We start from the raw sequence: 57,671 nt of genomic DNA on the forward strand, positions 1-57,671 counted from the left end.
GCAAAGCCTGCACTGAACTGCGGGTGCGCGTTGATGCCCGTGCCGACCGCGGTGCCGCCCTGGGCCAGCGCCTGAAGGCTGGGCAACGTGCCCTCGAGGTGCGCCACTGCCCCCTTGATCTGCGCCGACCAGCCACCGAGCACCTGGCTCATGCGCACCGGCATGGCATCCATGAGGTGGGTGCGCCCCGTCTTGACGTGGGCATGCACCTGCACGGCCTTGGTGTCGAGGGTGTCGATCAGGTGGCGCAGTGCGGGCAGCAGCTGTTCGTGCAGGCCCAGCGCGGCACTGACGTGCAGCGTGGTCGGAATGATGTCGTTGCTGCTCTGGCCGCAGTTGACGTGGTCGTTGGCATTCACCGGCTCGCCCAGGAGCCGCGTCGCCAGAGTGGCGATGACTTCATTGGCATTCATGTTCGAACTGGTGCCAGAGCCGGTCTGGAAGACGTCCACCGGGAAATGCTGGAGGAAGTCGCCTGCCAGCAGTTGCTCCACGGCCCCGACGATGGCCCCGCCCTGCCCCGCGCTGATCTGCTCCAGCTCGACGTTGGCCTTGGCGGCGGCCGACTTGGCCAACAGCAGGGCACGGATGAACTGGGCCGGCATGCGCTGGCCACTGATCGGGAAGTTATCGACCGCGCGCTGGGTCTGGGCGCCGTACAGGGCCTGCGCAGGCACCTGCAGCTCGCCCATGCTGTCGCGTTCGATACGGGTATCACTCATCGTCATGTCCTTGCATCAGTTCGTCGGAGGAAATCGAAGGCAGCAGCACGCAGGTGGCCAGCTGCATGGCATAGGGCTGCCAGCGGTCGTTGCGTGCCTCTCGGTCGAGGGTGCGCAGTTGCAGCAGCGGTCGCCAGGCCTGGTCCAGGCAGATACAGCGCCAGTGCCAGGGCAGCATGCGGTCACAGGCCGTGTCGAGCAGCAGGCGGAACGAGGTCAGGGCCACCGTCCAGGGCGAGGTGTCGGTGCAGCACACCAGGTAGCGCCCTTCGGCCAGGTAATGCTCGATCACACGCGGCTCGTCGGGCTCGAGCGCACACCGGATGCGGCAGCTGAGCCAGCGCCAGTTTTCCAGGTAGGGCAATTCGTGAAGGACGGTTTTCATGAACATCATCGCCAGTTGCTTAGGTAATGATATTCATTATTAAGTGATAAATTGAATCACTTCAAGTGGGAGCCACGCGTGGGCCTGTAATGTCTTCGTCTACATCGCTGGCTTGCCCGCGATGCAGGCGGCGTCTGATCGGACACCATCGCGGGCAAGCCCGCTCCCACAGGTCCCTATTCCACACAGATACCAGCGTAATGATCACTCCTCCTGTGGGAGCGGGCTTGCCCGCGAGGCAGGCGGCGTCTGGCCAAGCTTTATCGCTGGCAAAGCCAGCCACACAGGCTCCGATTCCACACAGGTATCGGCGTAATGATCGCTATCTTGTGGGAGCGGGCTTGCCCGCGATGGGCGGCGCAAGCCGCTCTTGGAAGGCGATTCGAATCGAGTGGCGAACGCCAGGGTAATCAGCCTCTGCAGCCTGCCCGTCGCAGGCTGCAGCAAGCCGATCGTCACTCGCGTGACAGACCCGGCGCCTTAACTGCCTGCCACGGTCATGCGCTCGATCAGCACCGAACCGGTGTGGATGTTGCTGCGCGTTTCGACGTCGCTGCCGATGGCGACGATCTTTTCGAACATGTCCTTCATGTTGCCGGCAATGGTCACTTCCTGGACCGCGAACTGGATCTCGCCGTTCTCCACCCAATACCCTGCCGCGCCTCGGGAATAGTCGCCTGTCACCATGTTCAGGCCATGCCCCATCAGTTCGGTGACCAGCAACCCCTTGCCCATCTGTCGGATCAACGCGGCCTGGTCCTGGTCGCCATGGGTGACGAAGAGGTTGTGCACGCCCCCTGAGTTGGCCGTGCTCGGCAGCCCCAGCTTGCGGCCGGAATAAGTCCCCAGCACATACGACACCAGCTCGCCCTTTTCGACGAACGGCTTGGCATAGGTGGCCAGGCCATCGCCATCGAAGGCTGCGCTGGCCAGAGCACGCGGCAGGTGAGGACGTTCGTCCAGGGTCAGCCACTCTGGAAACAGGCGTTGCCCCAGGGCGCCTTCGAGGAAGGACGACTTGCGATACAGGTTGCCCCCCGAAATGGCCGACAGGAAGCTGCCGAACAGGCCACCGGCCAGCTCGGCCGAGAACAGCACCGGCACTTCGCACGTGGGCACCGGACGCGCGCCCAGCCGGCTGGCGGCGCGTTGCGCGGCCCGTTGACCGATGCTGCGAGGGTCGGCCAGCAGGTGGCCCTGGCGATTGACGTCGTACCAGTAGTCGCGCTGCATCTGGCCGTCGCCCTCGGCGATCATCACGCAGCTCAGGCTGTGCCGCGTCGAAGCGTAGCCCCCGACGAAACCATGGCTGTTGCCGTAGACACGGCACCCCTGGTGGGTGTTGAGGCTGGTGCCATCGGCGTTGCTGATTCGCGAATCGGCCTCGAACGCGGCGGCTTCACAGTCCAACGCAAGCTCGATGGCGCGCTCGGGCGAAACGTCCCAGGCGTGATAGAGATCGAGGTCCGGCAGCTCGCGTGCCATCAGCGCCGCATCGGCCAACCCCGAGCAGTCGTCCTCGGAGGTGTGCTTGGCGATCGCCAGGGCGGCCGCGACGGTTTCGCGAATGGCCTCGGCGCCGCTGGCCGAGGTGCTGGCCGAGCCTTTGCGTTGCCCGACATAGAGCGTGATGCCAAACCCCTGGTCACGGTTGAACTCCACCGTCTCGACCTCGCGCTGGCGGACCGTGGTGGACAGGCCCTGCTCCAGCGAGACGGCCACCTCGCAGGCGCTGGCGCCCTGACGGCGGGCTTCGTCGATGATCTGCTCGACTTGTTCCTGCAAGGCCGGCAGGTCCTGCGGGCCTATGCTCTGGACTGCGCTCATGGTTGTCTCCCACTGATTCTGTATTCGGCGGAGGTCTTCGTCCGAGCGGATCGGACAAGCTGCCTCCGACTGGTTATCATGGCGGCGTTTTTCAGCGGACGGCCCCCATGGTTGATTCTTACGACGACGCCTTCGATGGCGAAAAAAGCAAAACCCAGATCAAGCGCGAGCTGCATGCGCTGGTCGAACTCGGCGAGCGCCTCACCACGCTCAAGGCCGACACCCTGGCACGCCTGCCTTTGACCGATGCGCTGCGCAAGGCACTGGCCGAAGCCAGCAAGCACACCGCGCACATCGCCCGCAAGCGACACATGTCGTTCGTCGGCAAGCTGATGCGCGACCAGGACGTCGAGGCCATCACGTCGGTGATCGACCAGCTCGACAGCTCGACGCGCGAGTACAACGAACGCTTCCACGGCCTGGAGCGCTGGCGCGACCGATTGGTCGACGGCAACGACGAGGACCTGGAACGCTTCGTCAACGAGTACCCGGACACCGATCGCCAGCACCTGCGCTCGCTGATCCGCCACGCGCAGCACGAGAAGGCCCGCGGCAAGCCGCCGGCGGCGGCGCGCAAGGTCTTCAAGTACATCCGCGACCTCGACGAGACCCAGCGCGGCCTGCGCTGATCGGCGCAGCACGCCTGGCCACCCGTGCCTCGGCACGGGCAGCGCCGGGCGTCGAACGGCGCTTCACCCGCCGGTGCCCCCCACGGTGATCGCGTCGAGCTTGAGCGTCGGCTGGCCGACACCCACCGGCACCGACTGACCATCCTTGCCGCAGGTGCCCACGCCACTGTCGAGCGCCAGGTCGTTGCCGACCATCGAGACCCGGCTCATCGCCTCCGGCCCATTGCCGATCAGCGTCGCGCCCTTGACCGGCGTGGTGATCTTGCCGTCCTCGATCAAGTAGGCCTCGCTGGTGGAGAAGACGAACTTGCCGCTGGTGATGTCCACCTGCCCACCGCCCAGGTTGGCGCAGTACAACCCGCGTTTCACCGACGCGATGATCTCTTGCGGGTCGCTGTCGCCGGCGCGCATGTAGGTGTTGGTCATGCGCGGCATCGGCAGGTGCGCATAGGACTCGCGCCGACCGTTGCCGGTGACCGCCATGCCCATCAACCGCGCGTTGAGCTTGTCCTGCATGTAGCCTTTGAGGATGCCGTTCTCGATCAGCGTGGTGCACTCGGTCGGCGTACCTTCGTCGTCCACGCTGAGCGAGCCGCGTCGATCGGGCAAGGTACCGTCATCGACGATGGTGCACAGGCTGGAGGCCACCTTCTGGCCGATCTTGCCGCTGTAGGCCGAGCTGCCCTTGCGGTTGAAGTCGCCTTCCAGCCCGTGCCCGACCGCTTCGTGCAGCAGCACGCCGGACCAGCCTGGGCCCAGCACCACGGGCAGCGTACCGGCCGGCGCCGGCTTCGCCTCGAGGTTGACCAGTGCCTGGCGCAACGCTTCGCGGGCGTAGCCCATCACACGCTCTTCGGTGAAGTGGCGGTAGTCGGTACGGCCGCCGCCGCCCTGCCCGCCCCGCTCACGACGGCCGTTGTGCTCGACGATCACGCTGACGTTGAACCGCACCAGCGGGCGCACGTCGGCCGCCAGACTGCCATCGGCTGCGGCGACCAGGATACGCTCCCAGACGCCGGCCATGCTGACGCTGACCTGCTGGATCCGAGGGTCCAGCGCACGCGTGGCGGCATCGACCCGCTTGAGCAGCTCGACCTTTTCCGCACGGCTGAGCACATCCAGGGGATTGTCCGGCGCATACAGCGCAGCGACGTCCTGGCTGCGAAACGCCTGGACCTGCGCGTTCTGGCCGGCACGGGAGATCGACCGCGCGGCGCGTGCCGCCGAGGTCAGCGCTTCGAGGTTGATGGCGTTGCTGTAGGCGAAGCCGGTCTTCTCACCCGACTGGGCACGCACCCCGACCCCTTGGTCGAGGTTGAAGCTGCCTTCCTTGACGATGCCGTCTTCCAAGGCCCAGGTTTCCGATATCTGCCCCTGGAAGTACAGGTCCGCAGCATCGATGCCAGGGCTGGCCAGCTCGCCCAGCACCGTCTGCAGGCTGTCCAGGGTCAGACCGCCCGGGGTCAGCAACTGCTCGCTGACGGTGGTTAACATCTGGCTCATAATCACTCCGAAATAGGCGCGGGCCGCACAGCGTCCCGCGAGGAAAAGCGTCGGTGCGCCAGCACCGGCATGCGCGCCCGGATGGACGCCTGTTCTTGGCTGTCGCGCGTGGCGATCAGCACGGCTTCGCCCTGGGCCTGTTGCGCGATCACGCGCCCCCAGGGGTCGACGATCGCGGCATGGCCGAAGGTTTCCCTCGGTCCCGGGTGCGTGCCACCCTGGGCCGCAGCCAGCAGGTAGCACTGGGTCTCGATGGCCCGCGCCCGGATCAGCACCTCCCAATGCGCGGCACCGGTCACCGCCGTGAAGGCCGACGGGGCGCTGATCAGTTCTGCTCCGGCGGCGCGCAGGGCGCTGTACAGCTCCGGGAAGCGCAGGTCATAGCACACGCTCAGGCCCAGGCGCCCGACCGGTGTGTCGGCCACCACCACCTCCAGGCCATGGGCATAGTCGTCCGACTCGCGGTAGCGGCCTCGATGATCGGCCACGTCGACATCGAACAGGTGCAGCTTGTCATACCGTGCCACGATCTCCCCTTGGGCGTCGACCAGCAGCGAGCAGGCACGCGGTTTGGCGTCGGGACGATCGAGCGGTGGCAACGGCACGGTGCCGGCCACGATCCATAAGGTGAGGTCACGGGCCGTGCGTTTCAACCAGGGCAGGATCGGCCCGTCGCCCGATGCTTCTGCCCGCCCCAGGCCGGCGGCGTCGCGACACCCCATGGCGGCGAAGTTTTCGGGCAACACCGCCAGCCGCGCCCCACCTTCGGCGGCCTGCTCGAGCAGGGCACGCGCCTGCGCCAGGTTGGCACGCACGTCCTGCTGGCTGACCATCTGAATCACCGCTGCCTTCATCAGCGCTCCTTGCGTGGTCTCTGAAAGGGCTTCACAAAGGTGATTCTAGGCGCTTTCAGGGGGCCGACGACGTGATAATTCACGCTGGCGAAGCGCGAGACCTTGTCCCCGATCAGCTGGTCGACCAGGAACAGGGCGCCCCCGACCACGGGCGCGCCCACCAGGATCGCCGCCAGGGGCAGGTTGTCGGTGACCGGCAGGCTCACGCGCAGGTTGGCGACGACGCGCTCGCGCGCCAGGTCCAGCGTGCCCTCCAGGTCGAGATTGCTCGACGGGCTGGTGACGCTGATGGGTTCACGGGTCACGTAGACGCCTTCACTGGCCATCAGCAGGCCCTTGACCCGGTCGTAGGCCAGGCCCTTGCCCAGCAGGTCGGAGAAGTCCAGGCGCAGCCGTCGACCGATGGCGTTGAAGTTGAGCAGCCCGAAGACCCGCAAGGCCTGCGCACCGCCCTCGATCTCCACGAACTGGCCGTCGCGCAGTGACGCGTCGAGGCTGCCGGAGAAGCGCTTCAGGGCGATCCAGGCGGGCGAGCCCGGCCAGCGGCCGTCGGCGTCCACGCGGAACGCACGGCTGGTGACGGTCGGCGCAAAGCCCCAGGCCTTCAATACCGCGCCCAGATCACCCCCATGCAGACGGCCCTTGAACGCGCTGGTCGTGGCACCCGGAGTGCCCTCCCATGCAGCCTGGCCTTCGATGCGCAGCCCCTTGAGGTCCAGGTCGATGGCGTTCACGTCCACGCCCTTGGCCGTCGGTCGCAACTGCATGGCCCAGCGGCCGTAGAACGCGTCACCGCGATAGAGCTTGTCGATGCTCAGGTCGAGCATCGGTGCCTGACGTGGATCGAAGCTGGCCAACGGGTCGGGGACGTCCTCGGCGCGGTCCTGGGTCTCGTCGCCCGCGGGCAGGCGCAACGTGCGCAGGCGCACTACCATCGGTGCCTGCTTGGCGTCCGGCAACTGGGCGTCGCCGATCACCTCACGGCTGTCCAGCCGTAGATCCCATCCGCGTGACAGCCGCGCCAGGCGAACGACCGCCTGGTTCAGGTCGAAGCCAAAGGCCGTCAGGCGTCCGATGCTGAGGTGAACCGACTGCAGCCATTGTTGCAAACCATTGGTGCTTGAGCCGCCGGTGCCACTGCCTGCTGCGTCCAGGGTGCCCGCCCGCTCCAGGGCCTTCTGCCAGGCCTGGATGTCGAGCGTGTCCAGGCGCCCTGCGACGCGCAGGCCCTGCTCGACCGGCAGCAAGGCCTCGGCGCCCCCCAGGCGCAACTCGCCACGCCCCTGCAGGAGACGCTCGGCCGGCGCGGCATAGACCAGCGTGGCCAGCCCGGCATAGCGCGCCTCGAGACGCCGCTCCGCGCCGTCCAGGCTCATGCCGAAGGTACTGTCGCGCGCCGTGCTGGTGGCCTTGCCGAACGGCGCTGGCAGGTCGATCGTCACCCCCTTGAGGTTCGAGTTCACCGTGAGCTGGTTGCGAGCACCCAGGTCGAGGCGCAGGCGATAGGGGATCTCACCCGACACCGGCAGCGGCTGTTCGAACTGCAGCCAGTCGGTCAGCGCCTTCAGCGCCACCTGGCCCTGCGCATCGATGCGGGTCTGCAGGCGGCCGGGTGCGCCTTCGGCCGCAAGGGTGGCGGTGACCGGGCGGTCGAAGGCCCGCAGGCGAATGTCGGTGCCGCTCAAGCCCTTGTCCAGGTCGAAGGTGAACTCGCCGCCCAGGCGGCTCAGCTCCAGGCGTGGGGACGCCACCGTCAAGCGTGCGTCGGTGGTCTGGAAATCGACCCTGACCTTGGGCGACTGCTCGCCCCCCAGTGGGATGCCGAGCCGGACACGGCCCTTCAGCGGCCCCTGGCCTTCCCAGCCGGCGAAGATCTCGCCGGTGCCGATGGGCGCCTCCTGGAGAATCTTCAGCCCGTCGCCCAGGCTGCCATCGAAGGTGCCGTCCAGGTTCAGGTGGCTGTGCTGCTGGCCTTCGGCCGGTGGAATGTCGACGCTGACATCGCTGACCCGCGTACCGAGCAGCATCCCGCGGCGCGCCTTGACCCGCACGCTCGAGTTCTCGATGAACACCTGACCGTCGACCTGCTGCACCTGGGGCCAGCCTGGCTGGAAGTCCAGGGTCGCATCGTGCACCTTGAAGAACAGGCTGATGCTGCGTGAGTGGGCGGGCGCCGCATGGCTGAGCGACCCTTGGTACTGGAAGTAGCCCTCGTCGACGGCGCCCTTGACGATGGCACTGCGCAGCCATTTGTCCAGTGCCGGGCTGAGCACCTGAGGCAGGTACTTGGCGGTGTAGCGACCGTCGCCGTCGGTGAGGCCGACGCGCAGGTCCATGTAGTCCTCGCGGTGATCGTCCAGGTGCAGGCGGATCAGGAAGTCCGCGGCGATGTGACCTTCGTCGCCCAGCACCTTGATGTACGGAGCGGCCAGGGTGAAGCGCTGGGCGTCGAGCTGCCAGGTCAGGCGCGCGTTGGCCTTCGGGTAATGCCAGGGCTTGGCGAAGATCGGGTCCAGGTGCAGCATGAAGTCGTCGCTGTCGAGCCGCAGCTCGCCATGCCCCAGGTCACCCTGCACACTGCCGCTGACGTTCCCTGCCGCTGGCGCGCCATGGTAGGCGTCGAAGCCAACCCGGTCGAGGTTGGCGGCGAAGCTCAGGCGCTGGGCACCCTCGGCCTTGGGCCGGACCTGCAGCTTCACGTTGTGCAGCGTGCCAGTCACCTGCAAGGCATCGATCGCGGTTCTGGCGGCCTCCGGCAGCGGCGCCAGGGCATCGACCAGCGGGGTAAGCGGGGCCAGGGGCAGTGTGTCGATGTCGATGTTCCAGGTTTCGTCGGCCGGTTGCTGGCCGGCCTGCTGGCGCACCAGCAGACGTGATGACAGCGGCGTCTGACCCACGGTCGCGGTCAAGGCATCGACCGTCAGCCGCATTCCCTCGTCACGCCGATCGACCCAGGCCGACACGGCCACGTCCTGCACGGCCACCGGCGCTTGCCGGGCATGGGCGCCCTCGAGGCGCGGCGCCGCCAGCTTCGCCACTGCACTGTGCAGGCGGCCCTGTCGCCACTCGACCCAGGCCTCGCCCCCGGCCTGCAACGTGCTGGCGTGCCAGTCGCCCAACAGGTGGGTCGGCAGCCAGCGGGCCCAGTCGGCTTGCGGCAGCTGCACATAGGCCTCGAAGGAAGCATCGCGCCAGGCGTCCGGATCGACCTGGGCACGCAGGCTCACGCTCAGCGGATGGCCATCGGGCAGGTTGGCCTGCACGTCCAGGCGCTGGTTCGGCGCGGCGGCCTGAAGGCCCAGGTTGACGTAAGAGAGCGTCAGCGGGGCGTGCTGCCAAGGACGTAGCGTCAGTTGGCTGTCGAGCACGTCGACCCTGCCCAACTGGCGCAGGCGCTGCAGCATCTGTCCAGGGTCGCTGGGCGCCTCTTCCCGAGAGGGCACCCCGTCGGCCGACCAGCGCCCGTTCGCATCTTCGCGCAGCCCCAGGTGCAAGCCTTGCACTTGAAGACGTGACAGGCGCGGCTCGCGCGCCAGCAGGCTGGCCCAGAGCCCTGGCACCACACGGGCCTGGTCCAGGTGCAGGACCTGTTCGCCCTCGCCCACCTGCACATCACGCAGCGTCAGCACGGGCGCCAGGCCTTGCCACTGCCCTTCCAGCGCACCGATGCGCACCGGTACGCCCAAGGCTTGGCGCGCCTTGGCTTCGACCAGGTTGCGGTACTCGGCGACCAGCGGCACCAGGGCGCGGCCCAGGCTCGCATAGACGGCGACCAGCACGATGAAAAGTGCGCACAGGGCCAGGGCCCAGCGGATCAGCGCAGCGAAAGGACGCATCGAACGCTCCATGGCCAAGACATAGCGAGACAGGCCCACGGAGTCGATGCCACCCGAGCCGTCCACGTGCCTTCCGCGTGCCCGGCGGTTTTGCCCGGCTTACTGAGGAGGAAGGCGACGCCAGGACGTCTCAGAGCAGCACCACGTCGTATTGCTCCTGCGAATACATGGACTCGACCTGAAAGCGAATGGTTCGGCCAATGAACGCCTCCAGTTCGGCGACATTGCCCGACTCTTCGTCCAGCAGGCGATCGACCACCTTCTGGTTGGCCAGCACCCGATACCCCTCGGCCTGGTAGGCCCGGGCTTCGCGCAGGATTTCGCGGAAAATTTCGTAACACACGGTTTCCGGGGTCTTCAGCTTGCCGCGCCCAACGCAGGCCAGGCAGGGCTCGCACAGCACCTGCTCGAGGCTTTCGCGGGTGCGCTTGCGGGTCATCTGCACCAGGCCCAGCTCGGTGATGCCGATGATGTTGGTCTTGGCGTGATCGCGCTCGAGCTGTTTTTCCAGCGTGCGCAGCACTTGCCGCTGGTGATCCTCGGTCTCCATGTCGATGAAGTCGATGATGATGATCCCGCCGATGTTGCGCAGCCGCAGTTGCCGGGCGATGGCCGTGGCGGCCTCCAGGTTGGTCTTGAAGATGGTTTCCTCGAGGTTGCGATGGCCGACGAAGGCACCCGTGTTGACGTCGATGGTGGTCATCGCCTCGGCCGGGTCCACCACCAGGTAGCCACCGGACTTGAGCGGCACCTTGCGCTCCAGCGCCCGCTGGATCTCGTCCTCGACACCATAGAGGTCGAAGATCGGCCGCTCGCCGGGATAGTGCTCCAGGCGGTTGGCGATTTCCGGCATCAGTTCTTCGACGAACTGGGTGGTCTTCTGGAAAGTCTCGCGCGAATCGATGCGAATCTTCTCGATCTTGGCGTTGACCAGGTCGCGCAGGGTGCGCAGGGCCAGCCCCAGGTCCTCGTAGATCTCGGTCGGCGCGCCGCAGGTCTTGATCTGCTGGCCGATCTGCTCCCATAGCCGACGCAGGTAGCGGATGTCCTGGAGAATGTCTTCCGGGCGCGCCCCTTCGGCAGCCGTGCGCAGGATGAAGCCGCCGGCGTTCTTCATGTCTTCGCGGGCCATGCAGTCGGTGACCACCTGCTTGAGCCGATCCCGCTCGGCTTCGTCCTCGATCTTCAGGGAGATGCCGACGTGGCTGCTGCGCGGCATGTACACCAGGTAGCGCGAAGGAATGGACAGTTGCGTGGTCAGGCGTGCGCCCTTGCTGCCGATAGGGTCCTTGGTGACCTGCACCACCAGGGCCTGCCCTTCGTGCACCAGGGCGCTGATGGTCTCGACGGCCGACCCTTCGCGCAGGGAAATCTCCGAGGCATGGATGAAGGCCGCCCGCTCCAGCCCGATGTCGACGAACGCCGCCTGCATGCCCGGCAGGACCCGCACCACCTTGCCCTTGTAGATGTTGCCGACGATGCCCCGCCGCTGGGTGCGCTCGACGTGCACCTCCTGCAGGACACCGTTCTCCACGACCGCCACGCGTGATTCCATCGGGGTGATGTTGATGAGGATCTCTTCGCTCATGGCCGCTTCTCGTCAGAATTCTTGTAAGGGTGGCTCGTGCCACGGGACCAGGCCACTAGCGCAGGGGCGACTCCTCGACGGGAGCCGGCTGGATCTGCCAGCATGCCACGCCAAAACGCTCCAGCAGTGCAGCGGTTTCGGCCAGCGGCAGACCGACCACGGCCGAGTAGCTGCCCTGCAAGGCCGTGACGAACACGGCACCCAGGCCCTGCACAGCATACCCGCCCGCCTTGTCCAGTGGCTCGCCGGTGGCCCAGTAGCGCTGCGCCTCGGCGTCGTCGATGACGCGGAACGTCACCTCGGTCGCAACGCACAGGCTCTCACACCGCGCGCCATCCGTCACCGCGACGGCAGTCATGACCTGGTGGCGACGACCGGACAGGGCCGCGAGCATGGCCAAGGCGTGCGCGCGGCTCTCCGGCTTGCCGAGGATCTGCCCATCGAGCACCACGGCGGTGTCCGACCCCAGCACCACGCCGGGCTCGGCGAGACGCGCCAGCCCGGTCTCGGCCTTGGCCCGTGCCAGCCGCTCGACGTAGGCCGCCGCGGTTTCGTCGGGGTGCACCGATTCGTCGATGGGCGCGCTGACCACCGTGAGCGGCACACCGATCTGCGCCAACAGTTCGCGGCGGCGGGGGGAAGCGGAAGCCAGGTACAGCGTGTTCATGCGGACGTCTCCCTGTCGAGCCGGCGTGATGCTCAATTGACGCCCAGGCGTTTGCGCACATCGCGCAGGGCGAAGCTCAGCCAGGGCCAGAGCAAGGCGCTGACGACAGCGGACCAGACCAGGGCGAGCGTCGGCAGACGGTTGCCGGTCAAGGCGCTGAGCCAGAGCTGGATCAGTTGCGCGATGCCGAAGATCACCAGGATCACCAGGCTCTGCTGCCACAGCGGGAACATGCGCAGCCGTTGCTGCAGCGACAGCACCAGGAAGGTGATCAGCGTCAGGATCAACGCGTTCTGCCCCAGCAGGGTGCCGTACAGCACATCCTCGGCCAGGCCCAGCACGAACGCCGTGGTCATGCCGACCCGGTTCGGCACCGCCAGCGCCCAGAAGGCCACCAGCATGGCCAGCCACATTGGCCGGAAGACTTCCATGAATTGCGGCATGGGAGAGACGCTGAGCAGCAGACCGACCGCGAAGGTCAGCCAGATCACCCAGCCATTCTTGCTGCGAACGCTAGCCATCAGTGCCCCCGTGGCGGTGCGGACGTGGCCGGTGCCACGGATGGGGACGACGCGGGTGCCGCGCCGTCGGTCGGTGCCGCAGGTGCGGTGGTGGCCGGTGCAGCGCCCGGCGCCTGGCCCGTGCCGGAGGCCGGCGTGCCCGAGGCGGCTGGCAGCTGTTTGCGGTCGGCTTCCTCCTGGGCCATGGCGGCGTCGGTGGCGCGCTGTTCGGGCGTGCGGCTGTCGGTGAACACCAGCAGCATGTAGCGGCTGCGGTTGAGCGCGGCGGTCGGGATGGCGCGCACGATGGCGAACGGCTGCCCCGAATCGTGGATCACTTCATTGACGGTGGCCACGGGGTAACCGGCCGGGAAGCGCTGGCCCATGCCGGAACTCACCAGCAGGTCGCCTTCCTTGACGTCGGCGGTGTCGGCGACGTGGCGCAGCTCCAGGCGTTCCGGGTTGCCGGTGCCGCTGGCGATGGCCCGCAGACCGTTGCGGTTGATCTGCACTGGAATGCTGTGGGTGGAGTCGGTCAGCAGCAGGACGCGCGAGGTATAGGGCATCAGTTCGACCACCTGGCCCATCAGGCCGCGGGCATCGAGCACCGGCTGGCCGAGGAACACGCCGTCGCGCTCCCCCTTGTTGATCAGAATGCGGTGAGTGAACGGGTTCGGGTCCACGCCGATCAGCTCGGCGACCTCGACCTTCTCGTTGACCAGCGCCGAGGAGTTGAGCAACTCGCGCAGCCGCACGTTCTGCTCGGTCAGGGCCGCCAGCTTCTGCAGGCGACCTTGCAGCAGCAAGGCTTCGGTCTTGAGCTTCTCGTTCTCGGCGATCAGTTCGGTACGGCTGCCGAACTGGCCGGCCACACCTTGCCACACGCGCTGCGGCAGGTCGGTCAGCCAGTACGATTCCATCAGCACCAGCCCCATCTGGCTGCGCACGGGTTTGAGCACGGCAAAGCGCGCATCGACCACCATCAGGGCAATCGACAGCACCACCAGCACCAGTAGACGAACGCCCAGCGAGGGGCCCTTGGAGAAAAGCGGTTTAATGGGCCGTTCCTCGTGGACGACGGTTCAGGGTGGAGGGGCCACGGTACGCGGCCCAGCCTGCGAGTCGCTGCATCGGGGCCCGTCGGACGGGCCACGCAGCGCCTACAGGTAGCATCGCTGAGGACAACTGTAAACCGGGGCGAGCCGCCCACGGCGTCAGCATCACTCGCTGGAGAGCAGGTCCATGGCGTGCTTGTCCATCATTTCCAGCGCACGACCGCCGCCACGGGCGACGCAGGTCAGCGGGTCTTCGGCGACGATGACCGGCAGCCCGGTTTCCTGGGCCAGCAGCTTGTCCAGGTCACGCAGCAACGCGCCGCCGCCGGTCAGCACCAGGCCGCGCTCGGCGATGTCGGACGCCAGTTCCGGCGGCGACTGCTCCAGGGCGCTCTTGACCGCCTGGACGATGGTCGCCAGGGATTCCTGCAACGCTTCGAGCACTTCGTTGGAATTGAGCGTGAAGGCACGCGGCACACCTTCGGCCAGGTTGCGCCCGCGCACGTCGACTTCGCGGACTTCGCCACCAGGGTAGGCGGTGCCGATTTCCTGCTTGATGCGCTCGGCGGTGGACTCGCCGATCAGGCTGCCGTAGTTGCGGCGCACGTAGGTGACGATGGCTTCGTCGAAGCGATCGCCGCCGACCCGGACCGACTCGGCGTAGACCACGCCGTTCAGGGAGATCAGGGCGATCTCGGTGGTACCGCCGCCGATGTCGACGACCATGGAACCGCGCGCTTCCTCGACCGGCAGGCCGGCACCGATGGCCGCGGCCATCGGCTCTTCGATCAGGAACACCTCACGGGCACCGGCACCCAGGGCCGATTCGCGGATGGCGCGGCGCTCGACCTGGGTGGACTTGCACGGCACGCAGATCAGCACACGCGGGCTGGGCTGCAGGAAGCTGTTTTCGTGCACTTTGTTGATGAAGTACTGCAACATTTTTTCGCACACGCTGAAGTCGGCGATCACGCCGTCCTTCATGGGACGAATGGCCGCGATGTTGCCGGGGGTCCGGCCGAGCATGCGCTTGGCTTCGGTACCGACGGCGACGACGCTTTTCTGGTTGCCATGGGTCCGGATGGCAACGACCGAGGGCTCATTCAGAACGATACCGCGCTCACGCACGTAGATAAGGGTGTTGGCAGTCCCCAGATCGATGGACAGATCGCTGGAAAACATGCCACGCAGTTTCTTGAACATGGGAAAGTGACCCTAGGCAAAGCGTGGGTAAAAAGTGCGGCAAACTCTAACAATGGCGGGGATTTTGGGCAAGGCGCCAATATGTTAAATTGGCAGTTTTTCCGAGCATGCCAGCAGATGATCGCGGCCATTGGACCGCAATGATGCCAACATGTTCCTCACCGCCGCCGCTTCCGTTTCCCTTGGAGATCCCCATGGCGCTTCAACGCTCCGACGTGGAGAAGATCGCCCACCTGGCCCGCCTGGGCCTGGATGAGCGCGAGCTGCCACGCACCACCGACGCCTTGAACAGTATTCTCGGGCTGGTCGACCAGATGCAGGCCGTCGACACCGACGGCATCGAACCGCTGGCCCACCCGCTCGAGGCCAGCCAGCGCCTGCGTGCCGATCAGGTCACCGAACGCAACCAGCGCGACGCCTACCAGGCCATCGCGCCCGCGACCGAAAACGGTCTGTACCTGGTTCCGAAAGTCATCGAGTAAGGGATAGCACCTGCCATGCATCAATTGACACTGGCCGAGATCGCCCGCGGACTCGCCGACAAGTCGTTTTCTTCCGAAGAGCTGACCGGCGCCCTGCTGGCGCGCATCCGGTCGCTCGACCCCTCGATCAACAGCTTCATCAGCGTGACCGACACGCTGGCGCTCGAGCAGGCACGGGCCGCCGACGCGCGCCGTGCAGCGGGCGAGTCCGGGGCGCTGCTCGGTGCACCGATCGGCCACAAGGACCTGTTCTGCACCACCGGCGTGCGCACCAGCTGCGGCTCGCGCATGCTCGACTCGTTCAAGGCGCCCTACGACGCCACCGTGGTCGAACGCCTCGCCCAGGCGGGCATGGTGACGCTGGGCAAGACCAACATGGACGAGTTCGCCATGGGCTCGGCCAACGAATCGAGCCACTACGGCCCGGTCAGGAACCCGTGGAACCTGGAGCACGTCCCGGGCGGCTCCTCCGGAGGGTCGGCCGCCGCCGTGGCCGCGCGTCTGCTGCCGGCCACCACCGGCACCGACACCGGCGGCTCGATCCGCCAGCCGGCGGCGCTGACCAACCTCACCGGCCTCAAGCCGACCTACGGTCGCGTCTCGCGCTGGGGCATGATCGCCTACGCCTCGAGCCTCGACCAGGGCGGGCCGATGGCCCGTACCGCCGAGGACTGCGCGCTGCTGCTGCAAGGCATGGCCGGCTTCGATCCGAAGGACTCCACCAGCATCGACGAACCGGTGCCGGACTACAGCGCCAGCCTGAACGCTCCGCTGCAGGGCCTGCGCATCGGCCTGCCGAAGGAGTACTTCGGTGCCGGCCTCGACCCGCGCATCGCCGACCTGGTCCAGGCCAGCGTCAAGGAACTGGAAGCGCTCGGCGCCGTGGTCCGCGAGATCAGCCTGCCGAACATGCAGCACGCCATTCCGGCCTACTACGTGATCGCCCCGGCCGAGGCCTCGTCCAACCTGTCGCGTTTCGACGGCGTGCGCTTCGGCCATCGCTGCGAGAACCCCAAGGACCTCACCGACCTGTACAAGCGTTCGCGCGGTGAAGGCTTCGGTGCCGAAGTGCAGCGTCGCATCATGGTCGGCGCCTACGCGCTGTCGGCCGGCTACTACGACGCCTATTACCTCAAGGCGCAGAAGATCCGCCGCCTGATCAAGAACGATTTCATGAGCGCCTTCGAAGACGTCGACCTGATCCTTGGCCCGACCACGCCGAACCTGGCCTGGAAGCTGGGCGCCAAGGGCGACGACCCGGTCGCGGCGTACCTCGAGGACGTCTACACCATCACCGCCAACCTGGCCGGCCTGCCCGGCCTGTCGATGCCGGCCGGTTTCGTCGACGGCCTGCCGGTCGGCGTGCAGCTGCTGGCGCCGTACTTCCAGGAAGGCCGCCTGCTCAACGTCGCGCACCGCTACCAGCAGGTCACCGACTGGCACACCCGCGTCCCTACCGGCTTCTGAGGAATTCACACATGCAATGGGAAGTTGTGATCGGGCTGGAGATTCATACCCAGCTCGCCACCCAGTCGAAGATCTTCTCCGGCAGCGCCACCACCTTCGGTTCCGAGCCCAACACCCAGGCCAGCCTGGTTGACCTGGGCATGCCAGGGGTCCTGCCGGTGCTGAACCAGGAAGCGGTCCGCATGGCGTGCATGTTCGGCCTGGCGATCGATGCCGAGATCGGCCAGCGCAACGTGTTCGCGCGCAAGAACTACTTCTACCCCGACCTGCCCAAGGGCTACCAGATCAGCCAGATGGACCTGCCGATCGTCGGCAAGGGCCACCTGGACATCGCCCTGGAGGACGGCACCGTCAAGCGCGTCGGCATCACCCGCGCGCACCTGGAGGAAGACGCCGGCAAGAGCCTGCACGAAGACTTCAATGGCGCCACCGGCATCGACCTGAACCGCGCCGGCACACCGCTGCTGGAGATCGTCTCCGAGCCCGACATGCGCAGCGCCAAGGAAGCGGTGGCCTACGTCAAGACCATCCACGCCCTGGTGCGCTACCTGGGCATCTGCGACGGCAACATGGCCGAAGGCTCGCTGCGCTGCGACTGCAACGTCTCGATCCGGCCCAAGGGCCAGGTCGAGTTCGGCACCCGCTGCGAGATCAAGAACGTCAACTCGTTCCGCTTCATCGAGCGCGCCATCAACAGCGAGATCCAGCGTCAGATCGACCTGATCGAGGACGGCGGCAAGGTGGTGCAGGAAACCCGCCTGTACGACCCGAACAAGGACGAGACCCGTTCGATGCGCAGCAAGGAGGAAGCCAACGACTACCGTTACTTCCCCGACCCGGACCTGTTGCCGGTGGTGATCGAGGACGCCTTCCTCGAGGCCACGCGCGCCAGCCTGCCCGAGCTGCCCCAGCAGAAGGTGCAGCGCTTCCAGGCCCAGTACGGGCTGTCGGCCTACGATGCCAACGTGCTGGCGTCGAGCCGCGAGCAGGCCGACTACTTCGAACAGGTCGTGCAGATCGGCGGCGACGCCAAGCTGGCGGCCAACTGGGTCATGGTCGAGCTGGGCAGCCTGCTCAACAAGCTCGGCGTGGAGATCGACCAGGCGCCGGTCAGCGCCGCTCAGCTCGGCGGCATGCTGCTGCGCCTTCGTGACAACACCATCAGCGGCAAGATCGCCAAGACCGTGTTCGAAGCGATGGCCGCCGGTGAAGGCGATGCCGATGCCATCATCGAGGCCCGCGGCCTGAAGCAGGTGACCGACAGCGGCGCCATCGAGCAGATGCTCGAGGCGGTACTGGCGGCCAACGCCGATCAGGTCGAGCAGTACCGTGCCGCCGACGAGGCCAAGCGCGGCAAGATGTTCGGCTTCTTCGTCGGTCAGGCGATGAAGGCGTCCAAGGGCAAGGCCAACCCGCAGCAGGTCAACGAGCTGCTCAAGGCCAAACTCGAAGGGTGATGCCACGCCAGGTCAGCAGGCCGGCACCGACAAGGGCCGGCCTGCTGACCTGGGCATCACGGGTTCGGCACCGCTCGGCCGAACCAGCGCTGCCCTGTGGGAGCCGGCTTGCCGGCGATGGGCCCGCTCATCCGGCGCCTGTCCTCGCCGGCAAGCCGGCTCCCACAGAGGCAGTGCAGCAAGGCTTCACCGTGCAGCCTGGAGCAGGCTCAAGGAATTCTGCAATGCAACGTCCACTCTACGCGCTGGCGCTGACGGCCGTGCTGGCCGGCTGCGCCAGCCATGACGTCGACCCCCGTGGCTACGACCAGACCGGCAAGGCCTCCTGGTATGGCGCGCGCCATCAAGGCAAGCGCACCGCCAGCGGGGAACCGTTCAATGCGCGCGGCCTGAGCGCCGCACACCGCAGCCTGGCGTTCGGCAGCCGGGTGCGTGTCACCAACCTGAGCAACCAGCGCAGCGTCGTGGTACGCATCAACGACCGAGGGCCGCACCAGCGGGGCCGCCTGATCGACCTGTCGCGCGCCGCGGCGGCGCAGATCGGCATGCTGCGCAGCGGCACGGCCCGGGTTAGAGTACAAGGCTTGCGCGACTGAGCAGAGGAGCAGCAGACCATTCACAACCTGGCCAACCTTCCCACCCTCAGCCTCCTGCAACTGGGCATCGGCCTGGCGTTCCTGGTGCTGGGCGCCGAACTGCTGGTCCGGGCCGCGGTGCGCCTGGCCCTGCGCCTGCACGTGCGCCCCTTGGTGATCGGCCTGAGCCTGGTGGCCTTCGGCAGCACCGCGCCGCAACTGACCGTCAGCCTGCAGGCCGCCTACCAGGGCGCGCCGGACGTCGCGGTGGGCAGCGTGATCGGCAGCAACATCTTCAACGTGCTGGTGGTGCTGGGCCTGGCGGCGCTGATCGTGCCGCTGCGGGTGTCGCGGCAACTGGTGCGCCTGGACCTGCCACTGATGATCGGCGCCAGTGTCCTGGTGGCGCTGCTGGCCCTGGACCGCGAGCTGGGACGGCTGGACGGCGCGCTCCTGTTGCTGGGGCTGCTGGCCTACCTGGGCATGCTCTGGCATCAGTCGCGCCATTATGCCCGCATCTACCCCGCCCCCGCCGCCGCCAGCCCTCACCGGGGGCGGTTCTGGATGCTGACCTGTGCGCAGGTCCTGCTGGGCCTGGTGCTGCTCAGCGTGGCAGGGCACTTTCTGCTGGAGGCGGCCGTGGAAGTCGCCACCGACCTGGGCCTGTCCGAGCGGGTCATCGGCCTGACCGTGGTCGCGGTCTGCACGTCGCTGCCCGAGCTGGCAGCGGCATCGATCGCCGCGTTGCGTGGTGAGCGCGACATCGCCGTCGGCACGGTGATCGGCAGCAACCTGTTCAACCTGCTGGCCGTGCTGGGGCTGACGGCCGTCACGGCCCCCCAGGCGCTGTCGATCTCGCCCAACGCCCTGGACTTCGACCTGCCGGTGATGTGTGGCGTCGCGCTGCTGAGCCTGCCCGTGTTCTATTCGGGGTATCGCATCACGCGGGTGGAGGGGCTGGTGCTGCTGTGCCTGTACCTGGCGTATGGGCTGCACGTGGTCAGCTTCACCACCGGGATGCCGCTGGCAGGCCGGGTGGAGCAGTTGATGCTGCACTACGTGCTGCCGGTGCTGGCCGTGGGGTTGACGGTGACGACGGTGCGGGCGTGGCGTCGGCAGCATTGATAAGAGGCGTGAGGGCTGACACGCCGTCCTTCAGGACAAGACCGTACACAAGCATGGCGCTGTTGTGAGTACAGGTTGGCCTGACGCCGGGCGTGGCTGATTTTATGGGCCCTGCGGGCCCAATCGCGGCACGGGGGCCGCTCCCACAGGTGACCGCGATAATCTGCAACACTGCGGTGGGGCTAGGGGTGTAGGAGCGGCCCCTGCCGGGGCGCCGGACCGGCCGCGATTGGGCCCGACAGGGCCCACATTAGCACTGGCAGAAACCTTAGAATCTCCCGCACAGACTGCAATACTCTGCTTCATCGAGGTGTGGCCGGGGGTGTGAGCGGCCCCTGCCGGGGCGCCGGACCGGCCGCGATTGGGTCCTGCGGCCCACAAAACCCGTCACCGCGTAAAGCACAGGACAACGCAGAACGCTACCTGCCCTTTGTCAGCCCTGCCGACGCTTCTTCAGGCGGAACGCCACCCACAGCACCGCGATCCAGGCCGGAATCAGCAGCACCGAGATGCGGATCGGCGGCGTCAGGTACATCACCACCAAGATCAGCACGATGAACGCCAGGCACAGGTAGTTGGTCACCGGTGCGCCCCAGCTGCGGTAGAACGGCACCTTGCCCGCGGCCACGCTGGCCTTGCGGAACTTCAGGTGGGTGATGCTGATGCTGGCCCAGTTGATCACCAACGCCGACACCGCCAGGGCCATCAACAGGCCGAATGCTTCACCCGGCATGAGGTAATTGATCACGACGCACAGCCCGGTCGCCAGCGCCGACACGCCCAGCGCCACCAGCGGTACGCCACGGCGGTTGACGGTGGTCAGCACCCGTGGCGCATCCCCCTGGCTGGCCAGGCCGAACAGCATGCGGCTGTTGCAATAGACGCAGCTGTTGTACACCGACAGCGCCGCTGTCAGCACCACGACGTTCAGCACCGTGGCCACCAGGTTGCTGTCCAGCGCGTGGAAGATCATCACGAACGGGCTGCCCCCCTGCACCACCTTCTGCCACGGGTACAGTGCCAACAGCACGGCCAGTGCGCCGATGTAGAAGATCAGGATGCGGTAGACCACCTGGTTGGTGGCTTTGGGAATGCTGTGCCGTGGATCGTCCGCCTCGGCGGCGGTGATGCCCACCAGCTCCAGCCCGCCGAACGAGAACATGATCACCGCCAGGGCCATCACCAGCCCGGTCACGCCGTTGGGGAAGAAACCACCGTACTGCCACAGGTTGGCAACTGCGGCATCCGGGCCGCCGTGGCCGCTGGCGAGCAGCCAGGCGCCAAAGCCGATCATGCCGACGATGGCCACGACCTTGACCAGGGCGAACCAGAACTCCAGTTCGCCGTAGACCTTCACCTGGCTCAGGTTGAGCAGGTTGATCGCCACGAAGAAGATCGCCGCCGTGGCCCAGGTCGGGAACTCGGGCCACCAGTACTGCACGTAGATGCCCACGGCCGTCAGCTCGGCCATGCCCACCAGCACGTACACGACCCAGTAGTTCCACCCCGAGACGAAACCTGCGAACTCGCTCCAGTAACGGTGGGCGAAGTGGCTGAAGCTGCCGGCCACCGGCTCTTCGACGACCATCTCGCCCAGCTGGCGCATGATGAAGAACGCCATGAGGCCGGCGATCGCATAGCCGAGCAGCACCGATGGCCCGGCCAGCTGGATGGTCTGGGCGATCCCGAGGAACAGCCCGGTACCGATGGCACCCCCCAGTGCGATCAACTGGATATGACGGTTTTTCAGCCCGCGTTGCAACGGCTCGGGCGTGCGCTGGTCTTGCATGCAGTGTCCTCAGGTCAGGGGGCAGTGGTGTTGAAGGTGTCGGCGCGGCAACGCTAGATCCATCCGCCCCACTGGAGGATGAACAGGCCGATGTTGGTGGTCACGGCGGCCAGCAACGTGGTGATCACGATGATCGAGGCGGCCAGCTCGTGGTTGCCCCCGGACGCCCGTGCCATGACGTAGCTGGCGGCAGCGGTCGGGCTGCCGGTGTAGAGAAAGAGGATGCCCAGCTCGGCCCCGCGAAACCCGCACAGCCAGGCACCGAGCGTACCGATCAGCGGCAGGCCGACCATCTTCAGCAGGCTGACGTCGATGGCCAGGCGGCCGCTGGCACGCAACGCGGGCAGGGACAAGGTGCCGCCGATGCAGATCAGCGCCAGGGGCAGGGTCATCTGGGCGAGGTAGTCGCCGCTGGTCAGCAGCCAATTGGGCAGGCCGACCTGACCATAGGCCATCGGCACTGCGACCAGCACCGACAGGATCAGCGGGTTCTTGAAGATCCCCTTGCAGATGCTCCACGGGTCGGACTTCAGCAAGGGGCTGTAGACCGCCAGCACGATCACCGACAGCGTGTTGTAGAGCACGATGACCAGCCCGGCCAGCACGGCGCCCAGCGAGATCCCGTAGTCGCCGTACAGGCTGGCGGCCAGGGCCAGGCCGATGACGCCGTTGTTGCCCCGGAAGGCGCCTTGCACGTAGATGCCACGATCGACCACCGGACAGCGCCAGATCGCGGTCAGCCAGCAGATCAGGAAGCCGGCCAGCGTGATGCCGGTGAAATACAGCAGCACGGCGGGTTTCACCGCCGCCGACAGATCGGCGTGGTAGATGCCGAGAAAGAGCAGGGCCGGCATGCAGACGTTGAACACCAGGTTGGAGGCCACCTGGTTGAACCCGTCGTCGATCACGCGCAGGCGCTTGAGCAGCACGCCCATGAACAGCATGGCGAACACGGGCGCCGTGATGTTCAGGATCTGGATGAGAAGGGCGAGCATGGGGCGGTTCCGACGGTAAGCGACAAGCGACCTATCATACGTCAGCCGCAGGGCCTTGCGCCCGTTACGACCGGACTAAAAGGAAGATTCCTGCGTCAGTTCGGTCTTTTGGCCGACAGGCTACGGGGGTCTGCCCCGCCCCGCCACGGCAGCGCCTGGCGGAGCGGCCGTGGCCGCCGCACGGGGTCGTGGCGACTCAGCGCCGTACCGGGCGCTTCTGCAACTTGCGCTGCAGGGTACGGCGGTGCATGCCCAGGGCACGGGCCGTGGCCGAGATATTGCCGTCGTGTTCGGTCAGCACGCGCTGGATGTGCTCCCACTGCAAGCGGTCCACCGACATCGGGTTCTCCGGCACCAGCGAGTCCAGGTCGGCATGGGTGGACAGCAGCGCGGCCAGCACGTCGTCGGCGTCGGCCGGCTTGCACAGGTAGTTGCAGGCGCCGCGCTTGATCGCCTCGACCGCCGTGGCGATGCTCGAGTAGCCGGTCAGGATCAGCACGCGCATCTCCGGGTCCAGCTCCAGCAGCTTGGGCAGCAGCACCAGGCCCGAGTCGCCTTCCATCTTCAGGTCCAGCGTGGCGTACTCGGGCAGATCCTTCCTGGCCAGCGCCAGGCCTTCCTCGGCCGATCCGGCAGTGCTGACGCGAAAGCCTCGGCGGCTCATGGCGCGGGCCATGACGCGGGTGAAGGTAGCATCGTCATCCACCAGCAGCAGGTGCGGCAGCTCTTCGACTTCCACCTGGTTTTCTTCGCTCATCAACGTTCTCCTCGGGTGCCGTAAGGCAGACGCAATTCGGTCAGGGTGCCACCCTGCTCATGACTATAGAGTTTCACCGAGCCGCCCGCACGCGTCACGCTGGCCTTGCTCAGGAACAGGCCCAGGCCGAAGCCCTTGCCCTTGGTGGTAATGAATGGCTTGCCAATGGCTTCGGCGATCGCCGGCGGCACGCCGGGGCCGTGGTCACGGATGGTGATGACGATGTCATGCGCATCCCAGTCCAGGCTCACGTCCAGGTTGTCCGGGCAGGCGTCGGCGGCATTGTTGAGCAGGTTCAGCAACGCCTGGGTCAGGTCGGGCGGCGGCGTCAGGCGCGGCGCCTCGCCCGGGCGCAGGCGGTGGAAGCGGTAGCTGGTCTCGGGGCGCATCAGGTGCCAGCGGTCGAGCGATTCGCGCAGCCAGTCGGTCACCGGCTGCTCGTCGACGGCCATGCGACGGTTGGCTTCGGCGGCCCGCACCAGATGCTGCAAGGTCTCCTTGCACAGCTTGACCTGGTCCTGCAGCACGCCGAGGTCTTCGAGCAACTGCGGGTCGGAATGGTCCTGGCGCATTTCGTTGAGCAGCACGCTCATGGTCGCCAGGGGCGTGCCCAGTTCATGGGCCGCACCGGCAGCCTGGGTGGCCACGGCCAGCAATTGCTCGTCACGCAGGCTGTCCTCGCGGCGCTCGCTGCGCAGCTGCTCCTGGCGGCGCAGCTCCTCGGCCATGCGCGCGGCGAACAGCGTGATCACCGCGGCGGCCAGGGCGATACTCAGCCACATTCCGTAGACCTGCATGGTGTCGCGGGCCAGCGGCAGGTGCTCGAGCGGGTAGAACTGCACCAGCAGCAGGCTGTAGGCCACCAGCGCGATGCCCGAGAGCACCAGCGAATAGATCCATGGCAAGGTCACGGCCGCGATGGCCAGCGGCACCAGGTAGTAGGACACGAACGGGTTGGTCGAGCCGCCCGAGTAGTACAGCAGCACGCTATGGATCAGCAGGTCGCAGGCCAGCTGCAGGGCGTACTCCAGCTCGGTGACCGGCAGCGACAGGCGCAGGCGCAAGGCGGTGAAGGCACACAGCAGCGAGGACAGCGCCAGGGTGATGCTCAGCGACAGCCACGGCAGCGGCATCAGCTCGGTCCAGTAGGCCACGGCCACCGAGCCGGCCTGGGCGGCCAGCACCAGGATGCGAATAAGGGTCAGGCGCCAGAGGTTCTGACGGTTGGCGGACAGCGGGTGTGCAGCGGCGAGCATGAGCTCTCCTGATGAGTGCTCCAGAAAAATCGGCTGGAGTATACCGAAGCGACGCGAACCACGGCGGCGATGCGGCAAAGCGCCACACTTTGTCACAGTGTCGGCCAGGGTCTCGCTGAACCGAGCACACGCGGGCCGGTCTTATCGGCCATGCGTGCAACGATACCCTGTTCACGCCCCATTCGAGGAGTTTCACATGCACCTGTCCCGTCGCGGCACCGCCTTGATCCTGTCGTGTGGCCTGCTGGCCAGCCTGCCCGCCCTGGCCGAGGACGCGCCCCGCTACAACCAGATTTCCCTGCGCGCCGAGGTCAGCAAGGACGTGCCACGCGACCTGATGGTCGTCACCCTGTACAGCGAAGCCCAGGACAGCGACCCCGGCAAGCTGGCCAAGGGCATCACCGAGACCCTGAACAAGGCCCTGCAGCAGGCCCGCCAGGTCAAGGACGTGAAGGTCAGCCAGGGCAGTCGCAACAGCTACCCGGTCTACGACGACAAGGGCCAGAAGATCACCAGTTGGCGCGAGCGCGGCGAGCTGCGCCTGGAAAGCGCCGACTTCCCTGCCCTGTCCAAGCTGACCGGCGAGCTGCTGCAGGACCTGAAGATGGGCAGCATGGACTTCTCCATCGCGCCGGCCACGCGCAAGGGCAACGAGGACCAGTTGCTCAAGGAAGCGGTCGCCGCCTTCAAAGCCCGCGCGCAGATGGCCACCGAAGCGCTGGGCGGTACGGGCTACAAGATCGTCACCATGAACCTCAACACCACCGGCTACCCGCAGCCTTACCTGCGCGCGCCGATGGCCATGAAGGCCATGGCGGCCGACTCGGCCGCGACGCCCGATGTGGAAGCCGGCACCAGCGAAGTGAACATGACGGCCGACGGCACCATCGAAGTGCAGGTGCCGTGACGTACATGGTGTCCTGCCAAGTCTGAACACACGTCATTCCTGCTGAAAAATAGGAGATTTCCCCACTAAATATGGGAAGTCTCCTACAGCTTTTCTTATTTCAAAATAACTGCAACAGGCTGACTCTTGTGCCAAAAACCTGGCCAAAAGTCACTAAATGTCATGAATGCGACATTCACTTGCATTCAAGTTCCCAACCGTCCCCTTCGGCCCGTTCCACTGGTTGCGTTCTCGATGACCCTTGTCCAAGTATGGAAAAACCGGTGTTCGAACCGGTCCTCCCGACTATGACAAGAACGAGGCCTTCATGCTCAAACACGCCGTCATCCCGCTTCTGGTCGGTGCCAGCCTGCTCGCTGGCGCTTCCTCGGTGCAGGCCGCCGCCAACCTGGTGTTCTGCTCCGAAGGCAGCCCGGCCGGGTTCGACCCCGGGCAATACACCACCGGAACCGACTTCGATGCGTCGGCCGAACCCCTGTTCAACCGGCTGACCCAGTTCGAGCGTGGTGGCACCGCCGTGATCCCGGGCCTGGCGACCCGCTGGGAGGTCTCGGACGATGGCCTGGTGTATACCTTTCACCTGCGCGAAGGCGTGAAGTTCCACACCACCGACTACTTCACCCCGACCCGTGACTTCGACGCCGACGACGTGCTGTTCACCTTCAACCGCATGCTCGACAAGCAGCACCCGTTCCGCAAGGCCTACCCCACCGAGTTCCCCTACTTCACCGATATGGGGATGGACAAGAACATCGCCAAGCTCGAGAAGCTCGACGCCCATACGGTCCGCTTCACCCTCGCCCAGGTCGATGCCGCCTTCATCCAGAACCTGGCCATGAGCTTCGCCTCGATCCAGTCCGCCGAATACGCACAGCGCCTGCTCGACGAAGGCCGGCCGGCCGACATCAACCAGAAGCCGATCGGGACCGGCCCGTTCGTGTTCAGCCGATACCAGAAGGACTCGACCATTCGCTACAAGGGCAACAAGCAGTATTGGAAGCCCGAGGACGTGAAGCTCGACAACCTGATCTTCGCCATCACCACCGATGCCTCGGTGCGCATGCAGAAGCTGAAGAAGAACGAGTGCCAGGTCACCCTGTTCCCGCGGCCGGCCGACATCGAGCCGCTCAAGGCCGACAAGAACCTGCAGATGCCGCATCAGGCAGGCTTCAACCTGGGCTACATCGCCTACAACGTGATGGACAAGATCAAGGGCAGCGACGCGCCCAACCCCATGGCCAAGCTGGAAGTCCGCCAGGCGCTGGACATGGCCGTGGACAAGAAGAAGATCATCGAGTCCGTTTACCAGGGCGCAGGCCAGCTGGCGGTCAACGCCATGCCACCGACCCAGTGGTCCTATGACGACAGCATCACGGGTACGCCGTACGACCCGGAAAAGGCCCGCCAGCTGCTCAAGCAGGCCGGCGTCAAGGAGGGCACCGAGATCACCTTGTGGGCCATGCCGGTGCAGCGCCCGTACAACCCCAACGCCAAGCTGATGGCCGAAATGCTTCAGTCCGACTGGAGCAAGATCGGGATCAAGGCCAAGATCGTCACCTACGAATGGGGTGAGTACATCAAGCGCTCCAAGGGCGGCGAGCAAGGCGCCATGCTGATCGGCTGGAGCGGCGACAACGGTGACCCGGACAACTGGCTGGGCACCCTGTACGGCTGCGATGCGATCGACGGCAACAACTTCTCGAAGTGGTGCTACAAGCCCTACGACGACCTGATCAAGCAGGCCAAGGCCACCTCCGACCAGGCCAAGCGTACCGAGCTGTACCAGAAGGCCCAGCACATCCTCAAGGAGCAGGTACCGATCACGCCGATCGCCCACTCCACGGTGTACCAGCCGATGAGCGCCAAGGTAGAGGGCTTCAAGATCAGCCCCTTCAGCCTCAACTCGTTCTACGGGGTCGGCATCCGCCCGTGACACGCGCCCGGGCCTGACCGCTCCCGGTCGGCCCGGTCAAAGCGAATTCCCAACGGCTTGGGAAATTTCCCTGACAGAAAAGGCAACGGACTCTACCTCCGCCTTCCTGACGTCCCTAACGTCAGGAACGGCCCCCTGCTGCCGCGAGTTGGCCAGGCCGCTGCCTCGAACCGACAAGGATGACCTCATCATGCACCTTCGCCCTCTCGCCGGCTGCCTGCTCGGCCTGGCCCTGCTGACCCAGGCGTCGACCAGCCAGGCGCGCACCCTGGTGTTCTGCTCCGAAGGCAGCCCGGCCGGTTTCGACACCGCGCAATACACGACCGCCACCGACAACGACGCCGCCCAGCCGATCTACAACCGCCTGGTAGAGTTCGAGCGCGGCGGTACCGCCGTCGAGCCCGCGCTGGCCCGGCGCTGGGACATTTCGCCCGATGGCCTGCGCTACACCTTCCACCTGCGCGACGACGTGCATTGGCACACGACGCCGTACTTCACGCCCAGCCGGCCATTCGACGCCGATGACGTGCTGTTCACCTTCGAGCGCATGCGCGACAGACAGCACCCTTTCCGTCAGGCCTATCCCACGGAGTTTCCGTATTTCGTCAGCATGGGCCTGGACCGCAACATCGTCGGCGTCGAGAAAACCGGCCCGCACACGGTGGTCTTCACTCTGGCCCAGGTCGACGCGGCCTTCCTGCAGAACCTGGCCATGAGCTTCGCCTCGATCCTGTCGGCCGAATACGCCGACCAGTTGCTGCACACGGGCCGCCCCAGCGACCTCAACCACAAGCCGATCGGCACGGGGCCGTTCGCCTTCCAGCGCTACCAGAAGGACGCGCAGATCCGCTACCTGGCCAACCCCCGCTACTGGAAAGCCGGGCAAGGCAATGTCGACACGCTGGTGTTTTCGATCAACGTCGACCCAGCGGTGCGGCTGCAGAAGCTCAAGCGCAACGAGTGCCAGGTCACCCTCAACCCACGCCCGGCGGACCTGCCGTCGCTCGGGCAGACGCCAGGGGTGACGGTGATGACGGCGCCAGGCTTCAACCTCGGCTTCCTGGCCTACAACACCCAGCGTGCGCCGTTCGACCAGGTGCAGGTGCGCCGGGCCCTGGACATGGCCGTGAACAAGCGGGCGATCATCGATGCGGTGTACCAGGAGGCGGGTCAGGTGGCCGTCAACGCCATGCCACCGACCCAGTGGTCCTATGACGACCGCCTCCAGGATGCGCCCTACAACCCGGCCAAGGCCAAGGCCCTGCTCGAACAGGCCGGAATCACGCCGGACCGCGAGTTCACCCTGTGGGCCATGCCGGTGCAGCGCCCCTACAACCCCAACGCCCGGTTGATGGCCGAAATGCTCCAGGCGGACTGGGCCAAGGTCGGGCTCAGGGTACGCATCGTCAGCTACGAATGGGGCGAGTACGTCAAGCGGCTGAAAAGCGGCGAGCACGACATCGCGCTGATCGGTTGGACGGGCGACAACGGCGACCCGGACAACTGGCTCGGGACGCTCTTCGGCTGCGCGGCGATCGGTGGCAACAACTATGCCCGCTGGTGTGACGCCGATTACGACGCACTGATCACCCAGGCGCGCAGCGTCACCGAGCGCCAGCAGCGCACACCGCTCTACCAGCAGGCGCAACGGCTGCTCAAGCAGCACGTGCCGATCACGCCCATCGCGCACTCCACGGTGCACCAACCCCTCAGTACCCGGGTTCATGGGTTCAAGGTCAGCCCGTTCGGGCGCAACGACTTCTTCGCCGTCGACCTCGAGTAAACCCTTTCCGCCAATGGGGGCATGCCTTGCCCCCACGGGGAAGGTGCGTCCTGGGGAGGGCGCCGTCGGCGGCACTGGCTTCACTGCAACACCCCGGCCTGCACAGGCTGGACATAACGAGAACCACCAAGGAGCTTCGAACATGAGACATTCCCTATCGGTCGTGGCAGCGCTCTGCCTGGGAGCCTGCATGGGCCAGGCCCAGGCAGACGACACGCCGCGCCTGCCCCTCGACCTCAAGACCGACAGCGCACAGGCAGGCGCCGGCGGTTTCTTCGACGATCAACACCTGTCGGGCAGCACGCGCAACTGGTATGCCCGCGAGCATTCGTCGCGCGACGCCCTGTGGCGCTACACCCAAGGCGACGGCAGCCGCCGGAGCACGCACTCGCGCACCAACTGGGTCCAGGGCACGGTGCTCGACTACAGCTCGGGCTTTACCGAAGGCACCGTGGGCGTGGCGGTCCAGGCGGCGCTGTACAACGCCGTGGCGCTGGAACGCGGGCGTGCCCGGGTGGCCGGTCCCAACAACCGTACCTTGACCCATCGCAACGGCGAGGCACTGGACCAGTGGAGCAAGGCCGGGCTGGCCAACGTGAAGCTGCGCGCGTCCAACACCACCTTGACCGCCGGGCGTCAGGCGATCAACACGCCGGTCCTGGCCACCCTGGGCAACCGTGCGCTGCCTTCGAGCTTCCAGGGGATCAGCCTGAACAGCAGCGAATTCGAGCAGCTGTCGTTCGAGCTGGGTACTTTCGATCGCGTCTCGCCCCGGACCGAGCAGAGCCTGAGCACGTTTCGCAGCGAGTACGCTGCGGTCAGCGCCGAAAGCGATCGCATCAGCCTGTTCGGCGTCAATTACCGCCCCTCCGCGTTCCTGAACACCAGCCTGTTCGCTGCCAAGGTCGATGACTTCTGGAACCAGTACTACGCCGATGCCAGCCACTCGCTGACCGATGGCGAGGACTGGAGCCTGGTGACCACCGTCAAGTACTACAAGACGGTCGACGAAGGGCGCCGCCTGCTCGGCCCGATCGACAACGACACCTACAGCCTGGACTTCTCGCTGGCCTACCAGGCCCACACCTTCGGCCTGGCCTGGCAGCAGGTGCTGGGTGACGAATACTTCGACTACCTGCACGAGAGCAACGGCATCTACCTGGCCAACTCGCTGTTCTCCGACTACAACGGACCGAACGAGAAGTCGCTGCAGCTTTCCTATGCCCTGGACATGGCGCCGTATGGCGTGCCCGGGCTCAAGCTCAACCTCTACACCGCCCGCGGCTGGGGCATCGACGGCACGCACTACAAGGGCACCGGCTACGACGTCAGAGGCCTGGACGGGGAGCACCATGCCGAGTGGAGCGTAGGCGCCACCTACGCCGTGCAATCCGGTGCGCTCAAGAACGCCACGGTGCGCGCGACCTACACAGCGCACCGCGCCAGTCGGGCCCAGGCCGACGGCAGCCTCGACGAGTTCCGCGTGGTGACCACGATTCCTTTAGACATCCTTTGAAGCACGCGCCGTCACGCCACACACGTCGCGTGACGGCCCTGCCCTTCGCCATCAGGAGGTTTCATGAATGCATGCATGCGCCGGATCGCTCTGGCGACCGTAGCCTTAGGGATGGCCGGCAGCCTGGCCGCCAAGCCCCTGGTGGTCTGCACCGAGGCCAGCCCGGAGGGGTTCGACATGGTCCAGTACACGACGGCAGTCACCGCCGATGCCGTGGCGGAAACGCTCTTCGATCGTCTGGTCAGGTTCGCGCCCGGCACCACCGAGATCGAGCCCGCACTCGCCGAGCGCTGGGATATCAGCCCCGATGGGCTCACCTATACGTTCCATCTGCGCCGTGGCGTGGCCTTCCACCGGACCGACTACTTCAGCCCGACCCGCGAACTCGAGGCCGACGATGTGCTGTGGAGTTTCAGGCGCCAGCTCGACCCCGCTCACCCCTGGCATGACAAGACCAGCGTCGGCTATCCCTATTTCGAAAGCATGGCGCTGCGTGACCTGATCCGTTCGGTGGACAAGACCGATGCCCATACGGTGGTGTTCACCCTGAACCGGCCCGATGCTCCCTTCCTGCGCAACCTGGCCATGGCCTTCGCCTCGATCTACTCAGCCGAATACGCCGACCAGCTGCTGGCCACCGGGCAGACCCAGGCGCTCAACAGCAAGCCGATCGGTACCGGGCCGTTCATCTTCCAGCGCTACAGCAAGGACGCCCAGGTCCGCTACAAGCCAAACCCCGCGTACTTCCGGGGCAAGCCACCGGCCGACGCACTGATCTTCGCCATCACCCCGGACAACAACGTGCGCCTGCAAAAGCTGCGTGCCAACGAATGCCAGATCGCGCTGCACCCCAAGCCGGACGACGTCCCGGCGATCAAGGCCGACCCTGTGCTCAAGGTCGCCGAGAACGACGCGCTGGTCACCGGCTACATCGCGCTCAACACCCAGCATCGCTACCTGAACGACGTGCGCGTACGCCGTGCGTTGAACCTGGCCTTCGACCGCCAACGCCACGTCGCGCAACTGTTCGGCCAGGGCAACGCCCAGGTGGCGATCAATCCCTACCCCGCCAGCATGCTGGGCTACAACACCGACAACCGCAGCCCGGCCTACGATCCGGCCGCCGCCCGGGCCCTGCTCGCGCAGGCTGGGGTGCCGGAGGGTACGACCTTCACGCTGTTCACCCGCAACGGCGGTGGCCCGACCAACCCCAACCCCCGGTTGTCCGCCGAAATGCTCCAGGCCGATCTGGCCAAGGTCGGGTTGAAGCTCGACATCCGGGTGATGGAGTGGGCCGAGATGCTGCGTCGCGCCAAGCGCGGCGAGGCCGATCTGGTGGCCACGGGCTGGGCCAGCGACAACGGGGACCCGGACAACTTCCTCAGCCCGCTGCTCAGCTGCGACGCGGCCGCGTCCGGGGAGAACTATGCACGCTGGTGCGACAGCCGATTCCAGGCGCTGATCAGCCGCGCGCGTCAGGTAAGCAACGAACAGGAGCGGGCGACACTCTATAGCCAGGCCCTGGCGGTGTACGATGAGCATCAGCCGTGGCTCGCGGTGGCGCACCCCCGGGTATTCGTCGCCATGCGCGCCAACGTGCAGGGCTATCAGGTCAACCCGCTGACCAGCAACAACTTCGCCACTACCCTGGTGGAGTAGAACAATCACGACCGTCGGCTCACGAAGCCGACGGCACCGCCTGACCGCTGATGAGGTGACGTGCGACCATGTTGAGTTTTATTGCCCGACGCATCGGGCTGCTGATCCCGACGTTCTTCGGCATCACCCTGCTGACCTTCGCCCTCATTCGCCTGATCCCCGGTGACCCGGTGGAGGTGATGATGGGCGAGCGCCGGGTCGACCCCCAGATGCATGCCGAGGCCATGCAGCGCCTGGGCCTGGACAAGCCCCTGCCCGTCCAGTACCTGGACTACATCGGCAAGCTGGCCCATGGCGACCTGGGTGAATCGCTGCGCACCCGCGAGAGCGTCTGGAGCGAGTTCACGACGTTGTTCCCGGCCACCCTGGAGCTGGCCCTGGCGGCCCTGCTGTTCGCCGCGGTGGTCGGCATCCTGGCCGGGGTGATCGCCGCCCTCAAGCGTGGCTCGTTGCTCGACCATGGGGTGATGGGCATCTCGCTGGCCGGGTACTCCATGCCGATCTTCTGGTGGGGCCTGATCCTGATCATGTTCTTCTCGGTCAGCCTGGGCTGGACCCCGGTGTCCGGGCGCATCGACCTGCTCTACGACATCGAGCCCAGGACCGGGCTGATGCTGATCGACACCTTGCTCAGCGACGAGGAAGGCGCGTTCAAGGACGCGCTGATGCACCTGATCCTGCCGGCCATCGTGCTCGGCACCATTCCGCTGGCGGTCATCGCCCGCATGACCCGTTCGTCCATGCTCGAAGTGCTGCGCGAGGACTACATCCGTACCGCCCGCGCCAAGGGCCTGTCGCCGGCACGGGTGGTGTTCATCCACGGCCTGCGCAACGCGCTGATTCCGGTGCTCACGGTGCTCGGCCTGCAGGTCGGCGCCCTGCTCGCCGGCGCCGTGCTGACCGAGACGATCTTCTCCTGGCCGGGGATCGGCAAGTGGCTGATCGAAGCCATCGGCGCACGCGACTATCCCGTGGTCCAGAACGGCATTCTGCTCATCGCCTGCCTGGTGATCCTGGTCAACTTCGTGGTGGACATCCTCTACGGGTTGGTCAACCCCCGCATCCGTCATCAGCGCTGAGGCCCGATCATGGTGAATCCTGTCGTGAACGACGCAACATCGACCGCCCCGAACGGCAGCCTCGACCAGAGCCTGCTCTACCCCTCACCCCTCAAGGAATTCTGGCACGCCTTCTCGCGCAACAAGGGCGCGGTGATGGGCCTGGCGTTCCTCTGCCTGATCGTCTTCTGCGCGCTGTTCGCGCCCTGGGTCGCGCCCCATGACCCGAGCGAGCAGTACCGCGACGCGCTGCTCACACCGCCGGCGTGGCTCGAGGGCGGCAGCCTGCAGTACCTGCTGGGCACCGACGAGCTGGGCCGCGACCTGCTCTCGCGCTTGATCCATGGCGCACGGCTGTCGCTGCTGATCGGCCTGTCCTCGGTGGTGCTGTCGCTGATCCCTGGCATCTTCATGGGCTTGCTGGCCGGCTTCTTCCCGCGCCTGCTCGGCCCGTCGATCATGCGCATGATGGACGTGATGCTGGCGCTGCCATCGCTGCTGCTGGCGGTCGCCGTGGTCGCCATTCTCGGCCCGGGCCTGATCAACACGGTGATCGCCATCGCCATCGTGTCGCTGCCGTCCTATGTGCGGCTGACCCGTGCGGCGGTGATGGGCGAACTCAACCGCGACTACGTCACCGCCGCACGCCTGGCCGGTGCCAGCCTGCCCCGCCTGATGTTCGTGACCGTGCTGCCGAACTGCATGGCGCCGCTGATCGTCCAGGCCACGCTGAGCTTTTCCTCGGCGATCCTCGACGCGGCGGCCCTGGGCTTTCTCGGGCTCGGCGTGCAACCGCCGACCCCGGAGTGGGGCACCATGCTCGCGTCGGCCCGCGACTACATCGAGCGGGCCTGGTGGGTGGTGAGCCTGCCGGGCCTGACCATCCTGCTCAGCGTGCTGGCGATCAACCTGATGGGCGATGGGCTGCGTGACGCGCTCGACCCCAAACTCAAGAACGCCGCCTGAGGACCACGCCATGTCACTTCTACAGATCAACAACCTGGCGGTGCGATTCGGCGACGCCAACGCCACCCCCGTGGTCGATGGCCTCGACCTGAGCGTCTCGGCCGGCGAGATCCTGGCCATCGTCGGCGAGTCCGGTTCGGGCAAGTCGGTGACCATGATGGCCCTGATGGGGCTGATCGATGCGCCCGGGCGCATCACCGCCGACACCCTGCGCTTCGACGGCCTCGACATGCTCGGCCTGAGCGCCCGGCAGCGGCGCAAGGTCATCGGCAAGGACATCGCCATGATCTTCCAGGACCCGATGACCGCGCTCAACCCCAGCTACACCGTGGGCTTCCAGATCGAGGAAGTGCTGCGCCAGCACCTGGGCCTCAAGGGCCGGGCCGCTCGTCAACGGGCGCTGGAGCTGCTGCAGAAGGTGGAGATCCCTGCAGCCGAAAGCCGCCTCGATGCCTACCCTCATCAACTGTCCGGCGGCATGAGCCAGCGTGTGGCGATCGCCATGGCCATCGCCGGCGAGCCGCGCCTGCTGATCGCCGACGAACCGACCACGGCGCTCGACGTGACCATCCAGGCGCAGATCATGGAGCTGCTGGTGAACCTGCAGAAGGCCCAGGACATGGCGCTGATCCTCATCACCCATGACCTGGCCGTGGTCGCCGAGACGGCGAAGCGGGTGTGCGTGATGTACGCCGGTCAAGCGGTCGAGGTCGGCCAGGTGCCCGAACTGTTCGACATCCCGGCCCACCCCTACACCGAGGCGCTGCTGGCGGCGATCCCCGAGCACAGCCTCGGTGCCGAGCGCCTGGCCACCCTGCCCGGCATCGTGCCCGGACGCTACGACCGGCCCAGCGGCTGCCTGCTGTCGCCGCGCTGCCCTTACGTACGCGACAACTGCCGCCAGCAGCGACCGGCGCTCGACCCCAAGGCGCAGAGCCTGGCGCGCTGCTTCTACCCACTCAACCAGGAGGTGGCGTGATGACCGTGGTCCTGACCGCGCGTGACCTGACGCGCCATTACGAAGTGTCCCGCGGCCTGTTCAAGGGCGCGGCGCACGTGCGCGCCCTCAACGGGGTGTCGTTCGAGCTGGAGGCCGGCAAGACCCTGGCCGTGGTCGGTGAGTCCGGCTGCGGCAAGTCGACCCTGGCCCGCGCCCTGACGCTGATCGAGGAGCCGACGTCCGGCTCGCTGCGTATCGATGGCCTGGAGGTCAAGGGCGCCGACAAGGCCGAGCGCAAGCAGCTGCGCCGCGACGTGCAGATGGTGTTCCAGAGCCCGTACGCCTCGCTCAACCCGCGGCAGAAGATCGGCGACCAGCTGGCCGAACCGCTGTTGATCAACACGTCCTTGAGCAAGGCCGAGCGCCGTGAACGCGTGCAACGGATGATGGAGCAGGTCGGCCTGCGCCCCGAGCATTACCAGCGCTACCCGCACATGTTCTCCGGCGGCCAGCGCCAGCGCATCGCCCTGGCCCGGGCAATGATGCTGCAGCCCAAGGTCCTGGTGGCCGACGAGCCGACCTCGGCGCTGGACGTGTCGATCCAGGCGCAGGTGCTCAACCTGTTCATGGACCTGCAGCGCCAGTACCACACGGCGTACGTGTTCATTTCGCACAACCTGGCGGTGGTCCGCCACGTGGCCGATGACGTGCTGGTGATGTACCTGGGAGCGCCGGTCGAGATGGGCGAGAAGCAACGGATCTACGACAAGCCCCTGCACCCCTACACCCAGGCGCTGCTGTCGGCCACGCCCTCGATCCACCCGGACCCGAGCAAACCGAAGATCCGCATCGCTGGCGAGCTGCCCAACCCGCTGAACCCCCCGTCTGGCTGTGCGTTCCACAAGCGCTGCCCTTATGCCACGCAACGCTGTGTGACCGAGGTGCCGACATTGCGGACGGTCGATCAGCGGCAAGTGGCCTGTCACTATGCCGAGCAGTTCCTGTAGCGGCTGCACGACGCCTGCAAACGAAAACGCCGTCATCCAAGATGACGGCGTTTTCGTTAAAGCCCCTGAGTCAGATCAGTGTACGAAGATCGCGATCAGGATGATGATCGGAATTGGGATGCCCAGGAACCACAACAGAAGTGAGCGCATAATCGTTTCTCCTTGTTCAATGAACGGAATGGTCAGTTAGCGGATCGTTGCGTTGGTCACGGTGCGACGGTCATCGGTCTCGATCCAGCGAGCCGAGTCACGCTGACGACCACCGAACAGCGCGGCGATGCTGGCGAAGAAGGCGCCGCACAGCATGGCGATGAAGGTCCACAAGGCGGTCCAGGCGGCGGCCTTGGCAGCAGCGTCAGCGGCTTCCTGAGCAGTGCGCTTGGCGTCTTCGGCCGCTTGGCGTGCCTGGGCGTAGACTTGATCGACACGGGCTTCGGCTTCGGCCTGGGTCAGGCGGGTGCGCTGGGCGACCATCTGGGCCAGGTAGGCACGGTCATCGACGTTCAGGGTACCGTCACCGGCCAGAGCCTTGGTGAAGATGCGGTTGGCGACGCCATTGGCAGCGTCTTCGCTCACGCCGCTTGGGCCTTCGCTGCGGAACAGGCTGTCGACGAAGTAACCCATCGGGTTGCTGCCGCGGCCATCGTTGTCGGCAGCAGCGCCTACAGCAGCGCTGGCACCCGATGCGACGCCACCCACGACCGAAGCACCGGCCTGAGCACCGGCGCCGATGACATTACCAGCGGCGCTGATGATGAGCATGGCAGCGACCAGCGTAGCGACGGCCCACGACAGGAAACCGTGTGCGGTATCGCGGAAGTACACTTCGTCCCCGTGCAGATTGGCCCACTTCACGCGCAGGCGACCGGCGACGTAGCCGCCCAGGCCTGACGACAGGATTTGCGTGATCAACAGCCAGACGATCGTGGAGATGCCCAGGGCTTTCGCACTGGCGCCCTCGTTGGCCCACGGCGACATGGCGGCGAAGCCAAGGCCCGTGCCCAGGATGACAAGGATCAACGACAGCGAGGCCGCAGCGGCTGCACCAGCGAAGATGGCTGCCCAGGACACGCCCGAGCGGTTGCCGTCGGTGACGGCAGATGGGTAATCGGCAGAGGTGATCATAGTGAGTGGCGCCTTTTTTAGTGAGCAACAAATCCGTTCGCAAAGGGGTCTTTGCACAGGGCATGCCAACTGTGTCAAAACATTAAATCCAGGAATTTCAAGGCGTTATGGAGAGAGGGTAGAAACCGCATCATGCAAAATGCCGGATAGCGTTGTTAGGGGCACGGTTTTCTGCAAGACAGCCCAGGTGGAGGTGTCCTGAAAAGGAGAAAAAGTGACGGCATACATAGCGGGAAGGGCTAAAAGGCTGCAAGCACTGGGGTAGGCTGGCGTGGCGGGCCCTTCGGGCCCACTGGGACTCACACATCAATCCTGGGCAGGCAAGACCTGACCAGGGATCGGCCGGCCACCGCGATCGTCACGACGGCCGGCGATCACTCAGTGGTGCTCGCGCGTCGCGCGGAAGTTGACGTCCGGCCAGCGCTCTTCCATCAACGACAGGTTGACCCGGGTCGGGGCCAGATAGGTCAGGTGCCCGCCCCCGTCGATGGCCAGGTTCTCCATGGCCTTGACCTTGAAGTCCTCGAGCATCTTCTTGTCGTTGCAGGTGATCCAGCGTGCCGACCAGACGGTGATCGGCTCGTAGGCGCACTCGACCTTGTACTCTTCCTTCAGGCGGCTGGCGACCACATCGAACTGCAGCACCCCGACGGCGCCCAGGATGATGTCGTTGCTGCGCTCCGGGAAGAACACCTGGGTCGCGCCCTCCTCGGCCAGCTGTTGCAAGCCCTGGCGCAGCTGCTTGGACTTGAGCGGGTCCTTAAGGCGTACCCGGCGGAACAGCTCGGGCGCGAAGTGCGGAATACCGGTGAAGCCCAGCGGTTCGCCTTCGCTGAAGGTGTCGCCGATCTGGATGGTGCCGTGGTTGTGCAGGCCGATGATGTCGCCGGCGTAGGCTTCTTCGAGCTGTTCACGTTCGGACGAGAAGAACGTCAACGCATCACCGATGCGCAGGTCCTTGTTCAGCCGCACGTGACGCATCTTCATGCCCTTCTCGTACTTGCCCGAGCAGATGCGCATGAAGGCGATGCGGTCGCGGTGCTTGGGGTCCATGTTGGCCTGGATCTTGAACACGAAGCCGGTGAACTTCTCTTCGGTCGGCTCGACGGTTCGTTCGTTGGCGACTCGGCCCAGCGGCCGCGGTGCCCAGTCCACCACTGCATCGAGCACGTGATCCACGCCGAAGTTGCCCAGCGCCGTGCCGAAGAACACCGGCGTCAGCTGGCCATTGATGAACTCGTCCTGGTTGAACTCATGGCAGGCACCCTGCACCAGCTCCAGCTGCTCGACGAAGCTGTCGTACTGGTCGCCCAGGTGCGCGCGGGCCTCGTCAGAGTCGAGCTTCTCGATGATCTTGGTTTCGGTGCGTTCATGGCCGTGACCAGGGGTGTAGACGATGATGTAGTCGCCGGTCAGGTGGTAGACGCCCTTGAAGTCGCGGTAGCAGCCGATCGGCCAGGTGATCGGCGCGGCCTTGATCTTCAGGACGGCTTCGATCTCGTCGAGCAGTTCGATCGGGTCGCGGATGTCGCGGTCGAGCTTGTTGATGAAGCTGACGATCGGCGTGTCGCGCAGGCGGCAGACGTCCATCAGGGCGATGGTCCGCGGCTCGACCCCCTTGCCCCCGTCCAGCACCATCAACGCCGAGTCGACCGCGGTCAGCGTGCGGTAGGTGTCTTCCGAGAAGTCTTCGTGGCCGGGCGTGTCGAGCAGGTTGATCATCTGCTCACGGTAGGGGAACTGCATCACCGAGGTGGTGATGGAGATGCCCCGTTGCTTTTCCATTTCCATCCAGTCGGACGTGGCGTGGCGGTCGGACTTGCGCGACTTCACGGTACCGGCGACGGCAATGGCCTTGCCCATCAGCAGCAGCTTCTCGGTGATGGTGGTCTTACCGGCGTCGGGGTGGGAAATGATGGCGAAAGTGCGGCGCTTCGCGACTTCGGAAGCCTGGTTGGTCATGAGAAATCGCCTGACGTGAGGATCAAAAAAGGGCGCAGATTGTACCCGAAGTCCCGAGCAGACCCAACCGATCGGCAGCCGACCGGTCAAAAGCCTCATCTCACTGGGGGGATCTTCTGGACAGCGGCTGTCGGGTCGCAAGTGACCGCTGGCCGAAAATGTTGCTCGTCCGAAAAAAATTTGTCCCTGCGAGGGATCTGCGAAGGGTGCCTTGCCTGACCATAAATTTGAACAATTGGCAGGCAGAGCATTCCAGGGAAACAGACCCCGCGCACGGACGCTCAAGGCGTTTCGGAGGGCTCTCGTCTCGAAACTCGGCGAACGCGTGGCAGTGTGCGCTTTTGTGCGAAAAAGCTGCAAACGCCTCCCCTTCCACAATAGTTGACGCTTACCCGGGGCTCGGTTGCATTTGCCCGCCCGACACGGGTCCAGCAGCCCTGTTTCATGGGCGATCCGCGACGAAAACGCCGGGATTGCCAGTTGATCTTGCCGGCTTCACGTCCTAGAGTGCGCGCCGAGCGTCCATGCTGGAAACGATCCATGCGGCTCAAGTACTGACGACGAGACAGCAAGGCCGCCCTGCCCTTCAGCAGAGGCTCGGTCGGTCTTTTTGCTTTCGGCGACATGCCTTGGGAAGTAGGCGAACCAAAGTGGGAATACAGAGGGCGCTCAGCGTACAGCCACTTACCTTTTCCGTTTGCCCATGGAGTACTCGCGCATGTCGATTCAGGTCGAAGATTATTTCGCACGTGACACGTTCACCAAGATGAAGGCGTTCGCCGACACGCAGGAAACCCCGTTCGTCCTGATCGACACCCAGATGATCAGCCAGGCCTACGACGACCTGCGCGCCGGTTTCGAATTCGCCAAGGTCTACTATGCGGTCAAGGCCAACCCTGCCGTGGAGATCATCGACCTGCTCAAGGACAAGGGCTCGAACTTCGACATCGCGTCGATCTACGAGCTGGACAAGGTGATGAACCAGGGCGTGAGCGCCGACCGTATCAGCTACGGCAACACCATCAAGAAGTCCAAGGACATCCGCTACTTCTACGAGAAGGGTGTGCGCCTGTACGCGACCGACTCCGAAGCCGACCTGCGCAACATCGCCAAGGCCGCACCGGGGTCGAAGGTCTACGTGCGTATCCTGACCGAAGGGTCGACCACCGCCGACTGGCCGCTGTCGCGCAAGTTCGGCTGCCAGACCGACATGGCCATGGACCTGCTGATCCTCGCCCGTGACCTGGGCCTGGTGCCGTACGGCATTTCGTTCCACGTCGGCTCCCAGCAGCGCGACATCAGCGTCTGGGATGCGGCCATCGCCAAGGTCAAGGTCATCTTCGAGCGCCTGAAGGAAGAAGACGGGATCGAGCTGAAGCTGATCAACATGGGGGGCGGCTTCCCGGCCAACTACATCACCCGCACCAACAGCCTGGAAACCTACGCCGAAGAGATCATCCGCTTCCTCAAGGAAGACTTCGGCGACGACCTGCCGGAAATCATCCTCGAGCCGGGCCGTTCGCTGATCGCCAACGCCGGCATCCTGGTCAGCGAAGTGGTGCTGGTGGCGCGCAAGTCGCGCACCGCCGTCGAGCGTTGGGTCTACACCGACGTGGGCAAGTTCTCGGGCCTGATCGAAACCATGGACGAGTCCATCAAGTTCCCGATCTGGACCGAGAAGAAGGGTGAAATGGAAGAAGTGGTGATCGCCGGCCCGACCTGCGACAGCGCCGACATCATGTACGAGCACTACAAGTACGGCTTGCCGCTGAACCTGGCGATCGGCGATCGCCTGTACTGGCTGTCCACCGGGGCCTACACCACCAGCTACAGCGCCGTGGAATTCAACGGCTTCCCGCCGCTGAAGGCGTTCTACCTGTAATGCATCGGCGGCAGGTCACGGTTCGTTCCTGACCTGCCGCCGATGTCGTCACCGCTGTGGCTCAGCGTCGCAGATACTCACCGGATCGGGAGAAGCGGTCGAACTCCAGGACGCCGGTATGCCCGATGTCCAGGCGCAGGAACAGCTTGTTCGCCGCGCCGGCTTCGACGTAACGGTTCTCCCAGGCCTTGCGGTTACGCACCCCCAAGGGAACGCTGCCCACCGCCGCGACGGTGATGCCATCGTGGGCACCGCATTTGGGCACGCCGAACGGGTTTCCATGGGCCCAGAGCCGCCACAGCACGGGCCGGCGCTTGATCGAGTCGTAGCCGACCCAGTTATCGCTCAACTCCCACGCGTGATAATGGGCGTCTCCGTCCTGGGACTCCACCGCGCGCACCTGGTAACCAGGTCGATCCGCCTCGTAATAACCGAACCAGAACTGCTGGGGTTGCTCCACGGTGCTGAACGGGCAGATGCTCAACCAGCGATGCGTGCGCTGGTAGATGGAATCGGACGTTATCTCGAACGAATCGAGAAGCCCTTCGTAGCCCGGTGTTTGACAGGTCACGGTGGCGATGAACGAACGCTCCTGGATGTAATGCATGGCAGTCTCCTCAGGTAGGTGAATGACGAGACTCACACGTCACCCGCTCTCGACGCAGAGCACACCATTTCCCGTCCAAGGGTCGGCTGCCGCTCGCCCGTGCAGCGTCTGCTGAAGAAAGCGTGCCAAAGGATGCCGCTTCGGGGGCGCGAAACGTTCGCATTCATCGCATAATGCCCGCCGATCGCAAGAAGGCCGCAAGACAGGATGAACGGTGTGTTCAAGAAGACGATGTTCCAGCTGCACTGGCTGTTCGGCATAACCGCAGGCCTGGTGCTGGCACTGATGGGCACCACCGGCGCCCTCTGGTCCTTTCAGGACGAGTTGCTGCGCCTGTTCAACCCTGACATGCGCATCGCAGCGCCCCCGGCTGGCGAACGGCTGGCGCCTGCCGAGCTGATCCGCCGCGTCGAAACGGCTCAACAGGACACGGTGTCGATGCTCTGGGTCGACCTGCGCCGGCCAGAAGCGGCACGCGTGTTCTTCACGCCCGCGCCAGGTGAACGGCGCGGCGCGCTGCGCTATGCCGACCCGTACACGGGCGCGCTCAAGGGCGAGATGGCCGGCCAGGGCTTCTTCGACCTGATGCTGCGCCTGCACCGGTTCCTGGCCATGGGCGCAACCGGTCGGCAGATCACGGGCGCCTGCACGCTGATGCTGGTGTTCTTCTGTCTATCGGGGCTGTACCTGCGCTGGCCCCGGCACGCCTTGAACTGGCGCACCTGGCTGTTGATCGACGGCGCCAAGCGTGGCCGTGCCTTCCAGTGGGACTTGCACGCCGTGGCCGGTACCTGGTGCCTGTTGTTCTACCTGCTGTTCGCCCTCACCGGGCTGTTCTGGTCGTACGAGTGGTATCGCCAGGGGTTGAACCGACTCCTCGCCGATGCGCCCACGGCCAGCGTACCGAAGACACACGTTGCACGCGGCCAGCCTCCGTCATCGGGCGACAGCGTCCAGGCACCACGCGCCCCGACCAACCCTGACGCGCTCTGGCAGACCCTGCGCGACGCAGCCGGGCCGGGACTTGCCGCCTACAACCTGCGCCTGCCGACGGCCGCTGGTCAGCCGGCGATGGTCTTCTACCTGCTCGACCAGGCGCCGCACGAGCGCGCGTTCAACACCCTCATGCTCGACCCGGCCACGGGCGCCATTGGCCAGCACGACCGCTTCGACGACAAATCCGCCAAGGCGCAGCTGCTGGCCAGTGTCTACGCCCTGCACGTCGGCAGCTATTTCGGCCTGCCCGGGCGGCTGCTCGTCACCCTCGCCAGCCTGACCATGCCCCTGTTCTTCGTCACCGGCTGGTTGCTCTACCTCGACCGCCGTCGCAAGCAGCGTCAGGTACGTGCGGTCCGTGGACACGTGCAGCCCGTGGCGCCGAACGAGGACAGTTGGCTGATCGGTTATGCCAGCCAGAGCGGTTTCGCCGAGCAGCTCGCCTGGCAGAGCGCCGGGCAGTTGCAGGCGGCCGGCCTGTCGGTGCAGGTGCGTCCGTTGCGCGCCGTAGATGAGCACGTGTTACGCGAAACACGTCGGGCGCTATTCGTGCTCAGCACCTTCGGTGATGGCGAGCCGCCCGACAGCGCTCGCCTCTTCGAGCGCAAGACGCTGGGCCAGCCCTGGACGCTCACGCACCTGAGTTATGCCGTGCTTGCCCTGGGCGATCGCCAGTACCCTGCGTTCTGTGGATTCGCCAGGCGGGTCCAGGCCTGGCTCGACACCACTGGTGCCGACCAGGCGTTCGACATGGTGGAGGTGGACAACGCCGACCCCATGGCGCTGGGCCACTGGCAGCAGGCGCTGGCGCGACTGACGGGCACGCAGACAATCAGCGCCTGGCAACCGCCGTCGTACGGCCATTGGCGACTGCGCGAGCGCGAATGGCTCAACCCCGGTAGCCAGGGTGCCCCCGTGTTTCGCCTGGCACTGAGCGCCGACAGCCCGACCACCTGGGACGCGGGCGATCTGGTGGAGGTCATGCCGCGCAATGGCCGCGACGCCATCCTGGCCTTCGTGACGACGCTGGGGTTGCAGGCCGATGCGCTCGTACAGCGCCACGGTGTCTCACTGCGCTTCGACGTGGCGCTCGCCGGTGTTCAGTTGCCGACTGGGCGCGAGCACCTGATCGGCCTGCAGGCCCAGGCCGTGCTGGATGCGCTGGCGCCGATCGGGCCGCGCGACTACTCCATCGCCTCGATCGCCAGCGACGGCCTGCTGGAGCTGATCGTGCGCCAGACACGAGACGAACAGGGCGTCTTGGGACTGGGGTCGGGGTGGCTGACCGAACACCTGGCCGAGGGTGGCGTCGCGGCGCTGCGAATCCGGCGCAACAGCGGTTTCCATCTGCCCGAGGTCCCTGCGCCGATGATCCTGATCGGTAACGGTACGGGCCTGGCCGGCTTGCGCAGCCTGCTCCGGGCACGCATCGTCGCTGGAGAGTCGCGCAACTGGCTGCTGTTCGGCGAGCGTCAGCGAACCTGTGATTTCCATTGCGCGCAGGAGGTTCGGCAGTGGCTGGACCAGGGTGACCTGGCGCACCTGGACCTGGCCTTCTCGCGTGACCAGGCCGAGAAGCGCTACGTGCAGGATGCATTGCGCGCGCGCGCCGAGCGCTTGCGTGCCTGGGTGGCCGACGGGGCTTACCTGTACCTGTGTGGCAGCCAGCGGGGCATGGCCTCGGGCGTGGACGCCGTGCTGAACGACGTGCTGGGCGAAGCCCAGGTGCAGGCGCTGATCGAGGAAGGCCGTTACCGACGCGACGTCTACTGACCCCTGCCGCGCAGGACCGGCCCCTGGTTTGCCCGACGGGTCGGCCGTGCACCGAGTCAGGTGCGCCGAGCGTCAGCGCAGCACGAAGGCGTCGGCGTCGAGGTCGGCCGGGAACCGTGTGCGGTAGGTTGCCAGGTCGGCCGCGCTCAAGGTGGCCTTGAACACGCCATTGGCGTCGCCTGCGTTGAGCAGGGGGTCGCCGTGGAAATCCAGCACCTGGCTGTCACCCGCGTAGTCCAGCCCCTTGCCGTCGCTACCGACACGGTTCACCGCAGCGACGTAGCAGAGGTTCTCGATGCCCCGGGCCGGCAGCAGGCGGTTCCAGTGCTGGCGCCGTGCAGCTGGCCAGTTGGCGGTATAGAGCAACAGGTCGGTGTCCCGGGCATCACGGCTCCACACGGGAAAGCGCAGGTCGTAGCAGATCAGTGGACGAATGCGCCAGCCCTTGAGCTCGAACTGCACCTGGCGCTCGCCCGGCGTGTAGTGCTCGTGCTCGCCCGCCATGCGGAACAAGTGGCGCTTGTCGTAGTGCAACACCTCGCCGTCCGGGCGTGCCCACAACAGCCGGTTGCGGTGGCTGCCGTCCTCGGCCCGAACGATCACGCTGCCGGTGACCACCGCGCCCACGGCCACCGCCTGCGCCTTGAGCCAGGCATGGGTCGGGCCCAGCTCGGGTTCGGCCAAGGCCTCGGACTGCATGGTGAAGCCGGTGGTGAACATCTCTGGCAGGATGACCAGGTCGACCGTGCCGACCTGGGCCAGCAACGTCTCGAGATGGGCCTTGTTGGCCTGGGGGTCGTGCCAGGCCAGGTGCGTCTGGACCAGGGCCAGGTGCAGGTCGGGCAATGCATTCAGATCGCGCATAGTCGTTCCGCTGCCTGGCGCAGCGTCTCCTCACGTTTGGCGAAGCACAATCGCACCAGGCGCTGCCCGGGGATCGGTCGCTGGTAGAACACCGAGATGGGGATGGTCGCCACACCGTGCTCCCGGGTCAGCCACACCGCCATGGCGGTGTCGTCGAGGTCAGGACGGATGGCACTGTAGTCGACCAGCTGGAAGTAGGTGCCCTGGGCCGGGGTGAACCGCAAGCGCGACGACGCCAGCAGGCCACAGACCAGGTCACGCTTGGCCTGGTAGAACGCGGGCAGACGTGCCACGTGCGCCGGGTCCTGGACCATGAAGTCGGCCAAGGCATGCTGCAACGGGGTGACCCCACAGAAATTGACGTACTGGTGGACCTTGCGCAGCTCGGCCGACAGCGTTGCAGGTGCCACCACATAGCCGGTCTTCCACCCGGTCACGTGGTAGGTCTTGCCGAACGAACTGACCACGAAGGCACGCGACCGCAGGGCCGTATGTGCCAGGACGCTGGCATGCCCTACCCCGTCGTAGACCAGGTGCTCGTAGACTTCATCGCTGAGCAGCAGAAGGTCGCGTGCTTCGACGAGGGCCGCCAAGCGGTCGAGGTCGTCTGACGTGATCAGCGCCCCGCTGGGGTTGTGCGGCGAGTTGATCACGATCATGCGCGTGCGTGGGCTCAGGGCATCGTTCAGGCGCTGCCAGTCGATGCGAAAGTCGCCAGCGTCCAGCGGCACGTGCACGCACCGCCCGCCGGCCAGGCGCACCGCCGGGTCGTAGCTGTCGTAGCACGGGTCGAAGACGATCACCTCATCGCCCGGCCGCACCACCGCGTGGATGGCGCAGAAGATGGCCTCGGTTGCCCCGGGCGTGATGGTCACTTCCTGCTCGGGGTCCACGCAGGCGCCGTACGACGACGCGATCTTGATCGCCACCTGCTCGCGCAAGGCTGGCAGCCCGGCCATGGGTGCGTATTGGTTGTGCCCGGCGAGCACATGCCGACCCACGGCTTCGAGCAAGCCCTGGGGCCCGTCGAAATCCGGGAACCCCTGCGAGAGATTCAACGCCCCCATCTCGGCCGCCAGTTGCGACATGGTGGTGAAGATGGTCATGCCGAGGTCCGGCAGCTTGCTGTCGATCATGGGGCGCTCCATGGGGTCCGGGGGGCGGCAAGCTGCAGGTCAGCGCTGCACGTCAGGGCGCCAGTGCCGCCTCGACGTCCTGTGGACACCTGACCGACCGCCCCTACCGCCCACGTGCAGCTCGTCGCTACGCTTACCGCTTGTCCTTGCGCTTCTTTTCCGCCTTCTTGTGGTGAGACATCAAACGGCGCTTCTTGTTGACCTGGCGATCGGTCAGGGTGTTCTTGTTGCCCTCGTAGGGGTTGTCGCCGCCCTTGTACTCGATGCGGATCGGCGTGCCGACCAGGCGCAGGACGCGGCGATAGGTGTTTTCCAGGTAACGCGAGTAGGAGCGTGGCACCTTCTCGACCTGGTTGCCGTGGATCACGATGATCGGCGGGTTGGCACCACCCAGGTGAGCGTAGCGCAGCTTGATGCGGCGACCGTTGACCAGGGGTGGCTGGTGTTCGCTGACGGCGTCTTCGAGGATCTGGGTCAGGCGGCTGGTCGGCCAGCGGGTCACCGCCGACTTGAACGAGGCCTGGACCGACTTGTACAGGTGGCCGACGCCCGTGCCGTGCAGCGCCGAGATGAAGTGGATGTCGGCGAAGTCGACGAAGAACAGCCGGCGTTCCAGCTCGGTCTTCACGTAGTCGCGCTCGCCCGGTGCCATGCCGTCCCACTTGTTCAGGGCGATGACGATGGCACGGCCGGCTTCCAGCGCGAAGCCCAGCAGGTTCAGGTCATGGTCGACCACGCCTTCGCGGGCGTCCATGACGAAGATCACCACGTTGGCGTCCTTGATCGCCTGCAGCGTCTTGACCACCGAGAACTTCTCGACTTCCTCGTGGATCTTGCCACGCTTGCGCACTCCGGCGGTGTCGATCAGCGTGTACTTCTCCTCGTCGCGTTCGAACGGGATGTAGATGCTGTCACGGGTCGTGCCAGGCTGGTCGTAGACCACCACGCGCTCTTCGCCGAGCATGCGGTTGACCAGGGTCGACTTGCCGACGTTGGGGCGGCCGATGATGGCGATCTTGATGCCATCCTTCTCGCTCGGGCCAGGGATGCGTACGGCTTCTTCGCCTTCGGCCACGTCCTGATCGAGCGCGTCGTCTTCCTTGTCACGCGGCAGGTGGCCCAGCACCGATTCCATCAGGGCATTGATGCCACGGCCCTGGGAACCGGCCACCGGAATGGCGGTGCCCATGCCCATCGGCGCGAACTCGGCACGGGCCGTGTCCGGGTCGATGTTGTCGATCTTGTTGGCGACCAGGACCGCCTGCTTGTTCCGCTTGCGCAGGTGCTCGGCGATCATCTGGTCGCCAGCGGTCATGCCGGCACGGGCGTCGACCAGGAACAGGACGTAGTCGGCTTCTTCGATGGCCAGCAGGGACTGCTCGGCCATCTTCTCGTCCATGCCGACCTCGTCACCGGTGATACCGCCGGTGTCGATCAGGATGAACGTGCGGCCTTGCCACTGCGCCTCGCCGTACTGGCGGTCGCGGGTCAGGCCCGACAAGTCGCCGACGATGGCGTCGCGGGTCTTGGTCAGGCGGTTGAACATCGTGGATTTGCCGACGTTCGGCCGACCCACCAGGGCGATAACGGGAACCATGAGGCTCTCCAAATACGTGAATTCTTGAAAATGCAAAGGCCGCTGCAAGGCAGCGGCCGAAGTTCATGCGGTACACGAAGTACCCGCCCGAGGCCGGCAAGGCCTCAAGCATAGCGTCAGCGGACGGTCAGCGCTTCGAGCTTGCCACCGTTGCCGAACACATAGAGCGTGTCGCCGACGACCAGGGGACGAGCACGCAGGCCATCCCGGTCGACGCGCTCGCGGCCGACGAAGCGACCGTCGACCTGGCTGAGCAGGTGCAGGTAGCCTTCGAAGTCACCGACGGCGACGTAGCTGGAGAACACCTCCGGTGCCGACAACTGGCGACGCGCCAGCGATTCGTTGCTCCACAGGGCGCTGGCCGAACGCTCGTCGATGCCTTCGACGGTGCCCGAGGCCTGGCTGACGTAGACGTTGCCGAAGCCTTGGGCGACGCCGACGTAGCTCGACGCATCGCGCTGCCACAGAGAGCGGCCGGTTTCCAGGTCCAGGCCCGCGACGCGGCCCTGGTAGGTGCTGACGTAGATCACGCCACCGGACAGCAGCAGCCCGCCGTCGATGTCGACCACGCGCTCCAGCTCCGAACGCCCTTGGGGCACGGCGACCCGTGCCTCCCAGACCGGCACGCCGTTCTGGGTGTCCAGCGCGATCACCTTGCCGGTCGACAGGCCAGCCACCGCCAGGCGGTTGGTGACGATCGGCGCACCGGTGCCGCGCAGCGTCAGCACGGCGGGCGTGCTTTCGTAGATCCAGCGGCGATCGCCGGTGGCGGCATCCAGGCCGATCACACGGTCGTCCTGGGTCTGCACCACCACCACGTCACCGTTGCTCGCCGGTGGCGCCAGCACTTCGCTGGTCACCCGCGAGCGCCAGCGCTCTTCACCGGTGTCGGCATCCAGGGCGATGACCTCGCCCTTGAGGGTGCCGAGCATGACCAGGCCATAGCCTACGCCCACGGCGCCCGACACCGGCAGGTCCAGGTCCTGCTTCCAGAGCACGTCGCCGTTGCTGCGGTTCAGGGCCATGACCACGCCATGGACGTCCGAGGCGTAGATGCGGTCGTTCTCGACGGCCGGCACCAGCGTGTTGTAGGTGTCGCCCTGGCCATCGCCGATGGAACGGCTCCACAGCTTGGTGAGGTGAACCTCTTCGGTGAACTGGGTCAGCTCGGCCGGTGGCAGTTCCTTCTTGCTGTTGCTGCTGCAACCCGCTGCCAGAACGGCAAGGGCCAGCACTGCTGCTTGTTTCCAACCGATCACGTCAGGCGTCCCCTTTGGCCAGGTCATCCAGCTTCAGTTGCAGGCCACCGACTGCGGCGTCATCCGACAGCGCAGCCTTGGCTTTTTCGTAGGCCCCATGGGCATCGTCGGCACGACCCAGCTGTACCAGCAGGTCGCCCTTCAATTCTTCGCGGCTGGCCAGGAAGGCCTTGTCGGCATCGCCGTCCAGCAGCTTCAGGCCTTCTTCGGCCTTGTCCTGGGCAGCCAGCACACGGGCCAGACGCTGGCGCGAGATCTCGCCCAGCGTGTCGTTGGCCGGCTTGTCCATCACGCCCTTGAGCTCGGCGGCGGCATCGTCCAGCTTGCCGTCGTCGACCGCCACGCGGGCCACGAACAGGCTGCCGTACTGGGCATAGGCGGTACCGCCATACTCGCTCTTCAACTTGCTGGAAAGCTCGGCGACCTTGGTCGTGTCCGGCTGGCCATTGGGCGTCAGCGACGTTTCCAACAGGGCCTGGTACAGGATCGACGCGCCCTGGGACTGGTTGGCCTGGTACTTGTGCCAGGCCTGCCAGCCCACCACCACGGCGGCGGCCAGCAACGCGCCGGTCAGCAGCGGCTTGCCGTTACGGTTCCACCAGTCCTTGGCCACGGCCATCTCGTCATCATCGGTACTCGACACCCCAATACTCCTTCTAAGCAATTCGGCTGTTCGACCGCTTCACGCCTGGGCGAGAGCGGCATCCAGATACCCGGCCAGGGCATCCCAGGCAATGTTCTGTTGTTCACCTTGGCCACGCAGCGGCTTGACGCCCACCTGCCGAGCGGCCAGCTCGTCGTCGCCCATGATCAGCGCGTACAGCGCGCCGCTCTTGTCGGCTTTCTTGAATTGGCTCTTGAAGCTGCCGCCACCGGCGTTGACCTGCAGGCGCAGCCCCGGCATAAGGTCGCGCAGCCCTTCGCTCAAGCGCAGCGCCGCCAGCTCCGCCTGCTCGCCGAAGGCGCACAGGTAGACGTCCACCTGCCGGCTGATCGACTCGGGCACCTGGCCCAGGGTCTCGAGCAGCAGGATGAGGCGTTCGATGCCCATGGCGAAGCCGACGCCGGTGGTCGGCTTGCCGCCCATCTGCTCGACCAGCCCATCGTAGCGGCCACCGGCACAGACCGTGCCCTGGGCACCGAGCTTGTCGGTCACCCACTCGAACACCGTCTTGCTGTAGTAATCCAGACCGCGCACCAGCTTGGTGTTGAGACGGAACGGAATGCCCGCGGCGTCCAGACGTGCCTTCAGGCCCTCGAAATGCAGGCGCGATTCCTCGTCGAGATGATCCTCGAGCTTCGGCGCATCGACCAGCACGGCCTGGGTACCGGCATCCTTGCTGTCGAGAATGCGCAGCGGGTTGCTCTTGAGGCGGCGCTGGCTGTCTTCGTCGAGCTGATCCAGGCGTGCGGACAGGAACTCGACCAGCGCGTCGCGGTAGCGCGCACGCGCTTCGCTGGTGCCCAGGCTGTTGAGCTCCAGGGTAACCGCGTCACGGATACCGAGCAGCCCCCACAGGCGCCAGGTCAGCATGATCAGCTCGGCGTCGATGTCCGGCCCGTCGAGGTTGAACACCTCGACACCGATCTGGTGGAACTGACGATAGCGGCCTTTCTGCGGGCGCTCGTGGCGGAACATCTGGCCGATGTACCAGAGTTTCTGCACCTGGCCATTGCCAGTGATGCCATGCTCGAGCACGGCGCGCACGCAGGCCGCCGTGCCTTCGGGACGCAGCGTCAGCGAATCGCCGTTGCGGTCCTCGAAGGTGTACATCTCCTTCTCGACGATGTCGGTGACTTCACCGATCGAGCGCTTGAACAGCTCGGTGAACTCGACGATCGGCGTGCGGATCTGGCTGTAGCCATAGGTGTCCAGCAGGCCGGCCACGGTGCCTTCGAAATAGCGCCACAGCGGCGACTGCTCGGGCAGGATGTCGTTCATGCCACGAATGGCTTGCAGCGATTTGCTCACGGAAGATCCTTACGCATCTGTCGGTCAGCCTCGGGCGATCAATGCCGCGTCGGCTTCGGCCTTTTCGGCCGCTTTCTGGCGGATGAGCTTTTCCAGCTCGTCCACCAGGTTGTCATTGGTGAGTTTCTGCGACGGTTTGCCGTCGATGTAGATCAGGTTCGGCGTACCGCCGGTCAGCCCCACATGGGCCTCCTTCGCCTCGCCCGGGCCGTTGACCACACAGCCGATCACCGCCACGTCCAACGGCACCAGCAGGTCCTCGAGCCGACCTTCCAGGTCGTTCATGGTCTTGACCACGTCGAAGTTCTGCCGCGAGCAGCTGGGGCAGGCGATGAAGTTGATGCCACGCGAGCGCAGCCGCAGCGACTTGAGGATGTCGTAACCGACCTTCACCTCTTCCACCGGATCGGCCGCCAGCGAGATCCGGATGGTATCGCCGATGCCTTCGGCCAGCAGCATACCGAGACCGACCGCCGATTTCACCGTCCCCGAACGCAGCCCACCGGCTTCGGTGATGCCCAGGTGCAGGGGTTGCACGATCTGGCGGGCCAGCTGACGGTAGGCGTCGACGGCCATGAACACGTCGGAGGCCTTGACGCTGACCTTGAAATCCTGGAAATCCAGCCGGTCCAGGTGCTCGACGTGACGCAGGGCCGACTCGACCAGCGCAGCGGGCGTGGGCTCGCCGTACTTCTTCTGCAGGTCTTTTTCCAGGGACCCGGCGTTGACGCCGATACGGATCGGGATGCCACGGTCGCGCGCGGCGTCGACCACCGCGCGAACACGGTCTTCACGACCGATGTTGCCGGGGTTGATGCGCAGGCAGTCGACGCCCAGCTCGGCCACGCGCAAGGCGATGCGGTAGTCGAAATGAATGTCGGCGACCAGGGGCACCGAGACCCGCTGCTTGATGCGACCGAACGCCTCGGCGGCGTCCATGTCCGGGACCGAGACCCGCACGATGTCGACGCCGGCATCGACCAGACGCGTGATCTGCGCGACGGTGGCGTCGACATCGTTGGTGTCGGTGTTGGTCATGCTCTGCACCGCGATGGGCGCATCGCCGCCCACGGGCACCTTGCCTACCCAGATTTTTCGGGATTCGCGGCGCTTGATCGGAGATTCACCGTGCATGAATTACTGTCCCAACTTGAGGCGAGCGGTCTGGCCGCTGGTGAACGGTGCGGTATCGACCGCCTGGCCGTTATAGGAAACCTGGGCGCCGCGCGCGAAGCCCAGACGCACCGACAGCGGCGGCTTGCCGGACAGCTCGAGACGGTCGCCCTTGCGCTTGACGCCGCTGGACAGCACCTTGCCCGTGGCATCGGAGACCTGGGTCCAGCAGTCGGCGGAAAAGGCGATGGTCAACTGCCCCTGGCCGGCCACGGGGGTGGCAGCCGGGGATGCGGCAGTCGCCGGGGGAGCCGGGGTCACCGCTGGCTGCGTCACGGCAGGCGCAGCCGGTGCGCTGCTGGCGGTGGCAGCCGCGCTCGCAGCGGCGACCGGGGCGGTGCCTTGAGACGGTGCAGGCGTACCCGTGGAAGCCTCGTCGGTCGCCTGAGGCAATGCCAACGGTGCCGACTCGGGCTGTGCGCCTGCAACGACGGCCTGGTCTTCAGGCTCGTCCAGCGGGTGGATCTGGGTCGTGCCGTCGGCGCTTTCGACCTCGACGTGTTCCATGGCCAGGCTGCCGGCGTCCTTGCGCGTACCGCCCTGGTCCTGCCACCAGGCGAACCCGCCGCCTACGACGGCCAGCAGCAGCAACAGGCTGACACCGCGCAGGATGTTGTGGGACAGGCGCATGGGTTCTTCGATACGGCCCAACGAGTGCACGTCGCTGCCCTTGGCATGGGTGCCGGTGTGGTGATCGAAGGCATCGACCAGGGGCGCCTGGTCCAGGTCGAGCAGTTTCGCATAGGCGCGAATGTAACCGCGGGCGAAGGTGTGTCCGGGCAGCCGATCGAAGGCGCCCGTTTCGAGATGGTTCAGCGAACTGACGGTCAGGTTGAGCTTGCTGGCCACGTCCGCCTGGGTCCAGCCACGGCTTTCGCGGGCCTGACGCAAGCGCTCGCCGGGATGCTGGCCAGTCGCTGCTGCTAGTTCGGGATGCGCGGCTTTCATCATTGCTCCGACAGGTATTGCTGATAGTCCGGCGTGCCGGGATAAAGTCCATTCAAGGCGCGGCCCGAGGCGGCCGCTGGCGCACGAGCGCCTGCCTCGCGCGCCAGTCGCCGCTCCAGCGCCTGACTGCGCGGGTCGGGTTCGGCTACCTGCTTGAAACGCGCATGGTAGTCATGCGCCTGCGCCAGGTCACCTTCGTCGAGCGCCAGCTCGGCCAACGCCAGCAAGGCGCGCGGCTGATGCGGATCGAGCGCGATGGCCTTGCGCAAGTGGGTACGGGCCTCGTCGCGACGACCGCGCTTCAGGGCAGTCATGCCCAGGTTGCCGTACACCTGCGAACGCTCAGGATACAGCGTATCGCGCGTCGCTTGGCGAAACATCTGCTCGGCCTGGGCAAATTCTCCACGAGCATAAAGGAAACTGCCGAAGTTGTTGCAGATTCGTGCGTCGTGCGGGCGAGCGGCGAGGGCCGTATGGAAGTGCGCCCTGGCAGCCTCGTCGTCGTCCTCGGCCTGTGCCACCAGCGCCAGGGCTGCATGGGCATCGGCATCTCTGGGCTCGAGCGCCAGCGCGCGAACCAGGGAGCGCTTGGCCTGCTGCACTCGCCCCTGGTGCAGGTAGCCCAGGCCCAGCTGCACGTAGGCCTGTCCTGCCTGTGCCCTGCCCTCGCGACTGGCGAGCGGGTCGATCGCGCCGCTGGTGACGCAGCCGGCCAGTAGCGAGAGCGACAGAATCGACAGCGCGGCGCGCAGGGTCATCGGCGCGGTTCCGTCAGTTGCCTGCGACGCCGTCGTTCATCTCGGCGTCAGCGTTGAGCTGGCGCACGGCGATGTAACGCTCGCTGCGTCGGGTGCGGTCCATGACCTGACCGACGAGCTGTCCGCAGGCGGCATCGATGTCTTCGCCACGGGTCGTACGGGTGGTCACGTTGAAACCACCGTGGTGCAGCAGGTCCTGGAACCGTCGGATCGCATTGTTGCTGGGGCGCTCGTAACCCGAATGGGGGAACGGGTTGAACGGGATCAGGTTGATCTTGCACGGCACGTCGCGCAGCAGCTCGATCATTTCGGCAGCATGCTGCGGCTGGTCGTTGACGTCCTTGAGCAGGGTGTACTCGATGGTCAGCACACGCTTGCCACCCAGGGTGGCCATGTAGCCCAGGCACGAGTCCAGCAGCATCTTGAGCGGGTACTTGCGGTTGATCGGCACCAGCTGGTTGCGCAGCTCATCGTTCGGCGCATGCAGCGACAGCGCCAGGGAGACGTCGATGTGCTTGGCCAGCTCGTCGATCATCGGTACCACGCCCGACGTGGACAAGGTGACGCGACGCTTGGAAATGCCATAGCCCAGATCGTCCATCATGATCTTCATGGCGGCGATGACATTGTCGAAGTTCAGCAGGGGCTCGCCCATGCCCATCATGACCACGTTGGTGATGGCGCGGTCGATCTTGGCGGGAACGGTCCCGAAGGATTTGTTCGCGACCCACACCTGGCCGATGACTTCGGCGGCGGTGAGGTTGCTGTTGAAGCCTTGCTTGCCAGTGGAGCAGAAGCTGCAGTCCAGGGCACAGCCGGCCTGGGACGACACGCACAGGGTGCCACGGTCGTCGGTGGGGATGTAGACGGTCTCGACGCAGCTGCCAGAGGCAACGCGGACCACCCACTTGCGCGTCCCGTCGGCGGAGATGTCTTCACTGACCACTTCCGGCGCGCGAATCTCGGCAACGCGCTTGAGCTTTTCGCGCAAGACCTTGCCGACGTTGGTCATGGCGTCGAAATCATCGACGCCAAAGTGGTGAATCCATTTCATCACCTGCCCGGCACGGAAGCGTTTCTCCCCGATCGAGTCGAAGAACTGTTCCATTTCCGGCTGGGTCAGACCCAGCAGGTTGATTTTTTCAGCAGATGTCGTCATGGATTCACCCTCACTCGTCAGCCTTCGCTTAGCGAGTGGTTACCTCGGTAGCAGCGAAGAAGTAAGCGATTTCGCGAGCAGCGGCGGCTTCGGAGTCCGAACCGTGAACGGCGTTGGCGTCGATCGACTCGGCGAAGTCGGCGCGGATGGTGCCGGCAGCAGCTTCTTTCGGGTTGGTGGCGCCCATCAGCTCACGGTTGCGCGCGATGGCGTTCTCGCCTTCCAGCACCTGAACCACGACAGGACCGGAAGTCATGAAGGCAACCAGGTCACCGAAGAAGCCACGCTCCTTGTGCTCGGCGTAGAAGCCTTCGGCCTCGGCCTTGGACAGCTGCTTGATCTTGGAAGCGACGATGCGCAGGCCGGCTTCTTCGAAGCGCGAGGTGATCTTGCCGATGACGTTCTTGGCAACGGCGTCAGGCTTGATGATGGAGAAAGTACGTTGAACAGCCATGGAAAACTCCGGAATTTGAGTGTTGCGAAAAATTGAACCCGCGGATTATACGCGGGTTCCAGGGGATTGCCTAACCTGCGCGAAGCGCCTCAGTCGGCTTCTTCGATCCACGCCGCCTGGATGGCTTCGAGCACCTTTTCACCGGCGCGCTTGGGATCGTCGGAAAACTCCGGCAGCTCCTGCACCCATTTGTGCAGCTGGACGAAATTCACATAGCGAGGATCGACGTCCGGCTTGCTTTCCGCAAGCTGGATGGCGATCTCAAGTACGTCAACCCATTTCAGACTCATGCAGACGACCCTCAGTGCGGCGCTTCAGCGGCGTGGTTGAGCGAGTACTTGGGGATCTCGATGGTCAGGTCTTCGTCGGCCACCTGCACCTGGCAACCCAGGCGCGACTGCGCCTCCAGGCCCCAGGCCTTGTCCAGCATGTCTTCTTCGAGCTCATCGGCTTCTTCGAGCGAGTCGAAGCCCTTGCGCACGATGCAATGGCAGGTGGTGCAGGCCTTGACGCCACCGCAGGCGCTTTCCATCTCGATGTGATGGTCATGGGCCAGCTCCAGGATGTTGGTCCCGGTCGGCACGTCCACGGTCAGCCCTTCGGGGCAGAATTTCTCATGCGGCAGGAATGTCACCAGCGGCATCGGTTACTCCTCGATCTCATTCAGGTTGCGCCCGGCCAGTGCGGCTTTGACCGTCGAATCCAGGCGACGGGCGGCAAACGCGTCGGTCACCTGCGACAGACGCTTGGTCTGTTGCTCGATGGCAGGGCCATCGGTGCCGGTCAGCAAATCACGCAGGTCCTGCATCTGCATCTGGATCGCCAGACGCTCTACTTCGTCGAGCAGGCGCTCGCCATCGGCCTGCAGGGCACCCTCGACCGCTTCGAGCAATCGCTCGGCATCGACCTGGTGCTCGCGCAGCTGACGGGCCTGCTTGTCGCTGCCGGCATGCTCGAAGGAGTCCTTGAGCATGCGGGCGATTTCCCCATCGGTCAGGCCATAGGACGGCTTGACCTGGATGCTGGCTTCCACGCCGGAGCCGACCTCGCGCGCCGCGACGCCGAGCAGGCCGTCGGCATCGACCTGGAAGGTCACGCGGATCTTCGCCGCGCCGGCCACCATCGCCGGAATGCCGCGCAGCTCGAAGCGCGCCAGGGAACGGCAGTCGCTGACCAGCTCGCGCTCGCCCTGCAGCACGTGGATCATCATGGCCGACTGGCCATCCTTGTACGTGGTGAACTCCTGCGCACGCGCGACCGGGATCGTGGTGTTGCGCGGGATGATCTTCTCCATCAGGCCGCCCATGGTCTCCAGACCGAGCGACAGCGGAATCACGTCGAGCAGCAGCAGATCGCCACCTTCGCGGCGGTTGCCGGCCAGCGTATCGGCCTGCACGGCGGCACCGACGGCGACCACCTGGTCAGGGTCGATGGACGTGAGCGGCGTGCGCCCGAACAGCGCGCCGACCGCTTCGCGCACCCGCGGCACGCGGGTCGAACCGCCGACCATCACCACCTCGGCGACCTCCTCCAGCTCCACGCCACTGTCGCGCACGGCGCGGCGG

49 protein-coding genes (2 of these 49 only partly in view) are annotated in these 57,671 nt (G+C 65.8%); 17 read left to right on the top strand and 32 right to left on the bottom strand.

Annotated features, from left to right (window positions below; translation table 11 throughout):
- From G7Z99_RS05845 to pmbA, 3 genes are all read right to left on the bottom strand, one after another.
- Positions 1-722: the 5' portion of a class II fumarate hydratase gene (locus tag G7Z99_RS05845; RefSeq protein ID WP_181092636.1), read on the bottom strand. The gene continues 655 nt to the left of window position 1, outside the view; 722 of the gene's 1,377 nt are visible here — the first part of the coding sequence; it begins with the start codon at positions 720-722; the stop codon falls past the left edge of the window.
- Complete coding sequence (locus tag G7Z99_RS05850) at positions 715-1,116, bottom strand: FagA protein (protein WP_181092637.1); 402 nt, start codon at positions 1,114-1,116, stop codon at positions 715-717. The genes G7Z99_RS05845 and G7Z99_RS05850 overlap by 8 nt, the downstream gene beginning before the upstream one ends.
- 471 nt (positions 1,117-1,587) lie before the next feature.
- Entirely contained in the window at positions 1,588-2,934 is a 1,347-nt protein-coding gene (gene pmbA / locus G7Z99_RS05855; RefSeq protein WP_181092638.1) for a metalloprotease PmbA, read from the bottom strand.
- 107 nt (positions 2,935-3,041) lie between these two features.
- On the opposite strand from pmbA, the gene yjgA reads away from it, so the two are divergent.
- Positions 3,042-3,563: a ribosome biogenesis factor YjgA gene (gene yjgA, locus G7Z99_RS05860; RefSeq protein WP_181092639.1), complete on the top strand. Its 522-nt coding sequence runs from the start codon at positions 3,042-3,044 to the stop codon at positions 3,561-3,563.
- A gap of 63 nt (positions 3,564-3,626) precedes the next feature.
- On the opposite strand, the gene tldD is transcribed toward yjgA, so the two are convergent.
- From tldD to mreB, 8 genes are all read right to left on the bottom strand, one after another.
- Positions 3,627-5,066: a metalloprotease TldD gene (tldD, locus tag G7Z99_RS05865; protein WP_181092640.1), complete on the bottom strand. Its 1,440-nt coding sequence runs from the start codon at positions 5,064-5,066 to the stop codon at positions 3,627-3,629.
- Positions 5,067-5,068: 2 nt separating this feature from the next.
- Positions 5,069-5,920: a carbon-nitrogen hydrolase family protein gene (locus G7Z99_RS05870; protein WP_181092641.1), complete on the bottom strand. Its 852-nt coding sequence runs from the start codon at positions 5,918-5,920 to the stop codon at positions 5,069-5,071.
- On the bottom strand, positions 5,920-9,768 hold the full coding sequence (locus G7Z99_RS05875) for a YhdP family protein (protein WP_181092692.1): 3,849 nt from the start codon (positions 9,766-9,768) through the stop codon (positions 5,920-5,922). The genes G7Z99_RS05870 and G7Z99_RS05875 overlap by 1 nt, the downstream gene beginning before the upstream one ends.
- Positions 9,769-9,886: 118 nt before the next feature.
- Positions 9,887-11,344, bottom strand: coding sequence for a ribonuclease G (rng, locus tag G7Z99_RS05880; protein ID WP_181092642.1), 1,458 nt, complete (start codon positions 11,342-11,344; stop codon positions 9,887-9,889).
- 55 nt (positions 11,345-11,399) lie between these two features.
- A complete protein-coding gene (locus tag G7Z99_RS05885) occupies positions 11,400-12,011 on the bottom strand; it encodes a Maf family protein (protein WP_181092643.1) in 612 nt (203 codons plus the stop codon).
- A 32-nt stretch (positions 12,012-12,043) separates the two neighbouring features.
- Positions 12,044-12,532: a rod shape-determining protein MreD gene (gene mreD, locus G7Z99_RS05890; protein ID WP_181092644.1), complete on the bottom strand. Its 489-nt coding sequence runs from the start codon at positions 12,530-12,532 to the stop codon at positions 12,044-12,046.
- On the bottom strand, positions 12,532-13,539 hold the full coding sequence (mreC, locus tag G7Z99_RS05895) for a rod shape-determining protein MreC (protein ID WP_219854094.1): 1,008 nt from the start codon (positions 13,537-13,539) through the stop codon (positions 12,532-12,534). Before mreC ends, mreD begins: the two co-directional genes overlap by 1 nt.
- 192 nt (positions 13,540-13,731) lie before the next feature.
- Positions 13,732-14,769 (bottom strand): rod shape-determining protein MreB, encoded by a 1,038-nt coding sequence (gene mreB / locus G7Z99_RS05900; protein ID WP_003255163.1) that lies wholly within the window; start codon positions 14,767-14,769, stop codon positions 13,732-13,734.
- A 194-nt stretch (positions 14,770-14,963) separates the two neighbouring features.
- On the opposite strand from mreB, the gene gatC reads away from it, so the two are divergent.
- The 5 genes from gatC to G7Z99_RS05925 all read left to right on the top strand — a co-directional run bounded on the left by gatC (position 14,964) and on the right by G7Z99_RS05925 (position 19,875).
- Entirely contained in the window at positions 14,964-15,251 is a 288-nt protein-coding gene (gene gatC, locus G7Z99_RS05905; RefSeq protein WP_060394857.1) for an Asp-tRNA(Asn)/Glu-tRNA(Gln) amidotransferase subunit GatC, read from the top strand.
- 15 nt (positions 15,252-15,266) lie between these two features.
- Positions 15,267-16,718, top strand: coding sequence for an Asp-tRNA(Asn)/Glu-tRNA(Gln) amidotransferase subunit GatA (gene gatA, locus G7Z99_RS05910; RefSeq protein WP_181092645.1), 1,452 nt, complete (start codon positions 15,267-15,269; stop codon positions 16,716-16,718).
- Between the two features lie 11 nt (positions 16,719-16,729).
- A complete protein-coding gene (gene gatB / locus G7Z99_RS05915; protein ID WP_181092646.1) occupies positions 16,730-18,175 on the top strand; it encodes an Asp-tRNA(Asn)/Glu-tRNA(Gln) amidotransferase subunit GatB in 1,446 nt (481 codons plus the stop codon).
- Between the two features lie 224 nt (positions 18,176-18,399).
- On the top strand, positions 18,400-18,771 hold the full coding sequence (locus tag G7Z99_RS05920) for a septal ring lytic transglycosylase RlpA family protein (protein ID WP_060394860.1): 372 nt from the start codon (positions 18,400-18,402) through the stop codon (positions 18,769-18,771).
- Between the two features lie 60 nt (positions 18,772-18,831).
- On the top strand, positions 18,832-19,875 hold the full coding sequence (locus G7Z99_RS05925) for a calcium/sodium antiporter (protein ID WP_181092694.1): 1,044 nt from the start codon (positions 18,832-18,834) through the stop codon (positions 19,873-19,875).
- Positions 19,876-20,308: 433 nt separating this feature from the next.
- Here G7Z99_RS05925 and G7Z99_RS05930 read toward each other — a convergent pair whose 3' ends face one another.
- The 4 genes from G7Z99_RS05930 to G7Z99_RS05945 all read right to left on the bottom strand — a co-directional run bounded on the left by G7Z99_RS05930 (position 20,309) and on the right by G7Z99_RS05945 (position 24,672).
- Positions 20,309-21,664, bottom strand: a complete 1,356-nt coding sequence (locus G7Z99_RS05930) for an amino acid permease (protein ID WP_181092647.1) — start codon at positions 21,662-21,664, stop codon at positions 20,309-20,311.
- A 53-nt stretch (positions 21,665-21,717) separates the two neighbouring features.
- Positions 21,718-22,659: an AEC family transporter gene (locus G7Z99_RS05935; RefSeq protein ID WP_181092648.1), complete on the bottom strand. Its 942-nt coding sequence runs from the start codon at positions 22,657-22,659 to the stop codon at positions 21,718-21,720.
- Positions 22,660-22,855: 196 nt separating this feature from the next.
- On the bottom strand, positions 22,856-23,416 hold the full coding sequence (locus G7Z99_RS05940) for a response regulator transcription factor (protein WP_181092649.1): 561 nt from the start codon (positions 23,414-23,416) through the stop codon (positions 22,856-22,858).
- The gene (locus G7Z99_RS05945; protein WP_181092650.1) at positions 23,416-24,672 is read right to left on the bottom strand and encodes an ATP-binding protein; all 1,257 of its coding nucleotides are present in this window, start codon (positions 24,670-24,672) and stop codon (positions 23,416-23,418) included. The genes G7Z99_RS05940 and G7Z99_RS05945 overlap by 1 nt, the downstream gene beginning before the upstream one ends.
- 196 nt (positions 24,673-24,868) lie before the next feature.
- On the opposite strand from G7Z99_RS05945, the gene G7Z99_RS05950 reads away from it, so the two are divergent.
- The 9 genes from G7Z99_RS05950 (at position 24,869) to G7Z99_RS05990 (ending at position 36,441) form a co-directional block, all read left to right on the top strand.
- A complete protein-coding gene (locus tag G7Z99_RS05950; RefSeq protein ID WP_181092651.1) occupies positions 24,869-25,579 on the top strand; it encodes an SIMPL domain-containing protein in 711 nt (236 codons plus the stop codon).
- 307 nt (positions 25,580-25,886) lie between these two features.
- On the top strand, positions 25,887-27,512 hold the full coding sequence (locus G7Z99_RS05955) for an ABC transporter substrate-binding protein (RefSeq protein ID WP_181092652.1): 1,626 nt from the start codon (positions 25,887-25,889) through the stop codon (positions 27,510-27,512).
- Positions 27,513-27,702: 190 nt separating this feature from the next.
- Complete coding sequence (locus tag G7Z99_RS05960) at positions 27,703-29,295, top strand: ABC transporter substrate-binding protein (protein ID WP_181092653.1); 1,593 nt, start codon at positions 27,703-27,705, stop codon at positions 29,293-29,295.
- Between the two features lie 142 nt (positions 29,296-29,437).
- The gene (locus G7Z99_RS05965) at positions 29,438-30,811 is read left to right on the top strand and encodes an OprD family porin (protein ID WP_181092654.1); all 1,374 of its coding nucleotides are present in this window, start codon (positions 29,438-29,440) and stop codon (positions 30,809-30,811) included.
- A gap of 75 nt (positions 30,812-30,886) precedes the next feature.
- Positions 30,887-32,470 carry an ABC transporter substrate-binding protein gene (locus G7Z99_RS05970; RefSeq protein WP_181092695.1) on the top strand — a complete coding sequence of 528 codons (1,584 nt, stop codon included), beginning with the start codon at positions 30,887-30,889 and terminating at the stop codon, positions 32,468-32,470.
- Between the two features lie 68 nt (positions 32,471-32,538).
- Positions 32,539-33,549, top strand: a complete 1,011-nt coding sequence (locus G7Z99_RS05975; RefSeq protein ID WP_181092655.1) for an ABC transporter permease subunit — start codon at positions 32,539-32,541, stop codon at positions 33,547-33,549.
- A gap of 24 nt (positions 33,550-33,573) precedes the next feature.
- Positions 33,574-34,494 (top strand): ABC transporter permease subunit, encoded by a 921-nt coding sequence (locus G7Z99_RS05980; protein ID WP_375139136.1) that lies wholly within the window; start codon positions 33,574-33,576, stop codon positions 34,492-34,494.
- Positions 34,495-34,504: 10 nt separating this feature from the next.
- Positions 34,505-35,473, top strand: coding sequence for an ABC transporter ATP-binding protein (locus tag G7Z99_RS05985; protein ID WP_181092657.1), 969 nt, complete (start codon positions 34,505-34,507; stop codon positions 35,471-35,473).
- On the top strand, positions 35,473-36,441 hold the full coding sequence (locus G7Z99_RS05990; protein WP_181092658.1) for a peptide ABC transporter ATP-binding protein: 969 nt from the start codon (positions 35,473-35,475) through the stop codon (positions 36,439-36,441). Before G7Z99_RS05985 ends, G7Z99_RS05990 begins: the two co-directional genes overlap by 1 nt.
- 186 nt (positions 36,442-36,627) lie before the next feature.
- Here the strand turns inward: G7Z99_RS05990 and G7Z99_RS05995 are convergent, their stop codons facing one another.
- Together G7Z99_RS05995 and G7Z99_RS06000 are read right to left on the bottom strand one after the other, a co-directional pair.
- On the bottom strand, positions 36,628-37,566 hold the full coding sequence (locus tag G7Z99_RS05995) for a hypothetical protein (protein WP_181092659.1): 939 nt from the start codon (positions 37,564-37,566) through the stop codon (positions 36,628-36,630).
- Positions 37,567-37,944: 378 nt separating this feature from the next.
- A complete protein-coding gene (locus tag G7Z99_RS06000; RefSeq protein WP_181092660.1) occupies positions 37,945-39,528 on the bottom strand; it encodes a peptide chain release factor 3 in 1,584 nt (527 codons plus the stop codon).
- A gap of 718 nt (positions 39,529-40,246) precedes the next feature.
- Here G7Z99_RS06000 and G7Z99_RS06005 point away from each other — a divergent pair.
- Positions 40,247-41,410: a type III PLP-dependent enzyme gene (locus G7Z99_RS06005; RefSeq protein ID WP_181092661.1), complete on the top strand. Its 1,164-nt coding sequence runs from the start codon at positions 40,247-40,249 to the stop codon at positions 41,408-41,410.
- 61 nt (positions 41,411-41,471) lie between these two features.
- On the opposite strand, the gene G7Z99_RS06010 is transcribed toward G7Z99_RS06005, so the two are convergent.
- Positions 41,472-42,017, bottom strand: coding sequence for a hypothetical protein (locus tag G7Z99_RS06010; RefSeq protein WP_181092662.1), 546 nt, complete (start codon positions 42,015-42,017; stop codon positions 41,472-41,474).
- 216 nt (positions 42,018-42,233) lie between these two features.
- Between G7Z99_RS06010 and G7Z99_RS06015 the strand changes: the two genes are divergently transcribed.
- Positions 42,234-44,786 (top strand): PepSY domain-containing protein, encoded by a 2,553-nt coding sequence (locus G7Z99_RS06015; RefSeq protein WP_181092663.1) that lies wholly within the window; start codon positions 42,234-42,236, stop codon positions 44,784-44,786.
- A 72-nt stretch (positions 44,787-44,858) separates the two neighbouring features.
- Here G7Z99_RS06015 and G7Z99_RS06020 read toward each other — a convergent pair whose 3' ends face one another.
- The 14 genes from G7Z99_RS06020 to hscA all read right to left on the bottom strand — a co-directional run.
- A complete protein-coding gene (locus tag G7Z99_RS06020) occupies positions 44,859-45,650 on the bottom strand; it encodes an amidohydrolase (RefSeq protein WP_181092664.1) in 792 nt (263 codons plus the stop codon).
- Positions 45,638-46,786 carry a pyridoxal phosphate-dependent aminotransferase gene (locus tag G7Z99_RS06025; protein WP_181092665.1) on the bottom strand — a complete coding sequence of 383 codons (1,149 nt, stop codon included), beginning with the start codon at positions 46,784-46,786 and terminating at the stop codon, positions 45,638-45,640. The genes G7Z99_RS06020 and G7Z99_RS06025 overlap by 13 nt, the downstream gene beginning before the upstream one ends.
- Positions 46,787-46,919: 133 nt before the next feature.
- Positions 46,920-48,383 (bottom strand): ribosome biogenesis GTPase Der, encoded by a 1,464-nt coding sequence (gene der, locus G7Z99_RS06030; protein ID WP_181092666.1) that lies wholly within the window; start codon positions 48,381-48,383, stop codon positions 46,920-46,922.
- Positions 48,384-48,499: 116 nt separating this feature from the next.
- Positions 48,500-49,642, bottom strand: a complete 1,143-nt coding sequence (bamB, locus tag G7Z99_RS06035; RefSeq protein ID WP_308812281.1) for an outer membrane protein assembly factor BamB — start codon at positions 49,640-49,642, stop codon at positions 48,500-48,502.
- 1 nt (position 49,643) lies between these two features.
- On the bottom strand, positions 49,644-50,285 hold the full coding sequence (locus G7Z99_RS06040; protein ID WP_181092668.1) for a tetratricopeptide repeat protein: 642 nt from the start codon (positions 50,283-50,285) through the stop codon (positions 49,644-49,646).
- A 39-nt stretch (positions 50,286-50,324) separates the two neighbouring features.
- Complete coding sequence (hisS, locus tag G7Z99_RS06045) at positions 50,325-51,614, bottom strand: histidine--tRNA ligase (RefSeq protein WP_181092669.1); 1,290 nt, start codon at positions 51,612-51,614, stop codon at positions 50,325-50,327.
- 24 nt (positions 51,615-51,638) lie between these two features.
- On the bottom strand, positions 51,639-52,748 hold the full coding sequence (gene ispG / locus G7Z99_RS06050) for a flavodoxin-dependent (E)-4-hydroxy-3-methylbut-2-enyl-diphosphate synthase (RefSeq protein ID WP_060394890.1): 1,110 nt from the start codon (positions 52,746-52,748) through the stop codon (positions 51,639-51,641).
- A gap of 3 nt (positions 52,749-52,751) precedes the next feature.
- The gene (locus G7Z99_RS06055; protein ID WP_181092670.1) at positions 52,752-53,735 is read right to left on the bottom strand and encodes a RodZ domain-containing protein; all 984 of its coding nucleotides are present in this window, start codon (positions 53,733-53,735) and stop codon (positions 52,752-52,754) included.
- Positions 53,735-54,493, bottom strand: a complete 759-nt coding sequence (pilW, locus tag G7Z99_RS06060) for a type IV pilus biogenesis/stability protein PilW (protein ID WP_181092671.1) — start codon at positions 54,491-54,493, stop codon at positions 53,735-53,737. The genes G7Z99_RS06055 and pilW overlap by 1 nt, the downstream gene beginning before the upstream one ends.
- 13 nt (positions 54,494-54,506) lie before the next feature.
- Complete coding sequence (rlmN, locus tag G7Z99_RS06065) at positions 54,507-55,652, bottom strand: 23S rRNA (adenine(2503)-C(2))-methyltransferase RlmN (RefSeq protein ID WP_181092672.1); 1,146 nt, start codon at positions 55,650-55,652, stop codon at positions 54,507-54,509.
- A gap of 28 nt (positions 55,653-55,680) precedes the next feature.
- Positions 55,681-56,106, bottom strand: a complete 426-nt coding sequence (gene ndk / locus G7Z99_RS06070) for a nucleoside-diphosphate kinase (protein ID WP_038410841.1) — start codon at positions 56,104-56,106, stop codon at positions 55,681-55,683.
- 89 nt (positions 56,107-56,195) lie between these two features.
- Positions 56,196-56,396: a Fe-S cluster assembly protein IscX gene (gene iscX / locus G7Z99_RS06075; protein ID WP_060394894.1), complete on the bottom strand. Its 201-nt coding sequence runs from the start codon at positions 56,394-56,396 to the stop codon at positions 56,196-56,198.
- Between the two features lie 11 nt (positions 56,397-56,407).
- The gene (gene fdx / locus G7Z99_RS06080) at positions 56,408-56,749 is read right to left on the bottom strand and encodes an ISC system 2Fe-2S type ferredoxin (RefSeq protein WP_181092673.1); all 342 of its coding nucleotides are present in this window, start codon (positions 56,747-56,749) and stop codon (positions 56,408-56,410) included.
- Between the two features lie 3 nt (positions 56,750-56,752).
- Positions 56,753-57,671: the end of a Fe-S protein assembly chaperone HscA gene (gene hscA / locus G7Z99_RS06085; RefSeq protein WP_181092674.1), read on the bottom strand. Its footprint extends 944 nt past the window's final position; 919 of the gene's 1,863 nt are visible here — the last part of the coding sequence; its start codon lies beyond the right edge, outside the window; it ends in the stop codon at positions 56,753-56,755.

The organism is Pseudomonas entomophila, assembly GCF_013523165.1.
Taxonomy (GTDB): domain Bacteria; phylum Pseudomonadota; class Gammaproteobacteria; order Pseudomonadales; family Pseudomonadaceae; genus Aquipseudomonas; species Aquipseudomonas entomophila_A.

Excerpts from the sequence above, each read along its gene's own strand:
- ndk (WP_038410841.1), bottom strand. The coding sequence starts at position 56,106 with ATGGCTGTTCAACGTACTTTCTCCATCATCAAGCCTGACGCCGTTGCC.
- fdx (WP_181092673.1), bottom strand. The coding sequence starts at position 56,749 with ATGCCGCTGGTGACATTCCTGCCGCATGAGAAATTCTGCCCCGAAGGG.
- pilW (WP_181092671.1), bottom strand. The coding sequence starts at position 54,493 with ATGACCCTGCGCGCCGCGCTGTCGATTCTGTCGCTCTCGCTACTGGCC.
- G7Z99_RS05920 (WP_060394860.1), top strand. The coding sequence starts at position 18,400 with ATGCAACGTCCACTCTACGCGCTGGCGCTGACGGCCGTGCTGGCCGGC.
- yjgA (WP_181092639.1), top strand. The coding sequence starts at position 3,042 with ATGGTTGATTCTTACGACGACGCCTTCGATGGCGAAAAAAGCAAAACC.
- G7Z99_RS06025 (WP_181092665.1), bottom strand. The coding sequence starts at position 46,786 with ATGATCGACAGCAAGCTGCCGGACCTCGGCATGACCATCTTCACCACC.
- G7Z99_RS05975 (WP_181092655.1), top strand. The coding sequence starts at position 32,539 with ATGTTGAGTTTTATTGCCCGACGCATCGGGCTGCTGATCCCGACGTTC.
- mreB (WP_003255163.1), bottom strand. The coding sequence starts at position 14,769 with ATGTTCAAGAAACTGCGTGGCATGTTTTCCAGCGATCTGTCCATCGAT.
- rlmN (WP_181092672.1), bottom strand. The coding sequence starts at position 55,652 with ATGACGACATCTGCTGAAAAAATCAACCTGCTGGGTCTGACCCAGCCG.
- pmbA (WP_181092638.1), bottom strand. The coding sequence starts at position 2,934 with ATGAGCGCAGTCCAGAGCATAGGCCCGCAGGACCTGCCGGCCTTGCAG.
- G7Z99_RS05950 (WP_181092651.1), top strand. The coding sequence starts at position 24,869 with ATGCACCTGTCCCGTCGCGGCACCGCCTTGATCCTGTCGTGTGGCCTG.
- der (WP_181092666.1), bottom strand. The coding sequence starts at position 48,383 with ATGGTTCCCGTTATCGCCCTGGTGGGTCGGCCGAACGTCGGCAAATCC.
- gatC (WP_060394857.1), top strand. The coding sequence starts at position 14,964 with ATGGCGCTTCAACGCTCCGACGTGGAGAAGATCGCCCACCTGGCCCGC.
- G7Z99_RS05935 (WP_181092648.1), bottom strand. The coding sequence starts at position 22,659 with ATGCTCGCCCTTCTCATCCAGATCCTGAACATCACGGCGCCCGTGTTC.
- G7Z99_RS05940 (WP_181092649.1), bottom strand. The coding sequence starts at position 23,416 with ATGAGCGAAGAAAACCAGGTGGAAGTCGAAGAGCTGCCGCACCTGCTG.
- G7Z99_RS06000 (WP_181092660.1), bottom strand. The coding sequence starts at position 39,528 with ATGACCAACCAGGCTTCCGAAGTCGCGAAGCGCCGCACTTTCGCCATC.
- G7Z99_RS05875 (WP_181092692.1), bottom strand. The coding sequence starts at position 9,768 with ATGGAGCGTTCGATGCGTCCTTTCGCTGCGCTGATCCGCTGGGCCCTG.
- G7Z99_RS06020 (WP_181092664.1), bottom strand. The coding sequence starts at position 45,650 with ATGCGCGATCTGAATGCATTGCCCGACCTGCACCTGGCCCTGGTCCAG.
- G7Z99_RS05930 (WP_181092647.1), bottom strand. The coding sequence starts at position 21,664 with ATGCAAGACCAGCGCACGCCCGAGCCGTTGCAACGCGGGCTGAAAAAC.
- G7Z99_RS05965 (WP_181092654.1), top strand. The coding sequence starts at position 29,438 with ATGAGACATTCCCTATCGGTCGTGGCAGCGCTCTGCCTGGGAGCCTGC.
- gatA (WP_181092645.1), top strand. The coding sequence starts at position 15,267 with ATGCATCAATTGACACTGGCCGAGATCGCCCGCGGACTCGCCGACAAG.
- G7Z99_RS06005 (WP_181092661.1), top strand. The coding sequence starts at position 40,247 with ATGTCGATTCAGGTCGAAGATTATTTCGCACGTGACACGTTCACCAAG.
- G7Z99_RS05955 (WP_181092652.1), top strand. The coding sequence starts at position 25,887 with ATGCTCAAACACGCCGTCATCCCGCTTCTGGTCGGTGCCAGCCTGCTC.
- ispG (WP_060394890.1), bottom strand. The coding sequence starts at position 52,748 with ATGCACGGTGAATCTCCGATCAAGCGCCGCGAATCCCGAAAAATCTGG.
- G7Z99_RS05970 (WP_181092695.1), top strand. The coding sequence starts at position 30,887 with ATGCGCCGGATCGCTCTGGCGACCGTAGCCTTAGGGATGGCCGGCAGC.
- G7Z99_RS05850 (WP_181092637.1), bottom strand. The coding sequence starts at position 1,116 with ATGATGTTCATGAAAACCGTCCTTCACGAATTGCCCTACCTGGAAAAC.
- iscX (WP_060394894.1), bottom strand. The coding sequence starts at position 56,396 with ATGAGTCTGAAATGGGTTGACGTACTTGAGATCGCCATCCAGCTTGCG.
- G7Z99_RS05995 (WP_181092659.1), bottom strand. The coding sequence starts at position 37,566 with ATGATCACCTCTGCCGATTACCCATCTGCCGTCACCGACGGCAACCGC.
- rng (WP_181092642.1), bottom strand. The coding sequence starts at position 11,344 with ATGAGCGAAGAGATCCTCATCAACATCACCCCGATGGAATCACGCGTG.
- G7Z99_RS05870 (WP_181092641.1), bottom strand. The coding sequence starts at position 5,920 with ATGAAGGCAGCGGTGATTCAGATGGTCAGCCAGCAGGACGTGCGTGCC.
- G7Z99_RS05985 (WP_181092657.1), top strand. The coding sequence starts at position 34,505 with ATGTCACTTCTACAGATCAACAACCTGGCGGTGCGATTCGGCGACGCC.
- G7Z99_RS05990 (WP_181092658.1), top strand. The coding sequence starts at position 35,473 with ATGACCGTGGTCCTGACCGCGCGTGACCTGACGCGCCATTACGAAGTG.
- G7Z99_RS05885 (WP_181092643.1), bottom strand. The coding sequence starts at position 12,011 with ATGAACACGCTGTACCTGGCTTCCGCTTCCCCCCGCCGCCGCGAACTG.
- G7Z99_RS06010 (WP_181092662.1), bottom strand. The coding sequence starts at position 42,017 with ATGCATTACATCCAGGAGCGTTCGTTCATCGCCACCGTGACCTGTCAA.
- tldD (WP_181092640.1), bottom strand. The coding sequence starts at position 5,066 with ATGAGCCAGATGTTAACCACCGTCAGCGAGCAGTTGCTGACCCCGGGC.
- G7Z99_RS06055 (WP_181092670.1), bottom strand. The coding sequence starts at position 53,735 with ATGAAAGCCGCGCATCCCGAACTAGCAGCAGCGACTGGCCAGCATCCC.
- mreD (WP_181092644.1), bottom strand. The coding sequence starts at position 12,532 with ATGGCTAGCGTTCGCAGCAAGAATGGCTGGGTGATCTGGCTGACCTTC.
- G7Z99_RS05960 (WP_181092653.1), top strand. The coding sequence starts at position 27,703 with ATGCACCTTCGCCCTCTCGCCGGCTGCCTGCTCGGCCTGGCCCTGCTG.
- gatB (WP_181092646.1), top strand. The coding sequence starts at position 16,730 with ATGCAATGGGAAGTTGTGATCGGGCTGGAGATTCATACCCAGCTCGCC.
- G7Z99_RS05945 (WP_181092650.1), bottom strand. The coding sequence starts at position 24,672 with ATGCTCGCCGCTGCACACCCGCTGTCCGCCAACCGTCAGAACCTCTGG.